This window comes from Bradyrhizobium sp. Tv2a-2 (assembly GCF_000472425.1).
Classification (GTDB): Bacteria; Pseudomonadota; Alphaproteobacteria; order Rhizobiales; family Xanthobacteraceae; genus Bradyrhizobium.
In genome coordinates this window covers 259,109-316,779 of sequence record NZ_AXAI01000008.1, presented here as the reverse complement: position 1 = coordinate 316,779, position 57,671 = coordinate 259,109, and the positions used below count along the sequence as shown (strand labels likewise).

Annotated in this window: 50 protein-coding genes and 1 pseudogene (2 of these 51 running past the window's edge); 26 read left to right on the top strand and 25 right to left on the bottom strand. The window is 60.2% G+C overall.

What is annotated here, in order from left to right; all coding sequences use genetic code 11:
- The 6 genes in view from benC to A3AI_RS0119470 are tightly spaced (at most 56 nt apart) and all read right to left on the bottom strand, a layout consistent with a single transcriptional unit that may run on beyond the window.
- On the bottom strand, nt 1-227 hold the 5' end (the start) of the coding sequence (gene benC, locus A3AI_RS0119495) for a benzoate 1,2-dioxygenase electron transfer component BenC (protein WP_024517179.1). It extends 796 nt beyond the left edge of the window; 227 of the gene's 1,023 nt are visible here — the first part of the coding sequence; the start codon lies at nt 225-227; its stop codon lies beyond the left edge, outside the window.
- Between the two features lie 32 nt (nt 228-259).
- Complete coding sequence (gene benB, locus A3AI_RS0119490; protein ID WP_024517178.1) at nt 260-784, bottom strand: benzoate 1,2-dioxygenase small subunit; 525 nt, start codon at nt 782-784, stop codon at nt 260-262.
- Nucleotides 781-2,151 carry a Rieske 2Fe-2S domain-containing protein gene (locus A3AI_RS0119485; protein WP_024517177.1) on the bottom strand — a complete coding sequence of 457 codons (1,371 nt, stop codon included), beginning with the start codon at nt 2,149-2,151 and terminating at the stop codon, nt 781-783. The genes benB and A3AI_RS0119485 overlap by 4 nt, the downstream gene beginning before the upstream one ends.
- Nucleotides 2,152-2,200: 49 nt before the next feature.
- On the bottom strand, nt 2,201-3,094 hold the full coding sequence (locus tag A3AI_RS0119480; protein ID WP_024517176.1) for a dioxygenase family protein: 894 nt from the start codon (nt 3,092-3,094) through the stop codon (nt 2,201-2,203).
- A 56-nt stretch (nt 3,095-3,150) separates the two neighbouring features.
- Complete coding sequence (gene catC / locus A3AI_RS0119475) at nt 3,151-3,441, bottom strand: muconolactone Delta-isomerase (RefSeq protein WP_024517175.1); 291 nt, start codon at nt 3,439-3,441, stop codon at nt 3,151-3,153.
- A 3-nt stretch (nt 3,442-3,444) separates the two neighbouring features.
- Nucleotides 3,445-4,608 (bottom strand): muconate/chloromuconate family cycloisomerase, encoded by a 1,164-nt coding sequence (locus A3AI_RS0119470; RefSeq protein ID WP_198030148.1) that lies wholly within the window; start codon nt 4,606-4,608, stop codon nt 3,445-3,447.
- A 107-nt stretch (nt 4,609-4,715) separates the two neighbouring features.
- Here A3AI_RS0119470 and A3AI_RS0119465 point away from each other — a divergent pair, with 107 nt between their 5' ends.
- From A3AI_RS0119465 to A3AI_RS0119400, 13 genes are all read left to right on the top strand, one after another.
- The gene (locus tag A3AI_RS0119465; protein ID WP_024517173.1) at nt 4,716-5,648 is read left to right on the top strand and encodes a LysR family transcriptional regulator; all 933 of its coding nucleotides are present in this window, start codon (nt 4,716-4,718) and stop codon (nt 5,646-5,648) included.
- Nucleotides 5,649-6,466: 818 nt separating this feature from the next.
- Nucleotides 6,467-8,092, top strand: a complete 1,626-nt coding sequence (locus A3AI_RS0119460; protein ID WP_024517172.1) for a hypothetical protein — start codon at nt 6,467-6,469, stop codon at nt 8,090-8,092.
- Between the two features lie 57 nt (nt 8,093-8,149).
- Nucleotides 8,150-8,968 carry an acetoacetate decarboxylase family protein gene (locus tag A3AI_RS0119455; protein ID WP_349509692.1) on the top strand — a complete coding sequence of 273 codons (819 nt, stop codon included), beginning with the start codon at nt 8,150-8,152 and terminating at the stop codon, nt 8,966-8,968.
- A 406-nt stretch (nt 8,969-9,374) separates the two neighbouring features.
- Nucleotides 9,375-10,307: an ABC transporter permease gene (locus A3AI_RS0119450; protein ID WP_245286920.1), complete on the top strand. Its 933-nt coding sequence runs from the start codon at nt 9,375-9,377 to the stop codon at nt 10,305-10,307.
- 101 nt (nt 10,308-10,408) lie between these two features.
- Nucleotides 10,409-11,431, top strand: a complete 1,023-nt coding sequence (locus tag A3AI_RS0119445; RefSeq protein ID WP_024517169.1) for a sugar ABC transporter substrate-binding protein — start codon at nt 10,409-10,411, stop codon at nt 11,429-11,431.
- A 70-nt stretch (nt 11,432-11,501) separates the two neighbouring features.
- The gene (locus A3AI_RS0119440; protein WP_084800969.1) at nt 11,502-13,640 is read left to right on the top strand and encodes an ABC transporter permease; all 2,139 of its coding nucleotides are present in this window, start codon (nt 11,502-11,504) and stop codon (nt 13,638-13,640) included.
- Between the two features lie 6 nt (nt 13,641-13,646).
- Nucleotides 13,647-14,762, top strand: a complete 1,116-nt coding sequence (locus tag A3AI_RS0119435; protein ID WP_024517167.1) for an SMP-30/gluconolactonase/LRE family protein — start codon at nt 13,647-13,649, stop codon at nt 14,760-14,762.
- Nucleotides 14,759-16,303 (top strand): sugar ABC transporter ATP-binding protein, encoded by a 1,545-nt coding sequence (locus A3AI_RS0119430; protein WP_024517166.1) that lies wholly within the window; start codon nt 14,759-14,761, stop codon nt 16,301-16,303. Before A3AI_RS0119435 ends, A3AI_RS0119430 begins: the two co-directional genes overlap by 4 nt.
- A gap of 296 nt (nt 16,304-16,599) precedes the next feature.
- Nucleotides 16,600-17,646, top strand: a complete 1,047-nt coding sequence (locus A3AI_RS0119425; protein ID WP_245286919.1) for a putative zinc-binding metallopeptidase — start codon at nt 16,600-16,602, stop codon at nt 17,644-17,646.
- On the top strand, nt 17,643-18,677 hold the full coding sequence (locus tag A3AI_RS0119420) for a D-alanine--D-alanine ligase family protein (protein WP_024517164.1): 1,035 nt from the start codon (nt 17,643-17,645) through the stop codon (nt 18,675-18,677). Before A3AI_RS0119425 ends, A3AI_RS0119420 begins: the two co-directional genes overlap by 4 nt.
- A 1,325-nt stretch (nt 18,678-20,002) precedes the next feature.
- Complete coding sequence (locus A3AI_RS0119410) at nt 20,003-20,275, top strand: hypothetical protein (RefSeq protein ID WP_024517162.1); 273 nt, start codon at nt 20,003-20,005, stop codon at nt 20,273-20,275.
- Nucleotides 20,276-20,664: 389 nt separating this feature from the next.
- Nucleotides 20,665-21,741 (top strand): helix-turn-helix transcriptional regulator, encoded by a 1,077-nt coding sequence (locus tag A3AI_RS0119405; RefSeq protein ID WP_024517161.1) that lies wholly within the window; start codon nt 20,665-20,667, stop codon nt 21,739-21,741.
- A 321-nt stretch (nt 21,742-22,062) separates the two neighbouring features.
- The gene (locus A3AI_RS0119400) at nt 22,063-22,650 is read left to right on the top strand and encodes a sugar transferase (RefSeq protein ID WP_024517160.1); all 588 of its coding nucleotides are present in this window, start codon (nt 22,063-22,065) and stop codon (nt 22,648-22,650) included.
- Between the two features lie 185 nt (nt 22,651-22,835).
- Here the strand turns inward: A3AI_RS0119400 and A3AI_RS0119395 are convergent, their stop codons facing one another.
- The 4 genes from A3AI_RS0119395 to A3AI_RS0119380 all read right to left on the bottom strand — a co-directional run bounded on the left by A3AI_RS0119395 (nt 22,836) and on the right by A3AI_RS0119380 (nt 27,678).
- Nucleotides 22,836-23,834, bottom strand: coding sequence for an NAD-dependent epimerase/dehydratase family protein (locus A3AI_RS0119395; protein WP_024517159.1), 999 nt, complete (start codon nt 23,832-23,834; stop codon nt 22,836-22,838).
- A gap of 17 nt (nt 23,835-23,851) precedes the next feature.
- On the bottom strand, nt 23,852-25,057 hold the full coding sequence (locus tag A3AI_RS0119390) for a glycosyltransferase family 4 protein (protein ID WP_024517158.1): 1,206 nt from the start codon (nt 25,055-25,057) through the stop codon (nt 23,852-23,854).
- A gap of 62 nt (nt 25,058-25,119) precedes the next feature.
- Nucleotides 25,120-26,097: a hypothetical protein gene (locus tag A3AI_RS0119385; RefSeq protein WP_024517157.1), complete on the bottom strand. Its 978-nt coding sequence runs from the start codon at nt 26,095-26,097 to the stop codon at nt 25,120-25,122.
- A gap of 186 nt (nt 26,098-26,283) precedes the next feature.
- Nucleotides 26,284-27,678: a GumC family protein gene (locus tag A3AI_RS0119380; RefSeq protein ID WP_024517156.1), complete on the bottom strand. Its 1,395-nt coding sequence runs from the start codon at nt 27,676-27,678 to the stop codon at nt 26,284-26,286.
- Nucleotides 27,679-28,038: 360 nt separating this feature from the next.
- On the opposite strand from A3AI_RS0119380, the gene A3AI_RS45405 reads away from it, so the two are divergent.
- From A3AI_RS45405 to A3AI_RS0119355, 5 genes are all read left to right on the top strand, one after another.
- Entirely contained in the window at nt 28,039-28,722 is a 684-nt protein-coding gene (locus tag A3AI_RS45405) for an FkbM family methyltransferase (protein ID WP_024517155.1), read from the top strand.
- Between the two features lie 154 nt (nt 28,723-28,876).
- The gene (locus A3AI_RS43140; RefSeq protein ID WP_036048731.1) at nt 28,877-29,803 is read left to right on the top strand and encodes a hypothetical protein; all 927 of its coding nucleotides are present in this window, start codon (nt 28,877-28,879) and stop codon (nt 29,801-29,803) included.
- Nucleotides 29,796-31,298 carry an oligosaccharide flippase family protein gene (locus A3AI_RS0119365; RefSeq protein WP_084800966.1) on the top strand — a complete coding sequence of 501 codons (1,503 nt, stop codon included), beginning with the start codon at nt 29,796-29,798 and terminating at the stop codon, nt 31,296-31,298. Before A3AI_RS43140 ends, A3AI_RS0119365 begins: the two co-directional genes overlap by 8 nt.
- Entirely contained in the window at nt 31,282-31,947 is a 666-nt protein-coding gene (locus A3AI_RS0119360; RefSeq protein ID WP_024517152.1) for a phosphoribosyltransferase, read from the top strand. The genes A3AI_RS0119365 and A3AI_RS0119360 overlap by 17 nt, the downstream gene beginning before the upstream one ends.
- 35 nt (nt 31,948-31,982) lie before the next feature.
- Nucleotides 31,983-32,609, top strand: coding sequence for a hypothetical protein (locus tag A3AI_RS0119355; RefSeq protein ID WP_156927860.1), 627 nt, complete (start codon nt 31,983-31,985; stop codon nt 32,607-32,609).
- Here the strand turns inward: A3AI_RS0119355 and A3AI_RS0119350 are convergent.
- Nucleotides 32,593-33,531 carry a glycoside hydrolase family 16 protein gene (locus tag A3AI_RS0119350; protein ID WP_198030146.1) on the bottom strand — a complete coding sequence of 313 codons (939 nt, stop codon included), beginning with the start codon at nt 33,529-33,531 and terminating at the stop codon, nt 32,593-32,595. The two genes, A3AI_RS0119355 and A3AI_RS0119350, sit on opposite strands and share 17 nt — an antisense overlap.
- Nucleotides 33,532-33,891: 360 nt before the next feature.
- Here A3AI_RS0119350 and A3AI_RS0119345 point away from each other — a divergent pair, with 360 nt between their 5' ends.
- The gene (locus A3AI_RS0119345; protein ID WP_024517149.1) at nt 33,892-35,136 is read left to right on the top strand and encodes a hypothetical protein; all 1,245 of its coding nucleotides are present in this window, start codon (nt 33,892-33,894) and stop codon (nt 35,134-35,136) included.
- A gap of 398 nt (nt 35,137-35,534) precedes the next feature.
- On the opposite strand, the gene A3AI_RS0119340 is transcribed toward A3AI_RS0119345, so the two are convergent.
- Together A3AI_RS0119340 and A3AI_RS50270 are read right to left on the bottom strand one after the other, a co-directional pair.
- Nucleotides 35,535-35,861 carry a hypothetical protein gene (locus tag A3AI_RS0119340; protein ID WP_024517148.1) on the bottom strand — a complete coding sequence of 109 codons (327 nt, stop codon included), beginning with the start codon at nt 35,859-35,861 and terminating at the stop codon, nt 35,535-35,537.
- 178 nt (nt 35,862-36,039) lie between these two features.
- Entirely contained in the window at nt 36,040-36,270 is a 231-nt protein-coding gene (locus A3AI_RS50270; RefSeq protein WP_156927859.1) for a DUF2934 domain-containing protein, read from the bottom strand.
- Between the two features lie 437 nt (nt 36,271-36,707).
- On the opposite strand from A3AI_RS50270, the gene A3AI_RS0119325 reads away from it, so the two are divergent.
- The gene (locus tag A3AI_RS0119325) at nt 36,708-37,292 is read left to right on the top strand and encodes a LemA family protein (protein WP_502685753.1); all 585 of its coding nucleotides are present in this window, start codon (nt 36,708-36,710) and stop codon (nt 37,290-37,292) included.
- 43 nt (nt 37,293-37,335) lie between these two features.
- Nucleotides 37,336-39,303, top strand: a complete 1,968-nt coding sequence (locus A3AI_RS0119320) for a M48 family metallopeptidase (RefSeq protein ID WP_198030145.1) — start codon at nt 37,336-37,338, stop codon at nt 39,301-39,303.
- Between the two features lie 134 nt (nt 39,304-39,437).
- Here the strand turns inward: A3AI_RS0119320 and A3AI_RS0119315 are convergent, their stop codons facing one another.
- The 5 genes from A3AI_RS0119315 to A3AI_RS0119295 form a co-directional block, all read right to left on the bottom strand.
- On the bottom strand, nt 39,438-39,851 hold the full coding sequence (locus A3AI_RS0119315) for a hypothetical protein (protein ID WP_024517144.1): 414 nt from the start codon (nt 39,849-39,851) through the stop codon (nt 39,438-39,440).
- A gap of 149 nt (nt 39,852-40,000) precedes the next feature.
- On the bottom strand, nt 40,001-40,579 hold the full coding sequence (locus A3AI_RS0119310; protein ID WP_024517143.1) for a DUF4126 domain-containing protein: 579 nt from the start codon (nt 40,577-40,579) through the stop codon (nt 40,001-40,003).
- Nucleotides 40,580-40,789: 210 nt separating this feature from the next.
- Nucleotides 40,790-41,245, bottom strand: coding sequence for a YidB family protein (locus A3AI_RS0119305; RefSeq protein ID WP_245286918.1), 456 nt, complete (start codon nt 41,243-41,245; stop codon nt 40,790-40,792).
- Between the two features lie 36 nt (nt 41,246-41,281).
- Nucleotides 41,282-41,533 (bottom strand): GlsB/YeaQ/YmgE family stress response membrane protein, encoded by a 252-nt coding sequence (locus tag A3AI_RS0119300; RefSeq protein ID WP_024517141.1) that lies wholly within the window; start codon nt 41,531-41,533, stop codon nt 41,282-41,284.
- Between the two features lie 62 nt (nt 41,534-41,595).
- Nucleotides 41,596-42,678 (bottom strand): DUF937 domain-containing protein, encoded by a 1,083-nt coding sequence (locus A3AI_RS0119295; RefSeq protein ID WP_024517140.1) that lies wholly within the window; start codon nt 42,676-42,678, stop codon nt 41,596-41,598.
- Between the two features lie 400 nt (nt 42,679-43,078).
- Between A3AI_RS0119295 and A3AI_RS49350 the strand changes: the two are divergent.
- Nucleotides 43,079-43,368: pseudogene (locus tag A3AI_RS49350) on the top strand (hypothetical protein).
- A gap of 240 nt (nt 43,369-43,608) precedes the next feature.
- Here A3AI_RS49350 and A3AI_RS0119285 read toward each other — a convergent pair.
- The 3 genes from A3AI_RS0119285 to A3AI_RS0119275 form a co-directional block, all read right to left on the bottom strand.
- On the bottom strand, nt 43,609-45,141 hold the full coding sequence (locus A3AI_RS0119285; protein WP_024517139.1) for an AMP-binding protein: 1,533 nt from the start codon (nt 45,139-45,141) through the stop codon (nt 43,609-43,611).
- A gap of 55 nt (nt 45,142-45,196) precedes the next feature.
- On the bottom strand, nt 45,197-46,318 hold the full coding sequence (locus A3AI_RS0119280) for a DUF5938 domain-containing protein (protein ID WP_024517138.1): 1,122 nt from the start codon (nt 46,316-46,318) through the stop codon (nt 45,197-45,199).
- 135 nt (nt 46,319-46,453) lie between these two features.
- Nucleotides 46,454-47,257, bottom strand: coding sequence for an SDR family NAD(P)-dependent oxidoreductase (locus tag A3AI_RS0119275; RefSeq protein ID WP_024517137.1), 804 nt, complete (start codon nt 47,255-47,257; stop codon nt 46,454-46,456).
- Nucleotides 47,258-47,602: 345 nt separating this feature from the next.
- Between A3AI_RS0119275 and A3AI_RS0119270 the strand changes: the two genes are divergently transcribed.
- Nucleotides 47,603-48,241 (top strand): TetR/AcrR family transcriptional regulator, encoded by a 639-nt coding sequence (locus tag A3AI_RS0119270; protein WP_024517136.1) that lies wholly within the window; start codon nt 47,603-47,605, stop codon nt 48,239-48,241.
- 70 nt (nt 48,242-48,311) lie between these two features.
- On the opposite strand, the gene A3AI_RS0119265 is transcribed toward A3AI_RS0119270, so the two are convergent.
- Nucleotides 48,312-49,505 carry a CaiB/BaiF CoA transferase family protein gene (locus A3AI_RS0119265; protein ID WP_024517135.1) on the bottom strand — a complete coding sequence of 398 codons (1,194 nt, stop codon included), beginning with the start codon at nt 49,503-49,505 and terminating at the stop codon, nt 48,312-48,314.
- A 166-nt stretch (nt 49,506-49,671) separates the two neighbouring features.
- Here A3AI_RS0119265 and A3AI_RS0119260 point away from each other — a divergent pair, with 166 nt between their 5' ends.
- Nucleotides 49,672-50,559 carry a hypothetical protein gene (locus A3AI_RS0119260; protein WP_024517134.1) on the top strand — a complete coding sequence of 296 codons (888 nt, stop codon included), beginning with the start codon at nt 49,672-49,674 and terminating at the stop codon, nt 50,557-50,559.
- Between the two features lie 196 nt (nt 50,560-50,755).
- On the opposite strand, the gene A3AI_RS0119255 is transcribed toward A3AI_RS0119260, so the two are convergent.
- The 3 genes from A3AI_RS0119255 to A3AI_RS0119245 all read right to left on the bottom strand — a co-directional run bounded on the left by A3AI_RS0119255 (nt 50,756) and on the right by A3AI_RS0119245 (nt 55,848).
- Complete coding sequence (locus A3AI_RS0119255) at nt 50,756-52,468, bottom strand: flavin-containing monooxygenase (protein ID WP_024517133.1); 1,713 nt, start codon at nt 52,466-52,468, stop codon at nt 50,756-50,758.
- 232 nt (nt 52,469-52,700) lie between these two features.
- Nucleotides 52,701-53,567, bottom strand: a complete 867-nt coding sequence (locus tag A3AI_RS0119250) for a DNA adenine methylase (protein WP_024517132.1) — start codon at nt 53,565-53,567, stop codon at nt 52,701-52,703.
- The gene (locus A3AI_RS0119245) at nt 53,560-55,848 is read right to left on the bottom strand and encodes a DGQHR domain-containing protein (RefSeq protein ID WP_024517131.1); all 2,289 of its coding nucleotides are present in this window, start codon (nt 55,846-55,848) and stop codon (nt 53,560-53,562) included. The genes A3AI_RS0119250 and A3AI_RS0119245 overlap by 8 nt, the downstream gene beginning before the upstream one ends.
- Nucleotides 55,849-56,632: 784 nt before the next feature.
- Here A3AI_RS0119245 and A3AI_RS0119230 point away from each other — a divergent pair.
- Nucleotides 56,633-56,968, top strand: coding sequence for a hypothetical protein (locus A3AI_RS0119230; protein WP_036048725.1), 336 nt, complete (start codon nt 56,633-56,635; stop codon nt 56,966-56,968).
- Between the two features lie 326 nt (nt 56,969-57,294).
- Nucleotides 57,295-57,671, top strand: partial view of a hypothetical protein gene (locus A3AI_RS45800; protein ID WP_024517127.1) — the 5' portion only. It continues 52 nt past the right edge of the window; only the first 377 of its 429 coding nucleotides appear in the window; its start codon is at nt 57,295-57,297; its stop codon lies off the right edge, out of view.

Genomic DNA, 57,671 nt, shown 5'->3' with positions numbered 1-57,671 from the left:
CCCTCTCCGGCTTCCGCTTCGCTCAAGGCATCTTCGAGGTATTCGTCGCCGAGATCGTATTCACCCTGCTCGCAGCGGCACTTGCAGGTGCCGCAGACCCCGTCCGAGCAGTCCATCGGCAGGTTGATCTTGTTTCGGTAGGCCGCGTCGAGGACCTTCTCGCCATCGTTGCATTCGATGAAGCGAGTGGCTCCGTCTTCGAAATTGAGTGCTACGCGATAAGTCATGTTCTACTCTCCGGTGATCCCGACGAGCGGCGTCAGATGTGATAGATGTCGATGACCTGGTGGATGTAGTCGCTCTTGAGCACGACCTTCTTCGCCACGATCCGCGGCTCATCTCCACCGGTATCCAGCGTGTAGAATGCCGTGCCGAAAAAGCTGTCGGTCTTCTTGTAGCGGTGGCTCAGCGTGTGCCAATTGAAGCGCAGGTGGAGCTCGCCGTCGCGCTCCTCCACGATCTCGATATTCGAGATGTTGTGGCTGGTGCGCGGCTCCGGCGTGCTGGCGCCGGAGCGCTCGGTCTTGATCCGGAAGATGCGATCTTCCAAACCTTCCCTGTTGGGGTAGTAAATCAGCGAGACGTGCTGCTCGGGATCCTCGACGAGCTGGTCGTCGTCGTCCCAAGACGGCATCCAGAAGCTGGCTTTGGGCGAATAGAGCTTGATCCATTCGTCCCACTGACGATCGTCCAGCAGGCGCGCCTCGCGGTAGAGAAAGGCGCGAACCTGCTCGATGTCGAACTTGGCGGCGGGCGCAACAGCATTTGCGACTGCGAGGGTCATGCCGCTTCTCCCTGTATCGAGACGACACCGAGCGTGTCGCCGCCGTTCCGTAAGATCGCTTCGCGCAGCGACCTGGCCCAGAATTCGTGCTGGCGGACGAACAGGCCTTCGTCCTCGCTACGCTCGCCGCTCAAAAGCGGCTTCAGCCCGATCGCCTTGGCGTTCTCGTCCGGACCATCGATCCAATGGACGGCACCGCGGCTGAGGTCGTTCCAGAGTTCGCCGGCGCCGACGTAAGCGGTCTGACACGCGCGGAATTCCTCGAGGTCGTCCGGGGTGCCCATACCGGAGACGTTGAAGAAGTCTTCGTACTGACGGATACGGATCGCCCTCTCCTTCGCGTCCTCTCCCTTGGGCGCGAAGCAGTAGATGGTGACCTCGGTCCGGTCGACGCTGATCGGCCGCACCACTCGGATCTGCGTCGAGAACTGATCCATGAGATAGACGTTTGGATAGATTCCGAGATTGCGGGTCTGGCCGACGATGAAGCCGGCGCGGTCCTTGCCGAGGCGCGCTTCGAGCGCTTCCCTGTGGTTGAAGATCGGCCGAACCTCGGGGTTGAGCAGGTTGGTCCAGAGCAGGATGTGGCCGTTCTCGAAGCTGTAGACGCCGCCTATGCTCTTGGACCAGCCGTTGGCGTCGACCGTCTTGGTGCCCTCGGTCTCATAGTTGCGATGGCCCATGGTCGCCGAGTAATTCCAGTGGACGGAGCTAACGTGGTAGCCGTCGGCACCGTTCTCCATCTGAAGCTTCCAGTTGCCGTCGTAGATGTAGGAGGAGTTTCCGCGGAGCACCTCGATGCCGTCGGGCGCTCCATCGACGATCTGGTCGATCACGGCCTTCGCGCCGCCGAGATGCTCTTCGAGCGCCACGACGTCCGGATTGAGGCTGCCGAACAGGAATCCCCGGTAGCTTTCGAACCGTGGGACTCTCGCAAGGTCGTGCGAACCGTGAGTATTGAACGAAGCCGGATAGTCGCCGGTCTTGCCATCCTTGACCTTCAGGAGCTTACCCGTATTGCTGAAGGTCCAGCCGTGGAAGGGACAGGTGAAACTACCCTTGTTGCCGTGCTTGCGCCGGCAGAGCATCGCACCGCGATGCGCGCAGGCATTGATCATGGCGTGGAGCTCGCCCGACTTATCGCGGGTGATCATGATCGGCTTGCGGCCGATCCAGGTGCTGAAGTAGTCGTTGTTATCAGGTATCTGGCTCTCATGCGCCAGAAACACCCAGTTGCCTTCGAAGATGTGCTCCATCTCGAGTTCGTACATCTCGACATCGGTGAAGATGTCGCGACGGCAGCGGAATAGTCCGAGCTGCCTGTCTTCGACCACCGCGCCGTCGATACGCTCCAGAAGTGTCGTCATCGCTTCCTCTCCTCTTCGTTTTCGTTATCGCGTCAGCTGTGCGCGGGGCTCACGCGACCTCGGCGCGTGGTCGGCTCGAAAGGTGTTCATCGGTGCCGCTGGCGGCGCGCTGCAGCTGGAAGTCGAAGTTGATGTAGGCGGTGTCGCCCTGGCGCTGCGGGAGCGGCAGCAAACCGTCGCGGGTGGCGAAGGCGAAGTCGTCGGCCGCATGCGGATCGTCGCCGAAATTGATTTGGGTCGTCAGCTTCCGGTACCCGGGCGCCTCGATGAAGAAGTGCACGTGCGCCGGCCGATGACCGTGACGGCCGATCGCCTTCATCAGCGTGTCGGTCGCGCCGCCTTCGGGCACGGAGTAGCCGTTCGGCATCTTGGAGTGGAATGAATACTTTCCGTCGGGACCGAGCTTGATACGGGCGCGATTGTTGAAGGGCGTCTGTTCGCGGGTCGGATCGAAATGCGAGTACCAGCCCTGCGAGTTGGCATGCCAAACGTGCAGAATCGCATCCTTGGCCGGCTCGCCGTCCGGACCGGTGACGCGACCCCTCATGTAGAGGCTGCCGGTCTCGTCCGAATCCTTGGTCAGATTGACGTCGCCTTCCTCGAGCGGAGCGCCCGCCACGTAGAGAGGTCCCTCGATGGTGCGTGGCGTGCCGCCGGTGCGACCGGCCTCCGCGTCTTTCGCGTCCATGAACAGATCGAGGAAGTGCTCGAGTCCCGAGCCCGGTACCAGCAAGCCGAATTCCGGCGCACCCTTCTGCAGGAAGTTGACGGCGCCCCAGAATTCGTCCTCGCTGATGTCGTGCCGAACGATGATTTCCGCACCGGCCTCGACGATGTCGCGAACGATCGCCTTCAGACGAGAATTCCCGCCGCTTTGATTAAGGCCCGCCGCCTTGTCGAGCAATGCCTGGACTTCGGGGGTTTTCACGAAGCTCGTATCCATGTCGTCTCTCCCTTGGCTTTAGGTCCGCTGTGCGGACGTTGGTCGTTCGAAGTGTCTCAGCGGTCGTCGTCGTGCAGTGAGGACGGGTGCCTGCAGAGTGGCGTCACCTTCATCTCCATGAAGGGATAGAGCGGCAGCCCAGTCAGGATGTCGTGAAGCTCGGTACTGCTTTCGACGTCGAAGATGCTGACGTTGGCGTAGTGACCGACCACGCGCCAGATGTGGCGCCACTTGCCGGCGCGCTGCAGTTCCCGAAACCGCTCCTTCTCGCGCGCCTTGAGGTGCTCAGCTTCTTCCCTGTCGAAATCGAGTGGAATGCGGACGTTCATCTCGACCATCGTCAGCATGATTCAAGCTCCCCTCGCCGCGACGACATGCAAGGTCGGCGCCGTCCGATCCCGGCGGAATCGAGCGACCTTTTCCTCGTCGAGCTCGATGCCGAGGCCGGGACCGATCGGAACGCCCAACGAGAAATCGGCGTAATCAAGTGGCTCGGTGAGAATTTCCTCCGTCAGCAGCAAGGGACCGAACAGCTCGGTGCCCCACGCAAGCTGGGGAAACGTCGCAAAGAGATGGGCGGAAGCTGCCGTTCCGACGCCGGCCTCGAGCATGGTGCCACCATAAAGACCGATGCCCGAGGCTTCGGCGATGGCGGCAACGTCGCGACCGGGATGGAGTCCGCCCGACTGGGCGATCTTCACGGCAAACACGCGGGCGCTGGCGCCTGCCGCTACGCGAAAGGCATCGCGCGGACCGTGCAGCGCTTCGTCGGCCATCAGCGGGATAGCGTGTCGGGCTGAGAGACGCGCCATGGCGCAAAGCGCGTCGCGCGCGATCGGCTGCTCGACCAGGTCGCAGCCGGCGTCGGCCAACATCTTCATCCCGACGTCGGCCTGCGCCTCGTCCCACCCCTGATTGACGTCGACGCGGACGCTACCGCGGTCACCGAGTGCCTTTTTGATCGCCGCGACATGCGCGACGTCGTCGACCACGCTGCGCTTGCCGATCTTCAGCTTGAAGATCGAATGCCGCCTGGCCTCGATCATCGCCTCGGCTTCCTCGATATCTCGCGCAGTGTCGCCGCTTGCGAGCGTCCAGGCGACTGGCAGGCGATCGCGTACGCGCCCTCCGCCGATCAACTCGGAGACAGGCACGCCCAGTCGCTTACCGGCAGCATCGAGCAATGCCGTCTCGACCGCGCACTTGGCGATGTGGTTGCCGACGACGCTGCGACCGACCTTTGCCATCGCTTCGGCCACCCTCGAAACGTCGCAGGTCTTGAGAACCGGCGCGATGTAGGTGTCGATGGCAAGCTTGATACCTTCGGGGCTTTCGTTGCCGTAGCTCAGGCCACCGATGGTGGTCCCCTCCCCGATGCCGGCAATTCCGTCGGCACAAGTGATCCGTACCAGGACGACCGCTTGGCTCCGCATGGTCGCCATGGCGAGCACGTGCGGACGGATCGTCGGAATATCGACAATAAAGGTATCGATCTGGGTAGCTTTTATCGTCACCGGCGCATCCTCGAATTCGCATTTCTTGGCTGAAAACTAGATGCAGGCGGCGGAGACGGCAAAGACCGATTGGGTTTACAAATTATACCCTAAAGGTATAGTTTGTTATGGACCTAAGGCAGCTCCGCTACTTCGTGACCCTGGCCAACGAGCGCAACTTCTCGCGCGCGGCTGACCGGCTGCACATCGCACAACCGCCGCTGAGCCGGCAGATCCAGCAACTCGAAGGCGAGGTCGGAGCCGAACTGATCGATCGCTCGTCGCGGCCATTGAGGCTCACCGAACCGGGGCGGCTCTTCTACGAACAGGCCGTCCAGGTACTGTCGCGCGTCGAAGAGATGCGCACGATGATGAAGCGCGCACTCAAGATCGAGAAAAGGCAATTCGTCATCGGCTTCGTGGGTTCGGTGCTCTACGGGCATCTACCCGAACTCATCCGAGAATTTCGACGAGCGGCGCCGGAGGTCGAGCTCCACCTTGTCGAGCTCGTCAGCCTCGAGCAGATCGGCGCCCTGAAGGAAGGCCGGATCGACATCGGCTTCGGACGCGTGCGCTTCGATGACGACGAGGTCCGGCGCATAATACTACGCGAGGAGCCTTTGATGGCGGCATTGCCGATCGATCATCCCTTGGAGAAGCAAAGCGGCCCGGTGTCGCTCGAACAGCTCGCGGACGAGCGCCTCATTCTCTACCCACGTGCGCCACGGCCGGGCTACGCTGACCAGGTGATTGCACTCTTCCACGACCGCGGACTCGAGCCACGCATCGCGCATGAGGCACGCGAACTCCAGATCGCCGTCGGCCTGGTCGCCGCCGAAGAAGGCGTCTGCATCGTTCCCGTCTCTGTGCAAAAGTCGCGCGTCGAAGGCGTGCGCTACAAGCGACTGGTCGAGCCCGCGACCTCGCCGATCATCATGAGTTATCGTCTTGGCGACAAGATGCCGGAGCTCGGCTTAATGGCGGATATCATCGCGCGCATGTATGAAATCTGGGGCTACGACGTCCCCGACGGACTGCATCGTTTCGACACCGGACGATGACTTTGTCAGCTCGTCGACGTGAGTTACCGGTCCGAGACCCCACACCCTCGACTTCGCCATCAACATCGGCACCGCCAAAGCACTTGGCGTCGCGGTCCGCCGTCCTCCCTCATAATGCTGACGAGGTGATTGGATGACGTCTGCTGGCCCTAAGCCGACTCCATCACGCGCATGACTGAACTGATTGACGGGAGCTTGGGCAACAATTCCAGTCGGCTCCGCGTAGTTGCCCGCCTGCCGGACGGTCACGTACTCAATCATGAAGGGATAGGCATATATGTATGCATCTCTCGCAATCGTGTAAGCCTCATCTTTTGTAAGCTCTGCGCACGAAGCCCCAGAAGAGAAAGTTAGCGCTAGTGTCAAGGCGATTGATGCAACGGAACGCCGAACGATCACGACCGGCCTCCTGAACAAACCTTTTTTGACAGAATGCTCTGACGCTTCAGCCTCTCACGCTACGACGGATTGGCAACCGACGGAAATTGATGACGGCGAGCGGGTTGTCCGCTATTTGGCCCGGACGCGAAGTGAAGGCGCGACGCGCTGAGGTCGGTTCATGGGGCACGGCGGACGCGATTTGCTCATCCAGAGTTCCTCTCAATTTGACCAAAAGCGGGCATGACTGCTGCGGTCAATTGCGATTGATGAGGGGCATCCTTGACGGGTTTGCCTCGGCGGCATGTAATATGGTGACGGTGCGAAAAAAGCTTTAGCAACATCGGAAAGTGCACCGCCTGAGGACGTGGGACTTGGGTCGCATAACGAGCCACGAGCCGCCGGAGGCATAATTTGCTTCCTCAAATGATGAGGACACAATGGACAATAGCTTCTGGCAATTGACCCGGCGCAAATTCATCACCGACACGAGTGCCGCCGCTACCGCATCGGCGGTCGGGCTGCTCTCGGTTGGTGAAGCGTGGGGAGCAAGTTGGGATGCCGGCCCGCTCAACCATATCGTTCCGACCGCCAACCATGAGCGGTTCCTCGTAAAGACCTCGTTCAAGGCGCCGCTCAAGGGCGCGCCGCTGTTGTCGATCGATCGACGCTCCGTCACCGGTCAACGGACCGACGATGAGGGACGGTTCTGGCGCTTCGATGTTTCCGGCCTCGCGCCAGACAGGCAATACGAATTGCGGATCGTCGGTGCGGACGGTGCGCCCTTGTGTGACGCCTGGCCGCTGAAGACATTTCCCGCTCCCGGCACGAGACCGACAAGACTGCGCATCCTCTCCTATACTTGTGGCGGCGGCTTTGACGGGCCGTTGCTGAAGGACAAGACACTCTGGCTCGATATGACAGCCCGGCGACGCCTGCTCGCGCGCGGCATGGGTTTCCAACCCGATGTGGTCTTCGCAAATGGCGATCACATCTACTGGGATGTCAGGACGTGGCTCAACAAACCGTTCGCCGCATTCCTCCAGGAGAAGTTTTTGGCGCGTTTCGGCGGCGCCCTCGATATCTCGCTGCCGATGATGCACCCGCGCAACGCCGCGATTTTCCAGGCGGTGGCAGATTATCAGATAGCCGGCCTGTACGGCACGTCACTGCGGTCGACCCCGGCCTTCTTTGTCACCGACGACCACGACAACTTCGAAAATGACGAGTTCGATGAAGAGCTATCGACGATGCCGCCCAACAGCTATGGTCCGGCAGGGGTCGAGCAGACCCAGCACATGTACTACCCGGAGTTTCTGCCCGACGGAAACCGGCCGGACTGGTTGCCCGGAGGCGATCGGGCGAAGCTTGCTCCGGGAACCAACACCGGCTTCGGTGCCTTTCGCTACGGCAATTTGCTGGAAGCACTGATGTACGATTGTCGTCGCTGGGTCGACTACGCGGGAGATCACGCCAGGATGATTCCGCAATGGGTCGAAAACTGGATCGTCCAAAGAACCGCAGCCGAAGAAGATACGACGCATCTGCTGCACATTCCCTCGTTGCCGTTTTCCCATTCGGCCGGAAAACTCGGGGAGTGGTACCCGGACGTGGTCGACAATGGCGAGTTGACCATTGCCAAGGAAAAGCCGGGGTGGCAGCGGGGCTGGTTCGGCCAGCATCAGCGGCTCATCAAGGCGCTCTCGACACAGAAGCAGCGGTCCGCGGTCATTGTGCAGGGCGACTACCACGCGTCGGCCGTGACCCGAATCAAGCGCAGCGGCCCGCTTGTCCTCGATCGCCCAGTCCACACGATCACCACGGGTACGCTGGGTTCTGGCGATTACGCGTTCCCTTCCTTCTTTCACGGCATCAAGGCATCCAGTTCCGAGCTCATAGGCGCGGACGAGCAGCTCCCGGTGATCGAAAAGAATGGATTCACAATTATCGATGTGACGCCCGACAAGTTGACTCTCTCGCTGTTCACCTGGCGTCCGCCGCAGGATCCAGCGTTGATCGACACAATGGAGCCGACACTGATCTACGAAATTCCACGGAATTCCTAGGATGTCCGGAAGTGGCCCGGATGCGAAGTGACGGCGCAACGCGGCAATAGAGCCGGCATGGAGAGAATGATGTCGAGGCCTTACACAACACCGCTGTCACCACGTGGCTTGTCTTGCATCGCACCGCCGCCACCTTGGCACTACTCCGGCGACTTCCTGATGGTCGAGTTCTGGGCTGATCCGGCAGTCGTGGCTACGACATTGCCTGACGGGCTCACACCCGACCCCGCGGCTGCGGGCCATGCCACCGCGCTCTTCTTCGATTGGCAGTTCACCGGTGAAAACGATGAACTGCTGGACCCGGCACGCTATCAGTATCGCGAGTTTTTCATCCTCGTGGATGCGCTCCATGACGCAAGACCCATTGCGTTCTGTCCGTACATTTTCGTCGACAATGATTCTGCAATGATGCGCGGCCTGATTCAGGGCTTTCCCAAGCGTATCGGCGCCGTTCACGTCACCCGTACGTTTGCCGCAGCGAACCTGGCGGGTCCCCAGGTTGTTGCCGGAGCCCGCTTCGCCGCAACGGCATCGACGGCTGGCCAACGGCTGGCGCGTGCAGAGGTAAAGCTGACCGAGAAGGTGGAGAACTTATCGAAGCTCGGCCTGGGAAACCGGCCAATTGTCAATTTGCGTCATTTTCCACGCCTGGCTGCCGGCCAACATAATAATCCGGCAGTCCACGAGCTTGTGATCGCCACCACGGACAATACGCAGTTGGTTAATGTGTGGATGGGTGAAGGTCACCTTTCGCTGCCTGTCGCAGACGGCGAGGAGATCTCTGACCTGGCGCCAACGCGAGTTGGTGCGGGCTATAGGGGGTCAATGTCTTACACAGTGACGGATCTCAAAGCCCTGGAAACAACGCGTGCATAGGCCTCCACGGCCCCTCAATTTACCCACGCCCCCACCACTACTCGCATCCACCTCTCCCCACGAGATTTTTTGAAACTTTGTTTGAAACGCGCGAACCTTCACGCCGGGCGGATTCGCGCGGGCCGCATGCAGCCTCGCGCGACCGGGCGAGTATGCTTGCGCTCGCGGTTCCGCCGTGACATCGCAACAGTTGCATTTGCCATTTGACGTCCGCCTCAATCCCGTGGAAAGTCGAGCAGAAGCAAAAGACAATTCGAGAGGGATGTGATGGGCACAGTCGCAGCCCTGTCCACCGCGGATACGCGTTGCGCTTGGGAGGTGCGTCGTGGCCGTTGAGTCTCCGTTGGCACCCGCAAGTACTCCCCGCTTTCGATTTTCACTGACAAAGCCGACGCAGGAACAGATCGTGCTCTTGATCACGATCGCGCTCGTGATCGTCTTCGGGCTGACCTTGAACGGTTTTGCCACGCTCTCGAACCTGCTCAATCTGCTGCGCAGCATCTCGATCCTCGGAATCCTCGGACTTGGCATGGGGCTGATCGTGATCAGCCGCGGCATCGATTTGAGCGAGGTTGCGATCATGGCCGGGAGCTGGTCGATTGCGCTGATTGAGATGCAGCACGGCATGCCGATCGGTTGGGCCTGCATGATCGCACTCGGCCTTGCCGTAACGATCGGCGTCGTGAACGGCGTGATGGTCGCCTTTGTCGAAGCGCCTGCCTTGTTTGTGACGCTGGCGGCAGGCTTCGTCATCTACGGCCTCGCCTTCTGGTTCGCACCCGCCTGGGTGGTTTACGCGCCGAAGGATGCCCCGGCGCTGATGTTTCTCGGCGCCGGCCGGCTGTTCGGTGTGCCGGTGCCGATCTTCGTGTTCGCAGTCGCAGCGTTGATCATCCATCTGTTCCTCTCGCGGACCTCGATCGGCCGCTTCATCTATGCGCAAGGCGACAATCCGGAGGCTGCGCGTCTGTCCGGCATCGCGTTGCGACCCCTGATGGTGCTCGAGCATGTGATCGTGGCGCTCCTTGCCTGGATCGCCGGGCTGGTCTGGATTGGCACGACGGGCAGCATGCAGATGGCGATCACGCAAGGAACGATGATCTTCGATGTCGTCCTGGTGGTCGTGATCGGAGGCATCAGCCTCGTCGGCGGCCGCGGCGGCGTCTTCAGCGTGGTGGTGGGCTGTGTCCTGATCGGGACGCTGCTGAACGCATTTACCATCATGGACGTCAACAGCGAGGTGCAGAATATCATCAAGGGAATCGTGCTGCTCGCTGCGATCGTGCTCGATAACTTTCTGCATCCGCGCGACGAGGAGACCGCCCGTCAAGGAGACTGAGAGCAGACCAAGGGGAGACTTAGGGCAGACCGAAAATCAAGAAAAGCCCGGCCGACCGGAGCAATCGAAACGCTTCAAATCAAAAGCACAGGGAGGAGTTCATGACAATCAGGTGGAAATGGTTGGCGGTCGTCGCCGGCCTGACGTTGGCGGCATTGCCGCTGGTGACGAAGGCACAGGAGGAAGGCGGCACCAAGACCGCGCGCGAACTGCGCACCGACTACGACAAGGCGCTCAAGGGCAAGACCATCGCATACCTGCCGATCGCGCTCGGCGTGCCGCTATCCGACGAATGGGGCCGCGTCGTGCAGGAGGAAGCCGAATGGCGCGGAATGAAATATGTGGTGCGCGATCCCAACAATAACCCCTCGGCCATGCAGCAGGCGCTGACCGCGCTGGTCGACCAGAAGCCGGACGTGCTGATCGTGCAGAACCCCAGCGTTACGCTACTGATGAAAGATCTGAAGCGCGCCGAAAGCCAGGGCACCCATGTCATCCAGATCAACATGTCCTCCAACTACAAGTCAGGCGCCTTCGTCGGCGCCGATTGGAACGAAGTCGGGCGGCTGTTGGCACAGGACGTCGTCAAGGAGTGCGGCACCGGCTCGGGCAAATCGGGCAAGGTCCAGATCATTCAGGGCGAACTGACCGCTGCCGCCAGCGTTGACCAGGTCGCAGGCATCATGGAAGTCTTCAACAAGGATCCGGCCATCAAGGTCGTTTCCAACCAGGCCGCGAACTGGGACGCCAACACTGCGCTCAACACCACCGCGACCGTGATTCAACAGCATCCGGACCTTTGCGCCAGCGTCGGCTTCTGGGGCATCATGGAATCAGGCGCGGCGCAAGCGATCCGCAACGCGGGCAAGATCGACCAGGTCAAGGTCTATGCGTCGGGCGAAGGCTCCCAGCTCGACTGCGACCAGGTCAATCAGGGCAATTTCTACAAGTTCCTGAGCTACAAGGCGACCGAACAAGGCCACGACCTGATGTTCGCCGCCGAGACGCTTTTGGAATCCGGCGATAAGCCAGGCACCAAACACCTCGAGTTCTATACCCGTCCGATCTGGCTCGATAAAAGCAACGCCAGCGGCGCGAACTGTTTTGCGCTGCCCAAGAAATAGCGGCTCGACACGACAAGCCAGCCCGCGCGCCCTGCGGGCTGGCTTCTTTCGCTCTAGCAGGTGATCATCGATGTCGATGGCGGTGGATTCGTTTTCTGCATCTGTCAGGCGCTTTTCGCCGCGCCTGCTCTTGTCGGAACTCCTCCTCAAACAGTGGTTCGAGCCGGTCATCCCCTTCACGGTGATGATCTGCCTGTGGCTGTATTTTGCGCTGACAGTTCCCGACTATGCGACCGTGCAGAACACACTGTCGCTGTTGCGGCTGTTTGCCGAGTTCGGTTTCGTGGCGCTCGCCATGGGATTCTGCCTGATCTCCGGCGGCATCGATCTGAGCGTTGGCGCGATCTTCGCCTTCTGTAATTTCTCCGCGCTCTATTTTCTTTATGTCGCGGAGCTGCCGGTCGGACTAGCGATCCCGGCAACACTGGCGGTCGGCGCGGCACTTGGCAGCATCAACGGCTTTTTGATCGGCTTCTTGAAGACGCGGCCGTTCCTGACCACGCTGGTCACGCTGATTATCCTGCGCGCCTCCGTCAACCTGCTTAACACAAGCTACGCCCAGGTATTTGCGACCAACTCGGTCGACAGCGACGCCTGGGATTTTCTCGGCGTCGGCAGCGTGCTCGGCATTCCCATCAATGCCGCAACACTGTTCGTGGTGCTTTTGGTTTGCCACATCTTCCTGTCGCGTTCGCGCTACGGCTGGCACCTCACCGCAATCGGCGCGAGCAGGAAGGCCGCACGGCACGCGGGCATCCGCGTCCGGCTGATCCTGTTCTTCACCTATATGCTGTCAGGCATGCTGTGCGCGGCAAGCGGCATCTTCTATGCCGCGCGGCAATCCTCAACGGACTCAACGACCGGCGTAGGCTGGGAGTTTCAGGCACTGACCGCGGTCGTGCTCGGCGGCGTGTCGCTTGCGGGCGGCAAAGGCACGGTTTGGCGCGCCATGATCGGCGCGTTGATCATCTTCCTGCTGATCAACGGCCTGGTGCGGATGGGCATCCCGGGCTACGTCACCTCGGCCGTGATCGGCATCATCCTGCTCGCGGCCGTTGGCATCGACGTCAAATGGGCGAAGAACCGCGGCAAGGCGATCCAGAAGATTTATGTCAATCCGGCCTTCGTGGCGTTTGCGCCCGCGCCTTCGGTGCAGCCGGGCTCGGGCTCGGCTTATGCGCAGAACGACAGGCTGATCAAAGCGCAGGCCATCGGACTCGACCAGGTCGAGGGTCCGGAAGACGTCATCCTCGACCGGCAGGACCGCCTCTATGGCTCGACGCGCGACGGCAACATCATCCGCTTCTCCGGTCCCAATCTTGAGACGCGCGAGGTATTTGCCCATATCGGCGGCCGGCCACTCGGCATGCAGTTCGACAGGGACGAGAATCTGATCGTCGCCGTCGCCGGCATGGGCGTCTATGGCGTCAAGCCCAACGGCGAGGTGTTCAAGGTCACCGACGAGACCAATCGCACCTGGTACAAGCTGAACGACGATTCCCGCCTGCGCATGGCTGACGATCTCGACATCGGCCCCGACGGCAAGATCTATTTTTCCGACTGCACCACGCGCTACGAGATGACGACCAACACGCTCGACATTCTCGAGGCGCGCCCAAATGGGCGCATGGTCTGCTACGATCCCGCCACCAAGACCACGCGTACCATCATCAATCATTTTTATTTCCCGAACGGCGTCTGTGTCTCGCATGACGGCAAGTCGCTGCTGGTCGCCTCGACCTCGCTCTGCAAGATATTCAGGTACTGGCTCGAAGGCCCGAACGAGGGACGCACTGAGGTCCTGATCGACGAGCTGCCGGGCAACCCTGACAACATCAACCGCGCCTCCGACGGCAATTACTGGCTGGCGCTGGTCGGTATCCGCACGCCCACTTTCGACCTCGCCGCACGCAAGCCGGGCTTCCGCCTGCGCATGGTCAAACAGGTGCCGACCGACGAATGGCTGGCGCCGGCGCTCAATCACGGCTGCGTGCTCAAGTTCAACGAGCAGGGCGAAGCACTGGAATCCTGGTGGGACCCGACCGGCATCTCACACTCGACGCTGACCTCGATGCGCGAGCACAAGGGCTATCTCTATCTCGGCGGCCTCGAGAACAACCGCATCGGGCGCATCAAGCTAGACGGCGTCGACGAGGGCTGGAGCGGGTATGAGGCCTATTGGGGCGCGAAGAGCAGATTGAACAGGTGAGCGGCCGTGGGATTCCTTGATCATTTGATGCGGGACATCAGAAGCGTCATCAATCGTGATGGCGAGCAGAATGCGATCCCGCCCCTCGACGGCGCGCTGAGCCCGAACGACCGCCTGGAGGCCTGCACGGCGATCGGCGATCCCCTGCCCGGCCTCGACGATGTCGTGGCCGCGCCTGACGGTGCGCTGTTCGTCTCCGCGGGCAGGCGCGTGATCAAACTGTCGGGCCCGGGTTTTGTGAACCGTGCGCTGGTGTTCGAATTCGCCGGCGAGGCCGGCGGGCTGGCCCTCCATCCCGACGGGCGGCTACTGGTCTGCGTGGCAGGCCACGGATTGGCCGCGGTTGATCCCGCAAAGCCTGACCCGCACTGGCTTCGCAACTGTGACGGCCGCCCGCTGGCCGGCCTGTTATCAGTTGCGGCAGCGCCCGACGGCCGCATCTTTGCCGTGGAAGGCAGCTTCGCGCGCACGCCTGCCGAGTGGCGCCACGACCTGATGGAGAAGCGGCACAATGGCCGCCTGATCGTCTGTGGCGCGGCGCTGGACAGCGCCACAACCCTGCTGGGCGATCTGCATTATCCCTATGGGCTCGCAATCGAGAGCGGGCAGCTCTGGTTCACCGAAAGCTGGGCGCATCGCGTAAGCCGCATGCCGTTGCCGCGGAACGGCAGCGCAGCGCCGCAAACCGTGTTGCGCAACCTACCCGGCTATCCTGCGCGGCTGCAGGGCGACGGACGCGGCGGGTTCTACCTCGCCTTGTTCGCCCGACGCACCCATCTGATCGAGTTCGTCCTGAAGGAAGACGATTTCCGCAACGAGATGATCGCCAGCATGCCGCCGGACCATTGGGTAGCGCCGGCCTATTCTGGCGGTGCCGACTGTCTCGAGCCGATGCAGATCGGCGGCGTGAAGGCGCTCGGAATCCAGAAACCCTGGGCGCCGCCACGCTCCTACGGCCTGCTGGTGCATCTCGATGGCAATGGCGAGCCGACCTCCTCCATCCACAGCCGCGCCGGCGGCCGCTTCCATGGCATCACCTCCGCCTGCGCAACGTCGCAAGGCACCGTGATCGCCTCCCGCGGCGCGGGATGCCTGCTGCTCGAGCCGGGAGAGCTGCGATGAACGATACCGCAATCCTGTCGGAACCGGCGGCCGGTACCGGGCAAGCCCGCGAGCCTGTCCTCAAGGTCGTCAACGGCGCCAAGGTCTATGGCGGCGTCCATGCCATCGAGGGCGTCAGCTTCGACCTCTATCCGGGCGAGGTCCATGCGCTGGTCGGCGAAAACGGCGCCGGCAAGTCGACGCTCTGCAAGGCGATCGCCGGCGCGATCCGCCTGACCTCGGGTGAGATGTTCGTCGACGGCAAGCGCGTTGATTTCGAGCAGCCGCGCGATGCGCTTTCGGCCGGGATCTGCATGGTCTACCAGGAGACGAGCCTCGTGCCGACCATGACGGCGGCTCAGAACATCGAACTCGGCAATGAGAAGCTGCTGACGCGCTTCCGCACCCTCAACATCCAGGCGCAGCAGCTCCTGCAATCGCTCAACTTTCATGTCGACCCGGCAACGCCAGTTGCGCTGCTCGGCACCGCCAAGAAGCAGATGGTCGAGATCGCGCGCGCGATCTACAACAAGGCCCGCATCATCATCTTCGACGAGCCGACCGCGAGCCTGACACCCGAGGAGATCGTCCACTTCTTCCACCTCGTGCGCGATCTGCGCGCCCGCGGCGTCGCCATCATCTACATCAGCCACGCGCTGGAGGAATCGCTGCAGATCGCCGACCGCATCACCGTGCTGCGCGACGGTCGGCTCGTCATCACCGCGCCGGCGAAGACGCTGACGCGGGATGCCCTGGTGCAGAACATGGTCGGGCGCCAGGTCGCGCAAGCCGTTTATGGCCGCAGCGCCAGCAAGACGCATGAGCGCCGTGAGAAGGTGCTGACGGTCGAGAACGTCACCATGGGGATGGTGGTGAAGAACATGTCGTTCTCGGTCTATGCCGGCGAAGTTGTCGGCGTCGCTGGGCTGATCGGCTCGGGGCGAACCGAGATCGCCAAGATCATCTTCGGCGCACTCAAGCGCAACCTCGTCAATGGCGGCACCATCCGGCTGCGCGGAAAGCCGATCCGCTACCGCGTGCCGCGCCAAGCGATCGACGACGGCATCGCTTACATCACCGAGGACCGCAAGGCCAACGGCTTCTTCGAGACCATGATTGTCGACGACAATGTCTATATCGGCAGCCTCGCGACGCGCGCCGGTTTCAGCTTCCTGCTCTCGCGGGCGCGACGCTCAAAACTTGCGAATTACTGGGTCGAGCGTCTCAAGATCAATGCCCTGCAGCGGAAGGCGCGCATCGTCGAGTTGTCCGGCGGCAACCAGCAGAAGGTCGTGCTGGCCAAATCGCTGGTCCAGGAGCCTACGATCATCATCTTTGACGAGCCGACCCGCGGCGTCGATGTCGGAACCATCCCGCATATCCATGCCGAGATCAGACGGCTCGCCGACGAGGGCAAGGCGGTGGTGGTGATCTCATCCTATCTGCCGGAGATCCTTGCGGTCTCTGATCGCATCCTGGTCGCGCGCACCGGCCGCATCGTCGCCGAGTTCGATGCGGCGGAAGCAACCCAGGACAAAATCCTGTATGCGGCAGTGCATTGACAAGTGTTTCACCGTTGCAGCTTGTCTATCCCTTTGTCCACCAGTTGAGCGGACTCGTTCCTTGTGAAGTGAGACCCACGATCGGATAGCAATCTGCGCCTCCCATGGCTGCTTCTGGCCCTTCCGCGACACGTTGGTGAGGTCAAATGTCCGTTTTGCGCCGCCAGAAGCCACCCTCCCCGCCGAGACGCATCTTCACCCCAATCCGACGCCGGCCGCCGAACAGGGGCAGGCCGAGAAGCCTCGGCGGTTGTTACCGGCAGCGTCCTATGACACGATCTATCTGCCGAGTTATTATGACTTCCAGAAGCCCTATGCCGCGCCAGAAATATGCCTGGGAAAAGCTGTCGGACGAGCAATTGCTCAAGCAACGCCTCAGCAGTTTGAGGGTTGCGGTCGAAGACACTTGGCTCGAGGATTGTCTCAGCGCTCTCTATGAAGAGCTCGAAGGGCGGGGCATCCGGCTCCGGCCACACGCGTGGATATCGAGCGAATGGTTCAGTCCGGCAAACGTGCCCGGCATTGCCATCCCGTTCTATCTCGCCCATCCCCGCCTGATGAAAATCGAGAAGAAAATGATGCTCGACGTCGAGGGCGGCACTTGGTCCGAGTGCATGGCCATTCTCCGTCATGAGGCGGGCCATGCCGTGCAGCACGCCTACCAGCTGCAACGCCGCCGGCGTTGGCAGCAGCTGTTCGGACCGTCCTCGAAACACTACCCGCGCTACTACCGTCCCAATCCGGCCAGCCGGCGTTATGTCCAGCATCTTCGCCTCTGGTACGCGCAGAGCCATCCCGACGAGGATTTCGCCGAGACTTTCGCGGTGTGGCTGCGGCCGCGCTCGAACTGGCGGACGCGCTATGCCGGTTGGCCAGCGCTGAAGAAACTCGAATATGTCGACGAGCTGATGGAAGAGATCGCCGGGAAGCGCCCGCCAATAATGACGCGGGAGCGTGTCGATCCCCTGCGTGAGCTGAGTCAAACGCTTGGCGAACACTACCAAAAAAAACAGGACTTCTACACCTTCAAACCACCCAAAACTTACGACCGCGACCTCTCCCGGCTCTTTTCCGCCAATCCACGGCACCGCAGGCAACAACCGGCCTCGGTCTTCATCAGGCGGCACCGCGCTCAAATCAGGCAGCTGGTTGCGCGGTGGACGGGCGAGAACCAACTTACGCTTGATGCTGTGCTTGACGACATGATCTCCCGCTGCCGCGAGCTCGATTTGCGTGCCGTCGGCTCCGACCGGAAGCTTGTGATCAACTTCACCATCCTGCTGACCGCCAAGACCATGCACGCGTTGTTCGGTCCGTCGCGGCGCAAATGGATCGCATTATGAGACGCCTGCGCGTTCTTGTGCTGATGCATCCGGACTTCATGCCGCCGGACTCTACCGACGGATACACCGCGCGGCAAATCAATGAATGGAAAACAGAATACGACGTCGTAAGCACCTTGCGCGCATCCGGCCATGACGTTCGCCCGCTCGGCGTGCAGGAGGAAATCAAGCCGGTCCGCGACGAGATCGAGGGGTTCAAGCCGCATGTGGTATTCACGCTGCTGGAGCAGTTTCATAATGAGGTCGTGTATGACCAGCACGTAGCAAGCTATCTCGAGCTGATCCAGATCCCGTATACCGGGTGCAACCCGCGTGGCCTGATCTTGGCGCGCGGCAAGGACCTGTCCAAGACGTTGGTGCACTACCGCCGGATCGCGGTGCCGGCCTTCGCCGTGTTCCCGATGCGCCGCAAGGTCAAGCGGCCAGCGCGTCTTGCGCTGCCACTGATCGTCAAGAGCCTGAACGAGGATGGATCCCGCGGCATCTCGCAGGCATCCGTCGTCGATACGGACGAGAAGCTCGCAGAGCGCGTCGCCTTCATTCACGAGCGGATCGGAACTGCCGCCATTGCCGAGCAGTATATAGATGGCCGTGAGCTCTATGTCGGTGTGCTCGGCAACAATCGGCTGCGCGTGCTGCCGGTTTGGGAATTGAAATTCGGCACCATGGGCGACCAGGGTGCACGGCTCATAGCCACCGAGAAAGTCAAACACGATCCCGAGTATCAGGAGCGCGTCGGAATTGTAGATGGGCCTGCCCAGGATCTTGCGCCGGAGGTATCCGCCCGTATTCAGCGAATAGCGAAACGCATTTACCGAACATTGGAGCTCGATGGATACGCGCGTATCGACTTTCGCCTCTCTGCCGACGGCACTTTGTATTTCATTGAAGCGAACCCCAATCCAGAAATCGCGAAGAGCCAGGAGTTCGCTACAGCGGCTCGGCATGACGGACTAGACTACCCCGACCTGCTGCATCGCATTTTGACACTCGGAATAAGCCGGGCAAAATCGGGCGTATCCGCGGGCTGAAAGGCAACGCGAGACGGGCGTGCCGGAAACCCGTTTCATGTGTCGCCTATTGGCCCTCCTGACACATACGGACCTGACCGAACGTTCGCTTTGCGCCTGCCCCTTCCAAGTCGCGCGTTGACCACAGCGGACATGCCGACCCTTCCGATTGGTCTCTGCTTCCGGGGGAGACCGGACATCGCGAGGTAAACCACCACTTCCGCCGAACTGACCATAGCCTGAAATTTTCGAACCCAGCCGGCTCCGCTGCTGTTCGAATATTACTCACGCGACAAATTCCGCACCTCGTGAACATAAAATATTTGACGCGCTGAATTTTCTCTGCATTTAGATTATGAGTTTCGTTGCGGGTGAGATCGCCTGCACTCTTGAGGACCGAATGCACAACGCACGCACACACATTGCAGAGACTGCCGCCCGCGTCCGGCCGCTTATCCGGCTGGCCGATTGGTCGTGCGTGTCCGTGATGACGTGGGGCCTGAATTTTGAGCTCGAAGCGGGCTTGATCCGCAAAGCAAGAGTGTAACTCTCGGCGCAGGGCCGCTCCCTCCGCCGTACCGGCAGGAGGGCAAGATGAACGCCCGCAACAACATCAAGAGACCTTCCGATCAGAGCTTGGGCGCGAGGCTTGTGCGGGCAGCGGCTCAACTGCGATTTGCCGCGCGGGTTGATTTTCTCGTGGCTCGCTGGCTCGAGCGCTGCGCAACGAACGCCGAGGCCGCACAACGATTGTTCATCACCGACCGGAGACCCACACGTGAGATTGAGATGGGCGTGAGCCCTGTCGTTTCATCTCCACGTTGGGATGAGTCCCAAGGACGGAGGCAGGCGGCGGGTGGATAGCATCAAGTCATAGAGAGATGCTGCCCGCATGCCAGCCTCCGTTACTCTATTGCGGATCACCAGTGTTGACGTGATGCATCCTCACGGCAAGACTCCCAACCCCAGGCTTTAATGTCGGCTCGTCACGAACCGGACCTGACCGACTGATCTGACGGCTCTGCTTACGCGGGCAAAGCAGACCTCTCGGTTACAAGTACTTCATGCCACAACCGCGCCTTCGCACTCGAACGCGGCGCGGTGTTCCGTGAAGGCGCGACGCGCCGCTCCCGACCGATCCCAACTACCGGAAACGGATTCCATGGCTGTGAGGCGACGCGCCCGCGGAGTCGCGCACAGCGCCCGCCGCTCTGGGGCGCTTTCTGGATCGCAAGGCGTGCTTGCATGCGCCCCGGAGGTGGGCTCTTATCAGCCCGCTGGCGGATTCGGGAAGTTTCGCCTTCGGCTTTCTTGCCAGACGATGCCCAGGGCGCACATTCGGACCAATGCACTGGTATACGGCTATATTGCTGCTGGTTGGCCTCGTTTGCGGCTTGCAGCTTCGTCTATTGGCATTCGCGCTGCTGCTTATCGTACCAATCGTCATTGCTATTGCGGCCTGCGATCATTGGGATAGCACCATCTATTGGCAAATGGCGCTGGACATGGTGGTAGCTGCAGTCGTGCTGCAGATTGGCTACGTGCTCGGCGTGCTCAGTCAAATTGTGTTCAGACGTCTATCGCCTGGTAAAGTGTCGTCTTCTTCAGAAAACAAATGAATCCAGGCGCAGTGCCGGATAACGGTGCTGTTGTAGGATCACCTTGCGCTAGAGATCCGTTGATCGCCCGTCGTAGCAGCCCCCCGCTACCCCCCGCAGCACTGGCCGGTCGCAGTCGCATCAACCTTCTTCGGTGCAATCAAGATCGGTCGCTGGCTCTCCGCGTCTGCCATACCTCCGGCTGTCTGATCAAGATCGCAAGGCGCTGCCTCGCCAGATTTTTGCCACACATCGGATCATCCCGTAAGGTCGATTATATTATCACGGCGCCTAGCTTTGGAACTCGGTCGGGTCCAAAACGTTCAAAGTTGAACCCATGATGTTGCGGCAGATTTCAAACTGAGGAATGCCCCGAAAGCCGGTACGTAAGCAGGACGGACCGTCTGCCCATGAAAGACATCATCGATCACATTTATGAAGCTGCTGCCGACCCCGACCTTTGGCCCGGCCTACTGGATCTCATAGCGGCCAGGGCTGGAGCCGTCGGAAGTGCCCTGTGTTCCGTCGGCGAGCATGGAACGCGCTGGACCGCCTCGCCGACCATCGCGCCGGTTTTTTCTGAGTATGTGAAGGATGGTTGGATCAGGCGGGATCCGCGCATCGCGCGCGCGGCTGCGCTGAGTCATGTCGGCTTTCTGAGTGATTACAATCTGTTCACGCCGGAGGAAATTGAGCGGGATTCCATCTACGGATATTTGCGAGGAAAAGGTCTCGGATGGTGGGCGGGGACGGTCCTAACGGCCCCCGCGGGAGGCCTGCTGGCGCTGACCATCGACCGCGCATTTGAACGCGGGCCGATCGAGGACTCCGTGATTTGCGAACTGAACCTGCTCCGGCCTCATCTCGCCCGGGCCGTCCTGCTGTCGGCACGATTTGGCCTGCAGCGAGCACGAGGTGCGGCAGAAGCGTTCACCAATTTTGGCCGACCGGCCGCCGTTCTGTCACGCAAGCACACCCTCTTGGCGGCCAACTCCCGCTTCAATTCCCTCGTGCCCGAGGTTTTCCGCGACGGCCGCGATCGAGTCCACCTAGTTCCTTTGCGCGCTGACCGGCTTCTCGCCAACGCGCTTCGGGAGTTCGAGCTTGACGCAGCCGAGCAAGTTCGATCCCTGCCACTGCCGGCGTGCGGATCGCAGCCGCCCATGATCATCCACCTTGTTCCGGTCGGCACCGCGGAGCAAGACATCTTTGAAGTCGGTTCCTGCCTGCTCGCCGCCAGCGCCGTCGTGCCGTCCAGCGTCCCATCCGCCGACCTCATCCAGGGGCTCTTCGACCTCACGCCAGCCGAGGCTCGCGTTGCCTGCGGCATCGCTGCGGGAAAGACAGTGGATGCGCTCGCGTCCAATTTTGCAGTTTCGTCCGGAACAATTCGGGTTCAACTCCGATCGGTATTCGAGAAGACGGCAACGACGCGGCAAGCGCAGCTGGTGCAGTTGCTCGCCGAGTCCGGTCTTGCGAACGGTTGATCCGCGTGCGGACAAGCCCCGCGGCAGCGAAATCGCGACGGATATGCATCACAACTGCTTGAACTTATTTCAAACAGGGTAGGACCGCGGCTGGGTCTTCAGAATTACTGCAAAAGACAACGCGGTGGTCGAGAGCTGATCATGCTTGACTGTCAAGTGAGGTCTAGCCTGACGGACGTCAGCTATACCCCCGCTGAAAGCAACATTGCAGGTACCTCTCGCGTTCATTCGGGCACGAGCATATCAGCACTTGATTCTACCGCGGAAGAGGTGAGCGCAGTAGCACCGCAGTGCCCAGTCGGTGGCGAAGTCAAACGAACCGTGGACCTCGCGGTGGCGCTTTCTGCCGCGGTTCTGCTCCTGCCTCTGTTCATCATGATCGCCCTCCTGGTCAAGCTATCCGACGGGGGCCCGGTGTTTTACGGTCACCGCCGGATTGGCATGAACTCGAAACCGTTCCTCTGTGTCAAATTCCGCACGATGGCGGTAAATAGTGACGACCTGCTGCGCAAACATCTCGATGCCTCGCCAGCTGCGGCGCTCGAATGGACACAAACACGCAAGCTGAAAGTGGATCCGCGAATTACTGCGGTCGGTGCAGTCTTGCGGCGCATGAGCGTCGACGAACTGCCGCAGGTCATCAACATTGTCCGCGGCGAAATGAGCATTGTCGGCCCGCGCCCGATCGTCAGCGACGAAGTCACCATGTACGGCCAGGACGCGGAATACTACTTCCGCGCGCGGCCAGGCCTCACCGGCGCGTGGCAAGTGAGCGGGCGCAATGACGCCTCCTATTCACAGCGCGTCGCTCTGGATCGCGACTATGTGCAGAATTGGACTCTGTGGCGCGACATCACAATTATCGCGAAGACCGTCCCGGCCGTGGTTTGGGCGAAAGGGACATATTAGGTGATGTGTTAGGTGATGTGCGTATAAGCCGCCGTGGCGTTTCGCGGACATGGAGTCATCCGCGATCCCACAAATCACTGCCGGTCGGGTCCCCCGCGCAACCAGCGGAAACCCTGCTTGCGCGAGACGGCGCCGACCGCCAATACCCACCAACTGCGGCAGAGGCGATCGGTCGCAGCCTTGGTCTACGCGGCTTCCACCCTCAACTCGTTTCGATAGACCTGCCTTTCGACCCACTCGTACGTCTTCGCCAAGCCGTCCCGCAACGCCATCGACGGCCTCCAACCAAGCCGTTCCTTGATCAACCGATTGTCTGAATTCCGTCCCCGAACACCCAGCGGACCCGCGATGTGCTTCTTGCGGATTCTTTTCCCGGCGATGTCGGCAACGAGATCCACCAATTGATTTATTGTGACCATTTCCTCCGATCCAATATTCACTGGCCCCTCAAACCCCGATCGAGCCAACCGGATGGTCCCCTCGAGACATTCATCGATATAAAGGAACGACCGCGTCTGCATTCCGTCACCCCAGATCTCGATCTCGCCGTTGTTCGCTGCTCTTGCGACTTTCCGACAGACCGCAGCCGGCGCCTTCTCCTTTCCCCCCTCCCAAGTTCCTTCCGGGCCAAAGATGTTGTGGTATCGCGCCACTCTGTTCGTCATTCCGTAATTTCGATTGTAGGCTACATACAGCCGCTCCGAAAACAGCTTCTCCCAACCGTATTCGCTGTCCGGTGCCGCCGGGTAGGCCGACTCCTCCGAACAGACGGGATTATCCGGATCCGTTTGATTGTAGGCGGGATAGATGCACGCCGACGAGGAATAGAACACTTTTCTGACATTTCGCTTACGACAGGCGTCCAGCATGTTCAAATTGATGCTCGCCGAATTGTGCATGACGTCGGCATCGTGTTCGCCGGTGAAGATATATCCGGCGCCTCCCATATCGGCTGCGAGCTGATAGACCTCGTCGAAACGGCCGTCCACTATTTGCCTGCAGACGAGCGGATCGCGCAGGTCGCCGACCACAAAATCGTCCGCCGCGGTTTCCGAGTAGCAAGGAAACTTGAGATCCACGCCCCGCACCCAATACTCTTCGCGCTTAAGCCGACTTACCAGATGACTTCCAATGAATCCGCCGGCACCACAAACCAGCGCGGAGCGTTTCGTCTCATTGCCCATTGAGGCTGTCTCCCTGGTTAGACTTGCTCGAGCTCACGTCGAGCAAACAAAAACACCCGCTCGAACCTATTTGCCACTTCTGAAATCTCGTATGTCCGCTCGGCATATGTCCTGCCGCGTTGCGCGGCCCGACGCCTGAGCCCGGCATCACGTTGCAGCCTGTCGGCGGCGCAGATGAATGCCGGGATATCGGTCGGATCGACGACGATGCCCGCCTCCTCGCGCGCGACGACCTGCGCGGCGGGATTATCCGCAGGGGCGGCCAGCAGAATCGCGCGTCCTGCGCACATGTACGACTGGACTTTGGACGGGACGGAAAACGCACCTGCCTCCCGTTCCAGAACGGCAACCGCAACATCCGCCGCCGCGAGAACCTGGCCGAGCTCCGCCACCGGTTGAGGCGGCAGCAAGATGAGATTGTCCAGACCTTCACTGCGTCTTGCGCTCGCGAGACGCTCGGTCCCGATGCCTTGGCTCACGACCACGACCATTGCGGAGCCCTTCGTCCTGCGAGCAAGCTCGATGAGCAGGCGCGGATTATGCTTAAGAGCCAAGGTTCCCGCGTAGACGAAGTTGAAGGTGTCGACGAGGCCGTGATGTCGCACCCATTCATTGTCCTTGCGGTCCGGTCGGATGGCGTTCATCGCGCCCCAGTTTTCTATCGTGAACACCTTCTCTTCGGCCCTGGTCCAATTCACCACGACCGACCGAAACTGTTCAGCGATCGTAACGATCGCGTTCGCCTGGCGGAGTTGGCGGCGCTCCAGCAAACGATAATATTCGCCAACCGCCGCTCCAAAGAGGCCCAGCTTCTTCTTCAAAAGCTGCGCAACGGCTACACTGTAAAAGTCCTGAAGCCAATAAACGAAGCCGCAGGGTACTGCGCGACAGGCTTTGACGATCCGCTCCTGAGCCTCCGTTGGTGTATTGCCGGAGATCACGAGGTCCGGTTTCTCCCGTCCGATCAACTCTGCGATCTTGCGACCATAGGTAACATCGTCGAATCTGCGTCTGAGGAGGGATCCTTTTTCATAGCGCCGACCGATGCCGACGGATGCGAAGGACAGCTGCGGGGGGTCGTCCGTCCTGCGGGCAAGCTCTCCCTTTGGACCTTGATCATCCGCGAAGAATGCGTGGACGATGTCATGCCCGCGCTTCGCAAGCTCTCGGCTGAGCTCGACCTGGAATGGATGACCTGCATAGTCGTGAACGACCAATTTCATCGATTGCGTTACCTTCCATCCGGCACGGTCTTCTCGCACCTTGTGAGCGCGTCGCGTCTCCATCAACCCTCGTGTGACTGGAACCCGTCGAGCAACACCTGAGCGCTCTTCTCCCAAGAGAATGCAGCGGCACAAGCCGCAGAGAACGAGCTCATCCGGCGCCGCAACAGCGGTGCCGGGATCGCCGCCAGTTCTGTGGCAACCCTCACAACATCGCGTGCATGAGTGATACGCCGGACAAAGAAGGCAGAGTCCGGAATCTGGGCAAAATCGGCCGACAGGTCGGAATAGGACAACACGATGCAGTTCTGCGAAACATAGTACTGAGCCTTCAGCTTGAATCCCGATTCGAACCGGTCGAGAACCAGTCCGATGCGGATTGCGTCAGCATCCGCCACCATCGGCCCACTCTCGATAGGCGGCTCCAACTCGGGAAGAGCACCATCGACCGCGACCTTGATCGGCGTCTGCACTGACGCCAGCTCGCGAGAGAATGCCGCCAGATCTCGCCGTTTTGGGAACCAGTCGTATGTCCCCGAAATCACCATCTCTGGCCGAAATGCCGCATTCGAAGACAGCTTCAGGCGCGACGGCATTCCCGGGGGCGTATACAAGACCGACCCTGAGCGCAGGCCGCGCACGAACGCTTCATCCCTCCGAGAGAGCACCGCGACCGCAATGAAAGGCCAATATTGCGCATAGAGGCTCCTCTCCCAGCGTGCCGCGGTCCAGACGAACGGCCGGGCTGCCGGATTTCGCGGGAATATTGCGCGAAGCGAACAACTGGTGATGTTGTGCAGGACCGGAATGACAGGAAGATGCAGACCGGCCGCAAGCCCGTCAAAAAACTCTCGGGAGCAGATTGCGGCCTCGCAGCCGTGCGCAGCATCGGTTATCCGCTGGTGGTTGTCTTCGGACTCAAAAGCAGCCCGATAATGCGGAATGCCCCGCAGATAGTTGCTGAACTGCGCAACCCTCCGAACGGGACGCGGCGCCACGTGTCTAACCTCAACACCGCCCGCCCGCAGCGCTTGGATCATTCGAGCGTCGAATACTTCGTTGCCCGCATTACCGCTTGTCAATGGGGTCCCGATCCATAGCACACGCATCAGCCGCCGGCTCCAGGGAGGGTCATCTGCTTGCCCAGGCGTCGGCCAGCCATGATGCGTCACTCCGCGCTCGCACTCGCGTACGGGAGGCCGCATTCGCACCGGTTACAACGAGCCTCAGCGTCTCTCTGCCCTTTTTGCAATGGCACCGATCAAAACGTCCTGCGCTTCTCGCCACGATTCGAATCCACCCCGCCCCCTCAAGATCGTCTCCGCCATGATACTTGCCGCTGCGCCGCCAAACGATCCGGCGACGAAGGCGAGTGAAAGGAAGAGCAGCTTCTGCGGGAATACCGCCCTGATGGGGACCGTCGCGGCCTGCACGACCTTCACGTTTGCCAGCTTCTGGCTCTCGTCCCAGTCGGCATCCATTCGGGCCTGTGCTGATTGGTTCAGGTGCGTCTTGAGAATCTCTGCCGCCTGATCCACGGCGCTTTTCAGCCTTTCGAATTCGGCTCTTGCGGCTGACAGGTTAGCCAGCCTCTGTCCAATATTTGAAAGTGCCTTCTCCTGCGCATGCTCAAGCGCGCGCAATCCGACCATTTCCGCATTGAGAGTGACCAACGACTGTGCGGTCTCCTGGAACACGCGCACCAGCAGTAGTGGCGATTCATTCGCCGGGATTTTGTTGTCGCTCCCCATGTTGCTGTCAGCGGGCAGCTCATGCTTCGGTCCTGTTATCTCGCCGGGGAGTGCGATACGCCGCCGCAGCTGGACCACCGTATTTTGCAGCGTCGCCGCCTGCGCCTCCTTGTCCGCAATCGAGCCTCGTGTCTTGGCCAACGAATCAATCGTCTCATCCCGGCGCGCGAGAGCGAGTTCAACCTCCTGCGAAATCGAGTAAATCGAATGCGTCCCCGCAAACTCGTGCCACTTTGCTGAGGCGCGGTCGTAATCGTCTCGGTACCGCGCCGCCTGCTCTTGAAAGAACGAAGACGCCGCCGCGTTACCGCTGATATCAACGTGCCGTCGGAAAAATGCGTCGACAACAAGGGTCAGGAATTGCCCGGCTCGCTTCGGGTCTTCATCACGGAATCTGAGCTGCACAACCTTCGAGTCGCGTTCGACCGAAACGGACAGCCGCTTTCGAACGCTTAATAATGCGAGATCGATCGGTGAACCGTCAGTCGCCGAGGCAGAAGACAAGGCCCAGTCCTTAAACCACGCGATCAAACCCAGCAGCGGCCCACCGGCACCGGAAAGCTGGCTCCGTTCCGGGAGCAGGTTTTGCGGCCCGATGGACTCAATGGCTTGCCGCAGCACACCATCGCTCGCAATCACGTATGTCTCGGAGTTGATCTCGTAACGGAGCGCATCCGGAAACCGGGATTGGTGCGATCGGTCTTCCGAGATGATCAAGAGCGCTTCGGATTCGAACATCGGCGTCACGTACGCATAGGCCGCACCGAACCCAGCTGAAATCAGCAGGAACGCCAAGATGAAGGCGAACCGTCTTTTCCAGACAATCAAAAATAGAGCCGCTAGCGACATGTGATTGTTCGCCGGTGCCATGCCCTCCCCTTGTGGGCAAAAGCGGAGCCTCCGTCTTACCTCGTTTAATATAGATCAAGTAATAGTGATCCGCGCCGTCTCGACGCATCCCGTTTTGGGCCGGCTTGATGCAGCGCAGATTGCGGCAAGGCGCGCCGACCGCCGTTCCGGGTCCAGATCGGCCGACTCACAATCGCTTGAACGTATTGCAAACGGGGTACGACAGCGGTCACCGGATTCCGGAACTATGATCGCCGAACTATCGGAGAGAGAAACACGGAGGATACGGGTCGGACGGCGTGAGCTGTTCCGAGGGAGGCCGGCTTTGGCAACAGATGAAGCGACAGAGCCGCCGTCTGAATCATTCAACGAGAACGCATCATGTCGTTCATGACCAGTTCCACTGTGACGACATTGCGACGCATCGCGCGCCGCGTCGGTCTGGTCAAGGCGGCGATGCTGCTGCTGCGCTCTCTTGGGTATGAGCGGTTGCTGACCAAAGCGATGGCAGCGCGGTTGCTGCCTGGAGCATGCGTCTGGGACGTCGGCGCCAATGTCGGTCACTACACGAGATTGTTTTCGGAGTGCGTCGGTAGCTCGGGTCGGGTTTACGCCTTTGAACCCCTGCCGGTCACGGTCGCAAAGCTGACCGCTGCGGCCAGCGGCCTCGACAACGTCTCAATCCTGCCCGTCGCCCTGTCGGACCGCACCGGTAAAGCGGCCATCAATCCGGGAGACGGGGATCAACTCGCGACCGCGCGCATCGAGGAGCTCGGCGCGGTCCCCATTGAGCTCCAGACCGGCGACAACATGATCTTGATCGGGGCAGCCGACCTGCCCGCGATGGTGAAGATCGATGTCGAAGGCCACGAGTTCGAGGTGCTGCGCGGCATGCGGCGGGTTCTCTGCACTGGCAATCTGCGCGACATCTTTATTGAAGTTCACTTTGCGATCTTCGGAGCGACCGGCAGATCGGATAAGCCGGCCCTGATCGAGCGGCTGCTGTCCGACCACGACTTTAAACTGAGATGGATCGATCAATCGCACCTGCATGCATATCGATGAAACCGCACGGTATTGCTCCGAGCAGGACGCGATCGATCGCGCAAACTGGATGCCACTACGCTGCGAGTCACATCGCCGGCGCCTACGTCAGTGCTTTAACCAATTCAGTCATGCTGTCGCATCCTGGCCTACGGACAATCCGCGGAGAGACACAGTGACGAGCGATCGTGACCACGTTACGGATTCGGCGACGATTATCGTTACCGCCGCGGACTGCAATTATTTTCGATTCGCGCAGGATTTGATCAGATCGGTTCTTGCCCAAGCCGGACCGACCGTGACGCTGGGGTTCCTCGATCTCGGGCTTGCCGCCGACCAGCGGACATGGCTAGTCTCGCGCGGCGTTTGCGTGAGGCCACCGCATTCGCCCTTACACCCCGTCTCGCCGGATGAGGCAGCGTTAGGGAAAATGGGATATCTGGCTCGTCCTTTCCTCCGTGAAAATTTTCCGGGATACGAAACCTATGTCTGGCTCGATGCAGATACCTGGCTCCAGGATCGCTCGGCTCTTGACGCGCTGATCGCGGGCGCACGTACGACCGGCGCCGCCATGGTTCGCCAGGACGAGCGCGCATACAGGTTCTGGCTCTGGCAAGTCTGCTGGATCCACAAACATTCCGTGCTTGGCTACGGTGCCCTCAGAGGCATGTGGCTCGCATCCCGACCCATGATCAACAATGGCGTGTTCGCGCTGATGGTGAACGCCCCGCACTGGGAACGATGGCATCGCCATTATGACAGCGCTTTGGGTCGCACCGGCTTGGCGGTCCCACACGATCAGTTCGGACTGAATGCCGCCGTTTATTTCGATCGACTGCCCACTGCCTTTCTGCCCGCCACCGCCAACTGGATCTGTGACCTCGCAACGCCGATGTGGAACGACGACCTCGGCAAGCTATGCGTGCCTTATCTTCCGTTCGATCCGATCTCCATCATCCATCTTGCGGGACCGGCCAAGCGAAACACGTTCGATGTCTGCCGTACCCGCGGTGGCAGCATTCGCCGCGCGCTTCGCTACGGGGCATCCGAAATGCCCGGCAAGGCGCCATCGGCCCGAAGTGAAACGACGGTGAATGAGTAACCGCGCCCTGAAAAAATCGCACGTGACTTGGGTGATGGCCGACACGGTCGTCACCGCGGGCCTCTCGATCGGAACGCTGCTGATCGTGGCGCGCTTTGTCGGGCCTGAGGACTTCGGCAAGGCCGGGATTATCCTCGGAGGGACCCAACTCGCAAATCTCTTTGTCGAGGGCCTGTTTCATGACGCGCTGATCCAGCGTCGCGACATGAGCCCAAGCCTCGTGGGCGCGGCTTTGGCCTTCGTCGTGATCCTAGCGATGGCCCTGTTCACGCTGGCTGCGGGACTCTTCGCCATCGTTCCCAACATGCTGGGAGCGGAGCAGCACTGGCTGGTAATCGGCGCGCTCTTCTCACTGCTCTTCAACGGACCGATCGGCGTCTCGAACGCCATTTTGCGGAGGGAGTTCGATTTCGCCACCGTGGCCCGCGCTTCGGCGGTTGGAAAATTGCTGGGCTGTGCGGTCGCCATAGCGATCGCGGCCATGGGAGGAGGCGCGTTCAGTTTCATCTGGCAGTACACCGCCGGCGCGATTTTCCATTGCGCGCTGATCGTGCCGTCAGCGTTAGGGCGGCTGAAAGTAAACTTTCGATTCGGCTCGCTCGGTCCCCTCCTTCGATTCGCGATGCCGTACGCGCTGATGCACTTGCTGGTGGCAGCACGGCTTCAATGCTTCATGCTCGTGGTCGCAGCTTTGCTTGGCCTGCGCACCGCTGGCTTCATCAACGTAGCTTTCCGATTCACCACAACGACGCAGGTGATACTGACCACCGCATTCAACAATTTGACGTTCCCGCTGCTCGCGGCGCAGCAGGACGCCTCGCACCCCGATCTCGTGAAGGCTTTCCAGATTTCCACCAAATTGATCACCGTCGGCGCGTTGCCCGCTTTCGTCGGCCTCTCGCTTGTGGCAGGCGATTTCATTCCGGTTGCGATGGGCCCCAATTGGTACGCCACGGTCCCGCTCGTTGCCGTTCTCGCTGCCGGCGCCGCTATTTCCTTCTTGCGGTTGTCGAGTTCGTTCTTGCTGCGGGCCCTTGGGCATGTGCGCTTTTCTTTTTGGAATGCGACGTTTCATTTGATCTTCATACTGGTCGCAATCCTCCTGCTCCGGCCGGCAAGAGCTCTCGACATGGTGTTCTTCTGGATTATTCCGACCATCATTCAGTTGCCGGCCACCTGGGCCATCGTCTGGTACGTGGGACGCATCGGATTAAAACGCCAAATCGCCCCGGTGATCCCGGCCGTCGTTGGAACGGCAGTCATGGCAGCAGTTGTTCTCGCATTGTCACATCTTGTCGCCGATCAGGCGGCGCCCGTCCGCCTCGCCGTAAAGATCCTGGCCGGAGGCATCGCCTATGGACTATGCCTGCTCATTCTCGATCAGGACATTCGTCGCATCTTCGCACAGTTACTGCCGCAGCCTTTCAGTTCGCTCACCACGTCCGGTCGAACGGCGCATCCGACGGAGGCTCTGCTGCATGATCAACGGCATTGAGATATCGACGCTCAACGAGCAATACCGGACCGCGGCTCATCATTCGATCAAGATGCCCGTCGCGGAAGCGGTGGCGCTATCGAGACTGCTGGCGCGACGCATCGTCGAGCACGCCGGCAAACCCGACATCGTCGTGGGTCTTGCGAACGGCGCTCTCTTGACGACCGCGATCTGCGGCGAGGAACTCGGGATCCCAGCTCGGATCGTCATGGTGCGCAGGTTGGGCAGCCGCTACAAGCAAGGGCTGCTCCGCCTCAAGGAACTCTTGCATATTCCCACCTCGTTCATCATGACCAGGCCCGTCCGTTATTTGTCCTCCAGATTCGAAAAAAGCTTCAGCAAGCTGGAAACGGCAGAACAGTCGTTCGGCTTCCTGGTTCGCGGGCTACATGTCGCCGTCGTAGACGACTGCATCGTCTCGGGCCGATCGATTCAGCACGTGGCCGATCGAATGCACGCTCAAGGTGCCGCGCGAGTGACGATCGCAGCGATCTGCTGGACCGAGGAAGAGTATGGGGGGTCCATGAAACAGGGGCCGGACGTCTATCTCCACCGAAAGATCCAGTGGTACCCTTGGTCGAACAATAGCCCCCACCGGAATCGTTATCTGGCTTGGCTCGCCGAGCGGAGTCTCCCGCCGTGGAGGTGAGCCACTGCCTCCTTGTCGATTTGGACGGCGTCGTCGTGTTCGAGGCCGGGCCGCCGCTGCTGCCGGATCTCGAAATCCTGGCTCTCCAGGAAGATATCATTCACACGATCGCGACGTTGGACGCCGCGGTGGTGATACTGACTCACAGGTCTCGCGCCGAAGCCGACCGCATTTTGAGAGCCGCAAGGATTGCGCCGGAAACACTCGCTGGTGTCATGGCGGCGGAGGACCTTCTCATCTCCGCAGCGCGGCACCGGCAATTTGGCAGGATGCTCCGCGACGGGCTTCGCAAGAGCCTAATTCTGCCGGAAGTGGAGCGGCGGTTTGGAGTACCGCGACAGAGAACCGCGTTGATCGACGACCGGATCGACAACGTGCGAGACATGGTCGCAAGGGGTCTAGGACTCGCCCTGCATGTTCCTTTGGAAGTCGCCCCAGACGGTGAATCGATCGTCACGTTCGATCTTTCATCCACCCTGCAGATATTCCTGGACTGGACAAAGGGGGCTGTGAAGCCCAAGGTCATCACGATTCCAAGCACACGGCGCGTCTTGATGTCGCTTCGAAGGACGGGCCTCAACACCCAGCAGGAAGGACGTCATGCATTCAACGCCGCGCGCGGCCTTGCCAACGTCTCCCGCAGGATCATTCGGCGGGATTGACGTTGGAGCCTGAGCCGGCGGACTCATCAATTCGATAGGCCCGTATATAATCAACCAGGAGGTCACCCGTCGCGTCTGGAGGCGATACAAAGCCTTGCTTTCTGTTCCAATCGCCATCCGTTCCGATGCTGATGATCAGGTACATTGGCACGTGAAGACCGTTGTTCGCGAGCCGGGCAATCTCGTAATCATCCCGATAGTAGACGACAACTTTGGGCGTCCACAGGACGCCGTAGACGTGGAAATCCTTGGATAGGTCCACCCCTTTCGCGGAATAGCGCTCGCTCTGCTTCGCGCTCACTCCGGCTTGTCCCCATTGATAACCGCCGTACTGAACCGCCGGCTGTCCGGTCAGGATCTCGAATACGTCGATCTCGTCATAGGTTCCCCGTGGTCCGAGTAGCCAGAAGGCGGGCCAGCCTCCCATCAGCGCCGGAACTTTCGCGCGCACTTCGAAATAGCCATAGAGTTGCCGGAAACTGGTTTCGCTGCTCAACATGCCGGCGGTAAAACGTACCACCCCTTTTGGCCCGCCCCCCGAGGCCGGCCACGCACCGTTGACCGCAGCCTGTGTTTTGGCCGACGCAGGTCGCACGGCAATGTCGAGAATGCCGCCGGAAATCGAGAACGGATTAATACCGAGACCAAGGTAGTCCGGGTCGATGAAGATCTCGCTCTCGGACTCGTTCAGGCCCACTCCCCGCGACATGGGCGATGTGCCGCTGTGGAAATACTTCGTCCGCCACCGCTCACCTCGGCAGTTCTCCGAACACCAGGACAACGGCGCGTCAAACTCCTCCGAGAAGGTCAGCCTAAGCGCCGAGCGATCAAAACGGTCGCCCTGTGCGGCCCAGCAGCTAGCGACAGATATGAGCAGCGCGCCCACCGCTCCACAGCAACTGACTGTCTGCTTTGGCGACATGCGTGCCTCCATTGAGCTCGCCACGTGGAACTTCCACGGGTCTGACCGAACGGCGGTGACCATCGTTTCATTTGAGATGATGCACTGGATGGGATTCGCAAGACCGCCGCCTGCATCCGACCTGCTCGCTGGCCCGCGTTTTCCAATTCTTCGGTTCCGCTGCTGCGCGAAAGCAGGTCAACGCGATTTTAGAAAGACGTTCTCGGAGAGTACTCGCTATTGGATTTCCTGCCATACCCGCGCGCCGAACACTTCGCCTACGCCGTGGGACAAAACTTGCGTCGGAGAGCACTGACCTATAGAGTAAGGAGCCTTTTAGAGTGAGGTGCCTTTGCTCTCCTGGCGCGATTGCAAAGAACCATGGACAACGGCAGCGAGATGCTAGTGGGGTTGCCCCCCGCCGATCGCGAGAGGGCCGGTGTCCAATTTGCCGCGCTGCAGCTGTTCGCCCTCATCTATCTGCAGAAATTTGCCGTAGGTCCGCAAACTTTTTCGCTCAGTGTTCCGATGCTGCTGATGTTCGTGAGCATCGGGTGGATGCTGGTGTGCGGCACGATCGCCGTTTCCCCAGTGCGGCTCCTTTTGTATGCATGCTTCGTCGTCGCCTGCTGCCTGTCTCAGATCTTCAGCGGCGGCTCCGTATCGAGCATCGCAGAACTCATTCTGCTGTACGGATGCATGACGGTCAGCTTGACACTAACCGATGCCGCGTACAGGCGCGTGCTCAACTATTTTGTCCTCTTGATGGTCCTTCCAGCCACGGTCATCATCTTTCAGTACTGCTATCAGAAGCTGACGGGTCTCGGAAACCCACTGAGCATGGACGAGTTGCTGCCGAGATCGATCCTGCTTCAGGGGTTTATCTACGATGCGCATTACCCGTGGTATTCGAGTTTCCAGCGCCCGAACGGTTTCTTCTTTCTCGAGCCTTCGTTCGCTTCGTTATTCGCCGCGTCGGCCACAATCATCGAGCTGACCTATTTCAAGCGTCCCTGGCTAGCCTCATTGATGCTTGGCGCCACGTTCATGAGCATGGGTGGCACCGGCTTGACAATGCTCGTCATTGCAGTCCCGCTTCTTGTCGCGCGCCAGTCGAGGAGCGTGATCACTGCAGCCCTTGTGGCCGCAGCGCTGGGACTTTTCATCCTCGTCCTGAACCACGACGGGTGGCCGATGTCGGGCGAGGGCTTGCCGTTTCTCTCCCGATTGGATGAACTCGGCGACAAGGACAGTAGCGGCTTTGGGCGACTGATTCAGCCTGCTCAAGAACTGGTCAAATTGATTTCGGATCGGGACTATCTCTTCGCGGGAACGGGCGCGGGCAGCATCACCCAAGATTATGGGAGTGCGTGGCCGGCGACCAAGCTCGTAAAGGAGTACGGCCTGCTGAGCATGGTGGCATTCCTGCTCTTCTTTGCGTCAGGCCTGACGGGAGCCTTCAACGTGCCTCTCAAGGCTGCGATGGTGATCACCTTCCAACTGACCGGTGGTTATCTGCTCAGTCCCATCATGGTCGAGGCGGTGCTGCTGCTTTGCGTCATCTGTATACCCGCTGGAGCCCTGACGACGCCCATGCTCGAGGTATCAGCCGGAAAATCTGTCTAGGTCTTGGTCGCTGCAAGCACACCGCCGACACCCATCGCGAAGTGCCTTGGCGTCGCACCGGAAGTTCCTGGGCTGCGTGCTGGTACCGTTTCAAGCCGCCGGCACCACCTCAAATCCGTCGGTTGAACCCGGCGGTTTTTTATTCTGCCCTTGCGCGGGTGCGGCCAGCCGTTGATCCTGTTTTTCAGGCCGGTGCTTTGGGGTTGCAGCCGGTTCCTGCGGCCGCTGATGCCGCGCGGCCCAACGCCGTTCGCACCTTCTTTGAAGATCGAGAGGGACAGTACTCATAACCCACCTCCGGGTTACGTTCTTGTGCCCCTAGGCGTCGTTAACGCGCGGCGCGCTCCAACGGTTCCCCTCGCAGGGAATCGCCGCGGAGCGAGGCTTTGGTCCCGCAACTACTGAACCCGGCTTAACCGGTCGAACAGGTCTTTTCTTACTTTGATCAGGCGTCCGAGAAATCGTGCACCGCTTCTATACGACCGATCTTCCGGCAGTTGTTCGGAGACGCGGGTCACCATCTCGAGATGATGCCAAAGACTGTCGGGCATCGGTCCATCGTGTTTGCTCACCGAATCGCAGATCGAGCTGATTGCGGTCGGCTGCTGGTGCAAGCTGACTTCGGGCTCGGGCTGCTTGGGATGCCAATCGTTGTAGGCGCCGATCGCGCCCCAGAATGCATCACGAAGTTCTTTTGGAAGCTGGGACGGCAAACAGGCATGCATCTTTCTTCTCCGTGCCAGGAGAGGCCCGCGCAAGGGCGCTATCCGCTCGGATCAAGGGCCCTTCGAAGTATACCGATTACGAGCGGCTTGCGCTTCGGCCAGCGGCAACGGGGAAGTCGAGCCGCCCCGTCCCCTCATAACGGCGTCGTCCGGTCCCGCACGATGGGACCCCTACGGACTAGGCTGCGCGAGCTTTGCTTTTTCCGGACCGAACGACCCTTGCCCTTCCGGCTGGTCTCGTTGCTACCGTGTCAACTGTGGCAGCGGTGCTGGCCAAGTGTTCGACTGATGTCGCGAGAATTTCGTGTTGAGCATTCAGCCAATAGATCTCCGCCTTGCCCTCGGGTTGACCATCTGCGATCCAGAGGTGGTAGGCGCGTTCGCGAATTGCCTCTTCCAGATTTGGCATGGGATTTTCCTTACCAGTGATGCGCCCAGCCCAAGCGAAGTCTTGCTCGCCCAAGGTTAATGAATTCTTAAGGAGCGCGGAGACGTGCACCGAGGCAGGTGGAAGAGACATCGGGGTCTTTCGCGGTCACCCTCCCCGAGTTCACAGCCGTGACGATCGATGTCGTCGGCAACGGCTTTGCACTGCTGACCGCTGGTGATGGCGGTATGTGGGCCGAGGCCGCCCGAGAGCCAATGTCCATCCGCTTCCCATGCGGAGCGAAGGAGCACAGAATCGTGGGCAGCACCCGATAAAGGTGGTATCGTCCTTACCTGACCATCTGTGGGGTATGCCAAGTTTCTCGGCAGGATTCCATAGGACCAGTCTAGCGCGAGTCGTCGTGCGATGGACCAGACCAGCATTTCTCTCGTCGGAGGTCAGCGCTCATGAGTCCCGTCATCATTACCCTGCTCGTGCTCCTGGCCATCGTGCTGCTGCTCGCGCTCTGGCTCATGGGCATCTACAACGGGCTGGTGGTCGCCGGGAACCGCTTCAAGAACGCCTTCGCCCAGATCGACGTGCAGCTCAAACGCCGCTACGAGCTGATTCCGAACCTGGTCGAAGCCGTTAAGGGCTACATGGGCCACGAAAGGGAGACGCTCGACGCCGTCATCAAGGCCCGCAACAGCGCGATGGCGGCCGAGCAGAAAGTCGCCGCCAACCCGAGCGACCCGGCGGCCGTGAGGGAGCTCAACCAGGCCGAAGCCCAGCTCGGCGGCGTCCTGGGCAGGCTCTTTGCCCTGTCCGAGGCGTACCCGGACCTCAAGGCCAACCAGAACATGCTCGCCCTGCAGGAGGAGCTGGCCTCAACCGAGAACAAGATCGCCTTCGCCCGGCAAGCGTTCAACGACGCCGTCGCCAGCTACAACATCCGGCGCGAGGTCTTCCCGGCCAACACGGTGTCCGGCATGTTCGGTTTCAAGGAGGCGGCGCTGCTCGAAACCGCGGAGACCGAGCGCGCAGCCCCCAAGGTGTCGTTCTAACCCGAAACCGCTACCGCTCTGTGCGTCCCATGCTTGCGCTTCCATGCTCCAAAAGCCGCCGCTGACCATGGCCCCTAATTTTTTTCAGCAGCAGGATTCGGCCCGACGCAAGACCTTCCAGCTGGTGGTCTATTTCGTCCTGGCGATCCTGATTCTGATCGCCCTTGTGTACGGGCTGTTGGTGGCGCTCAGCATGAATGACGCCCAAGAACCCGTGTCCTGGTGGCAACCGGATCTCCTCCTGCTCGCGGCGCCGGGGGTGGGCCTTCTGGTCGGCGGTGCCAGCATATTCAAGGTGGCCCAACTCGCTTCCGGCGGCCAAGCCGTCGCCCTGATGCTGGGCGGCGAGGAGGTGCCCGGCACGACCACCGACGCGCGGCAGAAGCGGCTGCTCAATGTCGTCGAGGAGATGGCGATTGCCGCGGGAGTGCCGGTGCCTCCCGTCTATGTTCTGCAGGAGCCCGGCATCAATGCCTTCGCGGCCGGCTACGCCCCGGGCGATGCCGTGGTCGCGGTCTCTCAGGGCTGCCTCAACTACCTGACCCGCGACGAGCTGCAGGGCGTGGTGGCTCACGAGTTCAGCCATATCCTCAACGGCGATATGCGGCTCAACATCCGGCTGATCGGCCTGATCTTCGGGATCATGGCGTTGTCCATCATGGGCCGCATGCTCATGTTCACGTCCGGACGCTCTTCGGGAAGGAACGATTCCCGTGGCGGACTGATGCTGCTGGGCCTGGGCGTGTTTGTGCTGGGTTTGGTAGGAGCGTTCTTCGGTCGGCTGATCATGGCGGCGGTGTCTCGGCAGCGCGAGTACCTGGCCGACGCCAGCGCCGTCCAGTTCACGCGCAACCCCGACGGCATTGGCGGGGCGCTCAAGAAGATCGGCGGGTTGGCCGAGGGGTCGCGCATCAATAACCCCCAGGCCGCCGAGGCCGGTCACATGTTTTTCGCCAACGCCTTCGCCGGCCAGGGGCTCGCCGGACTGCTGGCGACCCACCCGCCCCTCGTCGAGCGCATCCGCCGGCTCGATCCGCAGTTCAACGGCCAGTTCCCGGAGGTGCGGCCGGTCAGCGCCGATCGGGAAGAACTCGAAGGCTCCCGCCGCGGCCGGGTCCCGCCGCTTGCCGGGATGCCGAGGTTGCCGGGGCTGCCGCAGGTGCCGTTGCCGATACTGGGGTTCGCCGACGAAGCGGCCTCCCGGGTCGGCCACGTCGATCCGGAAGAAATCAGCTGCGCGCAGGCGTTGCACGACGGCATGCCCGACGTGCTCCGGGTCGCCGCCCAGGAGCCGTTCAGTGCTCGCGCCCTGGTCTACGCGCTGCTCCTGGATCCGCGGGCGGACTTGCGGGATTTCCAGCTGACCCGGCTGACGGCCGGCGCTCAGCCGCAGGACCTCGCCGAAACCTTGCGGCTGCTTGCTCCTGTGCAGGCCTTGCCGGACACGCACCGGCTACCCCTCCTGGATCTGGCCATGCCGGCCCTGCGGCAGATGTCGCCCCGCCAGCACCGCACTTTCCGCGCCCAGGTCGAGGAACTCATGATCGCCGACCAGCGGCTGAGCCTGTTCGAATACACCCTCCGCTGTGTGCTACATCGCCATCTCGACGCTCAGTTCCTGCCGCAGCGTCGGACGCGACCAGTGCAAAGCTCGCCGCAAAAACTGGCGCACCCGGTAGCGACGGTGTTGGCGCTGTTAGCCTGGGAAGGCCAGCCGGAGACCGCCCAGGCCGCCCGGGCGTTCGATGCGGGCATGGCGAGCTACATCGGCGGCGACCACACCCACCGCTTGCCGCCTCGCGAGGAATGCTCCCTCGCTGAGTTCGACGCGGCGCTGCAAACGCTCGATCAATCCGTCCCGGCCATCAAGCGCCGGATTGTCGTCGCCTGCGCGGCCTGCATCCTGGCAAACCAGCAGGTCACCGTCCGCGAAGCGGAGCTGCTTCGCGCCATTTGCGATACGCTCGACTGCCCGCTACCGCCGCTCGTCGTGGGGGAAGCCGAAGGATGATGAACGACATCGCACTTTTCCGGATCATGCTTTAGAGTGTTTTCGAGCGAAGTGGGGACCGGTTCGCGTGAAGAAAACGCGTCAAAACAAGAATCTAGAGCTCCGGTTCTGATTCAATCAGAACCGGAAATGCTCTAGGCAGCACTTTTGTCAGTTGCGACAACGCCGCCCCGTACCGCCCGCAGCGCGTCGGCCGCCTCGAGGATCACCGCGATCGTCCGATCCAGCGCGGGCGTTCGCGTGGCGAGAACCTTATCTGCGACGTAATAGAGAGTGCCTTCCTGGCGCACGTGACCCTGTTTGATGAGGTAGTCGAGTTTGCGCAGCACGGTGGCGCGCGGCATCCCGATCGTATGCGTGATTTTCTCTGCAGTCATGGGTGTTCCGCGAAGGGTGCCAATCCACACAGCCCGCGCGACGTGCGAGATCTCAGAGAAAGAAGCAACTCGGCGGTCGAAGTGCTCGGTGATGATCAAACGATCGATACGCTGCTGTGCCTCGGCGACTATCAGAGCCTCCTCACGCCGTGGAATGTCTTCGAGTTTCATCGAGTTGTTCCTCCTGTCTATGCATGAGCGACCCGGCCTTGATCCAGTTTGTCACCACTGCGGCGAAGTCGAATAGATATCGGAGGTCGATCCATTATGTCGGCTCCACGGAGACATCGTCGGCCGCGCTCGACTTCCGGGAATGATCTCTAACTCGAGCGCGTCTCTCGTCGGAGCAGCTGACGGATCAAGCGCATCGCCAACCATAGAAAGAAGATAACCACTCCGAGGGCGGCAAGTGGCGCGGCCAGCGCCAAGAGAGAGACCAGGAGCGCGCCACCCAGTTCCGCTGTCGAGATGACCGCGTTGCCAACACCACCGGTGAAGATCGTAGATTTTGCTCTAAGCATTGCGGTGCCGGCTTGCGTAAGGCCGGCGACGCCGCCCCCCGCGATCACAGCCGCCGTCCATTTCACCATCGGCGGCACATCGGTCATTACTGCCGCCGACACGACCGTCCCTGCGACCAGAGAGGCTGGCGTTGCCAAGGTGTCGAGCAGGTTGTCAACAACGGGAACATAGTAGGCAAGGATTTCCAGAAAGGCGGCCACACTCAGTGCTATCAGCGCGGATGACGTTGCAAGCCATGCAAAGCGTTCATCCAATGACAGATGCCCAGTATGGGCTGCCACACTGACGATGAGCATCGGCAAAAAAATGCGGAAGCCCGTTGCCGCAGCGAGGCCGACCCCAAGCGCGATTGACAATGGAAGATCGGGATTCGACATGCAGCGACTTCGATTTAGATATGACTAACCGACTGAGCTTCTACCTTATCCCTTTTTGACCTGATCAGATAGCGATGTGAGCCTGTATCTCAACGCAATAACCGATCGGGCCCATGGCGACGACAGCCGCGCTATGGCGACCTCACATGCGCAGACTCATCAATGCGTCAATGCGCATGGCTTGGCCCTCGGACTGGTCGGCGAACCCATTCACCTCAACTCAGACAATTCCGCCACGGTCGGGAGACGGCCCTGCGGGGTCAGTTTGTCCACCACGCCCGGCACCGCCTGCGACAATTGGTTGGTGATTTCTTCTTCGGAGAGGCCAGAGCGTTGAGCAAGCACCTTGACGATGTCCGGGCCAAGGGCCGAGCCAAGTTGACCAGGGGATACAGGTTGATTTTGGCCGGAACCAACCCACGAATTTGCAGCGTTTCCAAGACCTCCCTTTTGCAGTTTATCCAATAGCCCGCCTAATCCTCCGAGCAGACCACCTGCTCCTTCATCGGATGTCGGCTGCTTCGGCGTATCCGCGGGGCGGTCTCCTCCGCCGCTCCGGAACAGAGCGCCGGACGCGAACAGCGCGAGAAGCGCAAGCATCAAAGGCTTTCCAATGTTGCCACCTGGCGCGGATGATCGGATCATATCTTCGAGGCCGGCCATCATTCTCTCCCTTTGAGCATGAGCGTGGGACAATCCAATTCAGATTCGTGCGGTCACGGCGTTATAGATCAGCAGCACGACAACGGAGCCAATGATCGCGACAATCATGCTCCAGATGTTGAGGCCTGTGACACCGCTCGCACCAACAAAGCTAAACAGAAAGCCGCCAACGAGCGCGCCGATTATTCCGAGGGCGATGTTGAGCCAAAATCCCTGCCCCTGCTTGTCGACGATCTTGCTCCCAATGAACCCCGCGATAAGGCCAAGTATGATCCAGCTGAGGATGCCCATATCGCTGCTCCTTTCAAAAACCGATCGATGGCGAGTCGTTCTCAACGGGCTTTCTGCAGACTTCAGACCTGCGCCAGCGCGTCCAACCTTGCTTGAAGATCATCAATAGCCGGCTTCGCGACGACCCCAACGCCGGGGGTCGCCATGACCTTGTCGCACATCTGGTTGATCGTAGGCCTCATGGCGACGATCAGTTTGGCGAGCGCGCTTCGCCCTTCGGGAGGAAGCTTTGCCGCCCGCGCGCTAATATCGTTCAATTGCGCAACCACCTCGTTGATCTTGGGCAAAGCTGCCTGAGCAGTGGCTGCATCGGTGATGCCGGGCAGCGCGGACTTCAGGGTGTTGATGGACGAGTTGAACTGGTTGCCGAGGTTCACCCCATCGACGGTCAAATTCGCCGGCGCCATGCCCACGGTTTGGGTTGCGGGTTGCGTTGTGGCGGGTTGCTCGGCGACCGTCTGTTGACCCTGGCGTCCGAGCGTGTACCAGGCAAGACCGCCCAGTACGATCAAGGCGCCTAGCCAATAGGGCCACTGCGCGGCTTTGTTAAATGTAGTGCTGGCTGTCTGGCTTGCCGCGGCGGCGGCGCGTCCAGAAACACTTGTGGTCCTGTCGATCAGACCCGTAGCACCGAGTTGATCCGCCAGACCTGACGGAATCGCTGCAACGATTTGATCTTTCTGTGAGCGGAGCAGCGATGCGAGGCCGGTTGCGTCGAGACCCGCGTTGCGCTGGTGTTGACCCAAGGCGCCCAGCACGATTGGACCGAGTACGCTGAGCAGCAGTTTGCCGCCGCTGTCGCCGATACCTGTAAACTTGCCGACCGCCTGCGCCATGGTGTCCATGGTTCGGCCGCCAAACAACCCGGAGAGCATGTTCGATCCGGTGTCTGCAAGTCCCTGGACGCCCGTGCTGCTCAGGAGATCGGTGGGAGAACGGATTTGTTGCTGCGACAGCAGCTTCGACAGTTGGCTGGTTCCGGCAGGGTTTGCAACCAGATCGGACAGACCCGCCAGCAACGCTGGAACCGCTCCTCCTGCCGCCTTCTGGGTGGCGGCTTTGTCCAGTCCCAGAAATGAGGCGATCTGGGCGACGATTTCAGGGGTCAGGAATTGCATTACGACGGAGGTGAGGTTGGTTGCCATCGCGTCTCTCCACGAATGGTTATTGCCGGGGCGGTTTGTTGAGCTTTTCCTGATCTGCCGGACGACAACGCCGGTGCGCCGCTGCGTCTCGCACACTGGCCGGTGCAGTTCACGACGCAATGATCCTTCAAAGACCTAAAAGCGGTCCGAAGCGAGTTTCTTGATCTAGATCAAGGGACGGCGAAAAGCCGGTAAACTCTGGGCGTCGGAAGCCAATGGCGCGTGGCCATCCCGAGAATTGGGATTGTCGGGTCACCCGGCCAAGGTGCGAATATGCGGACATGGTCCGGCCAGCCCCGTTTGATCGAGAATGACCGATCTCGGAAATCGGCCGACCTAGTGCAGCGGCGGCCCAATATGCTTTGATGCGTGAGGACGGAACTAAGACGCGTGGTGGCCCATGTACATAGTCATTCGTAAGTACACCAAGGTTCATTCGGTCGCAGATGCCGCTCGCCGCGCCAGAAGCGGCATCGGCCAGATCCTAAGGCAATCGCACGGATTCAGATCTTATTATGTACTGGATGGGGGCGAAGGCGTCGGGGTCGCCGTGATGATTTTCGAGGACCGCGAAAGCGCCAATGCGGCGAACGATAAAGTACTGTTCAAGCAAGCCTGCACGACCTTCATCTTGGAGACCCCGAAATCATCGCCGGGGAGGTCCTGCTGAACATCGAATCCGACGCGTAGCTTCTCGTCGTTTCGAAGATTGCGGCGTTGAATACAAAAGCCCAGGGGAGCGACAGCGATCCCAAAAGGGCGGAGATGACCGAAAGCTGAGGTCTGCATGCGACCGCTTCTGAATTGGCATCAGTCTCGGACTGCGTCGCCAGGGACCGCCGCTGTTTCGGGCTTCCGTGTCCGGCCCTCGGGTGGAGCAGATCGCTCCTCGCCATCATGAATATCGGCGCGCGTCCGATCGGGCGCAGGTCATCCCGAGCCTTGCAGCAGTTTCGCGCGGACATCGGCCTTCAACACCTTGCCGACCTTGGAACGTGGTAGGTCGCTCCACACCTCGATCTGCTTCGGCGCCTTGACGCTGCCAATTTGGGCCTTGACGAAGGCGGTAACAGCAGCCGCGTCGACACTTTGGCCCGGTCTCGCCTGAACGACCGCAACCACGCGCTCGCCCCATTTCGGGTCGGGTAGACCTACGACGGCGCAGTCCTGGATGGTCTCGATCGCCCGCAGCGCGTTTTCGACCTCAACGGAATAGACGTTGAAGCCGCCGGTGATGATCATGTCCTTGGCGCGATCGACGATATAGAGGAAGTTGTCGGCATCGAGATAGCCGATATCGCCAGTGTGATGCCAGCCATGGGCCGAGGCCTCCGCGGTGGCCTCGGGGTTCTTGTAGTACCCGTCCATCACCAGCGAACCACGCACCACGATCTCGCCGCGCTGCCCTCTGGGCAGGAGATTGCCGTCGGTGTTCATGATGCCAAGCTGGACGAGCGGGGTTACTCGGCCCGCCGATGACAGCCGCGCGATGGCGATCGAACCGTCGGCATTGAAATGATCGTCCGGCGCCATGGTCGAAATCATCATAGGTGCTTCGGTCTGCCCGAACAGCTGCGCCATCGGCCCGATGCGCCGCAGCGCTTCCGCCAGCCGCGAGGCCGAGATCGGCGCCGCGCCGTACCAGAAGCACTGCAGTGAGCCCAGTTCAGCTTGATCGAGCTGCGGATGATCGAGCAGCATGTAGATCACGGTCGGCGGCAAGAACGTGTGGGTGACGCGGTGACTCGCGATCAGGGCGAGGAATTCGCCGATGTCGGGGTGATGCATGATGACGATCCGCCCGCCGAGCGCCATCACCGGGAAGCACAACACGCCCGCGGCATGCGTCAGCGGCGCCAGCGCGAGGTAGGTCGGACGTCCCTTGAACGGGTAGCTCATCAACGTAAGCGCCGTCATCGTCTCGATGTTCCGGCCCGACAGCATCACCCCCTTGGGTTTCCCGGTGGTGCCGCCGGTGCCCGGCAACATGACGAGGTCGTCGACCGGTTCGCGCTGAAAATATCCGACGTCGTCGGACAGCCAGGCGTCGAATGATGCGGCGAACGGCAATGCAGCGTCGAGACACACCACCGCCCGCAGTTTCGGCAGCTTCGGGCGGATCTTCTCTACCATCTCGACGAGACTGGAATGAAACAGCAGCAGGCTGCAGTCGAATTCATCGAGGATGAACTGGTTCTCCGCCGCCTCGTTGCGCGGATTGACCGGGCACCAGACCGCGCCCGCGCGCGAAATGCCGAACACGCACGCGAACGCGATCGGATCGTTTCCCGACAGGATGGCGACCTTGTCGCCGGCGGCGATTCCGGTCTGCACAAGGCTGCGAGCGATCCGGTAGCTCAGCCGCTGCACGTCGGCGTAACTGAGCTCGTGGCCATCCATGGTCAGGCACGGCGCGTCCGCGCCCAGCGAGGCACCTTTGTCCAAATAGTCGATTAGCCGCATGACTGCCTCCGCGCGGGGCGAAGCCGGCGCGGACCGTGCCGCGCCGGCCGAACCGTCAATTATGGATGGTCAGGATCGGGTTCATCACCAGGCCGAAGCTACGCAGCTGGCCGAGCAACTCGCGGTGACCAAACGCCTGGCAACCCGACGCGAAGCCCACCTTCTTCGGTGGGGTCTGTAACAATGAGAACGCCGCATAGGCCTGCAGCATTCCGGTCTGCTTGTAGTTGCAGTTGCCGTGGATAACACAGTGCACACGGCCAAGCGGCCCGGAGGCGTAGACCGAGTCGATCGAGGTGTTGATGCGTGGATTCTCGCGTGGCGGCATTGCCGCCTGAACGCTCGCGGCAATGTCGGCGAGAGCCTTCTCCTGCTGATCAGGCGGCAGCGGCTTGATCTTCTCTTTCACCATTTGAGTGGTCTGGACCACCCCCTCCATGACGGGACGCGCGAGAACGCCGCCGAGCACGCGACAATTCGAGACACGCGGATCGTTCCTGAACCAGACCGGATGAGCGGTGCCGCCCCACGGCACGGCAATGGCGGTTTCGTGCTGGCCCGGGACCACGACGTCGGCGCGAGCGGTGACATCCCATTCGACAAACTTGTTTTGTTCGAGATAGTACCAGTTCGCTTTCAGGATCGTGAAGATTGTCTGGGTCGAGGCGTAGGTCGGAAGGCCCTTCCAGAAAACGAGGATATCAAGCGTGTCGAGGCCAGGGTGTTCGAGACAGATGTTGGCGGCGATCTCACCGGTCGTATACATCTGCGCGACGTTCGGTGCGAGCAGCAATCTTTTTGCCGCGAATTGATCGCCCCAGGTCTCCTGACACTTCAGCACCCAGTCCTGTTCGCCGGTCGTATCGCTGTAATGGCAGCCGGCATTCAAGCAGGCTTCCACGACTTCGTTGCCGTATTTGATGAAAGGGCCGACCATGTTGCTCACCACTTTCGCGCCCCTGAACAGCTTGGTCAGCGCTTCGACGGTGTGGTCGACCCCGACGACTTCGTAGTCGGCGGTCTCGATGCCGGGGATCTTCTCGACCACGGCCTTGACCTTCTCGGCATCGCGGCCGGCGGCGATGAAGGGAACGTTGTATTCCCGCAGATATTCACAGACCAGCCGTCCGGTGTAGCCGGACACGCCATAGACGACGACGGGGCGCTTCTCGCTCATGTTGAATCCTCCTAATGATTTTCGCGTTTTGATTTTGATCGCAGTTCAACCGGCCATCCGGTCTGGCCATGCGTCTTCGTTCCGAGAGGCGATTGCGCCTCCCCGGCGGCGTCGGTCAGGACGAAACGAGCGGCACTACATGCCCATGCCACCGTCGACCGGTAACCCGGCTCCAGTGATGAAGCGTGCCTCGTTGGAGCAGAGGAAAACGGCAGCATCGGCGATGTCGCTGACCGCGGCGAGCCGACCGAGCGGCGTCTGCTCGACGACCGATGCGACCGCGGCATTGGGATCCGGCGCGAGCCCCACCTTCACGATGTCGCCGGCGAGCTGCACGCCCATGTCGGTCGGCACCAGGCCCGGATAGAGGCAGTTGACCCTCACGCCGTAGCCGAGCTTGCCGGCCTCCATGGCCGCGACCCGCGTCATGCGGTCTACTGCAGACTTGGTCCCCGAGTACCCGGCGATGGCCGGAAACGCGATGGTGGCGGCGACAGAGGCAATGTTGACGATCGCACCGCCCGCACCAGCCGCGCCGCCGGGACGCATGGCACGGAACGCGTGCTTCATGCCGAGTCCGACACCGACGATGTTCACGTCGCACATGCGACGCAGATCCTCGGCCCGCACATCGATGACAAGCGACGTGATCTCGATCCCGGCATTGTTGATGAGGATGTCGTAGCCACCGAGCGTGGATACGGCGGTTGCCACCGCCCTCTCCCATTGCTGGTCGTCGGTGACGTCGAGCCTCACAAATCCGGCCTTCGCGCCTGATTTCGCGATCGTCGCGGCAGTGTCCCTGCCGACGTCTTCGAGGATATCGGCGATCATGATTGCCGCACCCGCATTTGCCAGGGCCTCTGCAATCGCGGCGCCGATACCCCGCGCGCCACCGGTCACCAGCGCATTTCTGCCAGCAAGGGTCTTCGCACTCATAACGTCTCCTCCGTTGCTTGTTTTGCGTTGCTTGTTTTGATTGAGAGCGGCGTATCGCCGCGAGCATCTGCACGACGCTCTCTGGCGCGTCGGCTCGGGGACCGCAGATAATCGACGAGGCGGCTTGCTTCCGCTGACTCCTCCTCCGCTTATGTTCTTTTTCGACGTCTTTACGACCGTCAAAATCATTTTTGACAAATGTTTAGTCGTCGCTTTACACTTGTCAAGACAATGCTTGACGATTGTCAAACATTTCTGACGCGGGTACAGTCAATCGTGTTGGGAGGAGGCGCGAATCGTCTTCGCTTCCGAGGGACGGCAGAGCAAGATGAGGAACGGACGTCGATGGCGCAGCAAGTGGCGAGCGCGAGGAAGCGGGTTTTGGACGCGGCCGAGGCGCTCAAGGAGGAGAAGTTCAATGCACGCCGGCTCGAACTCGCCGAAGCCGCGTTAGAGACGCTGGGCGAGCTCGGCTACGCACGCACCAGTCTGCGTGAAATCGCGCAGAATTCAGCGTTCACGCATGGGGTCTTTCACTACTACTTCCGCGACAAGACGGATCTGATCTGCTGCTGCGTCAGCCATTACAAGGCTAAGTGCGTGACCCGCTACGATCAGGTCACGGCCAGTGCACAAAGTCGCGAAGAACTAATGGAAGGCTTTCTCGTCAAGCTCGCGGAAACCCTTCGCAAAGAGGCACGCATGCACCGCCTCTGGTACGATCTGCGCGCCCAGGCGCTCTTCGAGGAAGCCTTCCGCAAGGACGTCGTCGAAATCGACAAGAGCCTCGAAAACATGATCTGGCGGATCGCCTCGCGCTATGCGGAACTCGGCGGCAAGCGCCCGGCGGTGTCCGCCGGTGTGCTTTATGCGCTGTTCGACGGGCTGTTTCAGAATGCCCTGCTGAAGCATTTATCCAACGACAACGGCGCGATTCCCGAATTGCTGGAAGAAGTTCGGCGGCTGCTGCCTACGATTTGCTGAACGGATCGCGTAGTGCGGGCGATCTGAATGGCGGCTGGGACAATCAAGGGGCAGTTTGAATCCCCCGTCACTATCCGCCGATGATGCCGGCTTTCCGCAGCGTCGCAATCGCAGTCGCGTCATAGCCAAGTTCGGTCAGGACAAGATGGGTGTGCTCGCCGAGCATCGGCGGACGCGTCGCGATTTCGCCCGGCGTTTCCGACAGCCGAACGGCAGCGCGCACCACCGGTGCGGGTTTCGGCAATCCCGGATAATCGACGTCCTGCATGAAGCCGGTGGCGCGAATATGCGGATGATCCAGCGCCTGCTGGGGACTCAGGACGGGGCCGGCCGGAATCATGGCTTTGCCCAGCGTATCGACGGCCTCCTGCGTCGTACGCTCGGCGCACCAACGCGCCATCCGCTCGCTGATGACGGGACCATTGTCGCCCCGCTTGATGTCGTCCGCAAAGCGCGGATCGTTCAGCCACTGCTCCTCCTCACCCATCAGCCTTGCCCAGCGAATGAACAGTGGATGACCAGTGACCTGACACAGCAACCAGCCGTCCCTGGTGCGATAGATGTCTGCCGGCGCGGCGGTCTGCCCGAGATTGCCAGTCGGAACGCGATTGACGTTGATCACGGCCTGTTCGATCAGCGTTGCGTTGGTGAAAGACAACGCGGTTGCAAGCAACGCGCCCTCGACAATTTGCCCGCGGCCGGATTTGCCGCGCTCGATCAGGGCGGCGAGTGTCCCGAATGCGCAATGCAGCGCGGTTCCGAAATCAACCCAGTTCACGGCGGCACGGTAAGGTGGATCGCCGGCACCGGTCATATACACCGAACCCGACATGACCTGACCGACGCCGTCGAAGCCGACACGGTCGGACCAGGGCCCCGGCCCGCCAAACGCAGTCGCCGTCGTTAGGATGATGTCGGGCTTGATCGCCTTCAACGATTCGTAATCGAGCTTCATCGCTCGCAGAGTCTGCGGCGGTAAATTGGCGACGACTACGTCAGCCGTCGCAACCAGGCGGCGCATCACCTCCTGCCCTTCGGGCTTCATCGGATCAAGCGCGATACACTTCTTGTTTCTGTTGATCTGTAGAAACAGAGCACCTTCGCCACCTGCGCCGACCGGTGCAACGAAGCGATCCTCGCTGCCGTCGCGCTTCTCCACGCGAATGACCTCGGCGCCAAATTCGGCCAGGAGCGTCGCGCAATATGGCCCCGCGATATAGCGCCCGAAATCCAGGACGCGCACGCCCTCCAGAACTCCCCCCATCGACTTTCTCCTCATGTTTCTTCAGACTACATGGAATTTCTTTCGCAGCAAGGCTGCCAACCGATGCCGTGCCTCGGCCAGCAGGAGCCATCGCCCGATGGTACGATTGGTCAACGCGTTTTGCTGTACTAGGACCTGTCCGTCATCAGTACCTGGAGCCGCACCCATGTCACATCAGTTCGATCGTTCCGCCGAGGATCTCGGCAACGCGATCCATCTCGAGCACGTCAACGTCCAGGTCCCGGATCAACGCCTTGCGACCTTGTTCTACGTCGTCGGACTAGGGCTCACCCGCGACCCCTATCTGATGGTGTCCGACACCAACATGTGGATCAACGCTGGACAGAGTCAGTTTCATTTGCCGACCGGCAAGCCGCAGGTGCTGCGCGGTCATGTTGGGCTGGTCATCGAAGGTCGTAACGCGCTGCTGCAGCGATTGGCGTCTGTCGCCAGTAAGCTCGATGGCACCGCGTTCGCGTTCGCCGAACACAATGATTACGTCGAGGCCGTCTGTCCGTGGGGCAACCGTCTGCGCTGCTATGAACCAGACGCGGCGCGCTTCGGGCGCATCACGCTTGGCATACCCTATGTCGAATTCGAGGTGCCGGCCGGAACCGCGCCGGGGATCTGCGCCTTCTATCCGGCGATTATGGGTATGCCCGCCGAATTCAGGAATGGCGACCGCAAGGTGACGGCCGTCAAGGCGGGCCGCGACCAGCAGCTGCTGTTCCGTGAGACCGATTCTGCCCGTCCCGAATATGACGGCCACCATGTTCAGATTTACATCACCGATTTCTCGGGCCCGCACCGCCGGCTGGAAGCGCGCAACCTGGTCTCCAGAGAGGACAATCAGTATCAGTACCGGTTTTGCAACATCGTCGATCTCAGCAGCGGCAAACTTCTCTTCACGGTCGAGCACGAGGTGCGCAGCGCGACCCACCCGATGTTCATGCGGCCGATGGTCAATCGCAATCCGGCGCTGACCAATCGCAACTACGCATTCGAGCATGATCAGTCTCACTGGGCGATGGCGCCGGATCAGTATGAAAGGTAGGACGCAGAAGGCACTGTTTGGTCGGGCCGGCGCCGTTTAGCCCCGATCAGATACAGGTGGCTGCCGAGCTTCAGGCCATACCGGGCAATGGCGGTCATCAAACGCTGACCTACCATCGAGTGCAGAGATCTCCTGGAGAGCATTCCTATGCGGCTATCCGCATCTCGCGATGCCATCGACGGCAAGCACTATCTGCTCATGGCATTCGCCGATGCCGTGAAGCGGCCCAACTGGGGGAAGTCGAGCCGGACGCGCTGGCAGTCGTCGGTTGTGCGCCGGTACCCGAGCCCGTCCAGAAGTTGATCTCCTGATAGCCATTCGCGGCTATGCCTTGGATGATTCCGACGAATTTCGGCGTGCCGCCATTGTAGACGAAGTACCGGACGGTGCCCTCTTCATGGCCGGGGACATTAGAGTTATAGCCGGTGAACCAAGACTTGGCTTTGCGCATCAGCATGATCTCGTACATCTTGGCCACATGTGCGGTCCAGCGCTCTTGCGCCTCGCGCGTGGCTTCGCCCCGCACGTAGCCGCGGTCCCACATATGTTGCAGCAGGTCCACGCACCAGTTGACGCCATTCTCGATGCCGCGCGGAAAATTCGTCGAAGCCGATGCGCTTTGCGGTCCGGTCGGCATCAAGAGATTCGGAAAGCCATGGACGAGCATGCCAAGGAAGGTTGATGGCGCATGCTTCCATTTTCCAGCCAACGTTTCGCCGCCGATGCCCCGAATATCAATCAAATCATAGGCGCCAGTTATGGCATCGAACCCGGTGGCGTAGACGATAATATCAAACTCATAGTCGCGCTCGGTGGTACGCAGGCCTTTCTCGGTCACGCGAACGAGCGGCGTCTCGCTTATGTCAATGAGATGCACGTTATCGCGGTTATAGGCCTCAAAATATTTCGTCTCCAGCGGCAGACGTTGCACGCCGAAGCCGTGATCCCTGGGGATCAGCTTTTCGGCCACCTCGGGATCTTTGACACGGCGGCGGATGCGATCGGCGATATATTCAGACAGCTCGGCATTTGCCGCTTCGTCCATGAATGTCTCGCGAAAATTCGCGAGCCAAATGCCAAAGCCAGGTTCATCATAGAGCTTGTCCCACAACTCGAGCCGTTCCTCGCGAGTGACTTCGTAGAAGCCGCGGCGGTCAGGCCCGTGCAGGAAGCTGCCGGGTGTGAGGGCGCAGGCGGCGAAGATCTCGTCATATCGCGAGCGAATGTCGGCCATCTCCTCCTCGGAGATCGCACTATTGTTGAGCGGCGCACTCCAATTGGGTCGACGCTGGAATACGGTTAGGTCGCCGACCTTGTCAGCGATCTCGCCTATCAACTGAATGCCAGTGGCGCCGGTGCCAATCACGGCTACCTTCTTGTCAGCCAGATCGACCGGCTCATGCGGCCAATAATAGGTGTGGAACGAACGGCCTTTGAAGTCATCGATACCCTCCAGCCGCGGCATAGTCGGCGCGGAGAGCAGGCCGATCGCGAGGACCACGAAGCGGCAGGTAAGCCTGCGGCCGTCCTCGACCAGCACTTGCCATAGATCGCGCACTTCATCGAAGCGCATCGCCTCGACCTTGCAGTTGAACTGCATGTGCTCGCGCAAATGGAACTTGTCGGCAACGTAATTGAGGTAGCGCAAATTCTCGGGCTGACCGGAAAAACGTTCTTTCCAGTGCCACTCCTCAAGCAGTTCGCGTGAGAATGAGAACCCGTACGTGTAGCTCTCGGAATCAAAACGGCAGCCGGGATAGCGGTTCCAGTACCAGGTGCCGCCGAGATCGGGGGCCGAGTCGAGTACGGTGGCGTCGATGCCGAGATCGATCAACCGCTTGATCTGGTAAATGCCCGCCACGCCAGCGCCGACGACAATCACCTCATAATGGGCTTTGGCCTCTCCCATTTCTTCCCGCTCCGGGGTTATGTGTTACGCCTGATAGGCGGATTACAATCTTTTTTGACCACACAAGCAACCGCCTGCATTCACCGCCGGCGCTTCCGCTCCAGCCCTTAGCCCCCAAGCTTCGCCCGGCATGGCAGAGCGATGGCTCGCTCATGCCGATGGACTTCGAAATGCCGCAGCGTTCGGAGGTTCTTCATGGGCTGGGTTTTGCGTTCACAGCAGCGCGTTCTCCTCAACGTACTGCTTGAGCGGCGCGCACCCGCGAAATCGCAGCACTTGAGGGCTCCATTGCCGAGTAGCCGATCGTGATCGCGAGCTCTGAACTCAACCTTCTATGCAAACTTGACGCGGAGAGAATACTAGCCCGATCGAGCTGATGCATGGCGCCTAAGTTCCTATATAGATCCCGGACGCTGGAGTGGTTGGCGTTCGTCAACAGGACGTATGCCCCTCGGTAGACCGCATCCTTGATGCAGTCTCTCAGCCGCACCTGATCCGCCCAAGCGAACAGATCCTGATTATATTTGATAAAGCCGTTGTTGTTGTGTTTCACCGTGTAAGGCGGGTCGACGAAGACAAAGTCGCCCCTTCCGGCCATGGCGATCGTCTCCTCGAAGTCCTGAGCGACAATTTGGCATTTCCTCAAAACCTGCGAGATCGATCCGAAATCGTCATCGTCTAGCACAATTGCGTCCTTGCTACCTTTCGGAACGTTGAACTCTCCCTTCAGGTTGACGCGGTAGATTCCATTAAAACAGGCTCTGTTCAAATAAATGAATCTGGCCGCCTCTTCGGTCCGCTCAGAAAAATGGGTAGCACGAATTCTATAGTAATAGTCATGAGAATGAAGGCGCTGATGTTTTGCCAGCAAGCGCTCGATTTGGCGCCAGTCGCGCTTAACAGCCTTGTACGCTTCGATCAGATCAACGTTTAGATCAGCAATTACGGCCTTCCTCGGCTGGAGATGCATCAGGACTGCACCGCCTCCAAGAAACGGCTCAAAGTAGCACTTATATTCGGATGGGAAGAGCCAATCGTGACGCCATGTCATCCATCGCTTGCCCCCAACCCACTTGAGGAACGGAACCAAATCACGCACTGGTGCCGAACCTCTTTTCGAGTTCAGCCTCTAAGGTATCCAAAAAATCGTAGTGGGCTTGCTTGTAGGATCGATTAGCGGGATGCGCCATGATCTTTCTGATGTCGTTCAGCGTATCAAACCAAGAAATGTTTTTTGCATTTCCCCTTCGATCATCGCGCATCCTGATATTCATCGTCGGCTCGAAATAAAGCCAATTATTCTTGTGCTCTACAATCTTTTTCAAGTCCACGACATCGAGATACGTTATCGGGTCAAGTTGCTCATCAACTTCAGCATCCTGCTGTCGATCAAGGCCCTTCATCCGAATATCTTTTTGAGGAATACCTGCCGTGTAATAGCGATCCCCGTAGCGCTGCTTCAGTACGCCGATAACGTGCAAATGAATCTTGTCGATGACGCGCCTAACCTGCTCGTCGGCCTTCCGAGAGTCTTCCGAAGATTTGGTGCTGATGTATTCGCTCAAACCGCTGGGTATAAATTGGGGAAATTTTTCCTGTACGAGGCGCGCCAGTTCATAAAAGTATCTCGGTGGGCCGCCAGAGCCGAAGATCGGTTTGAAGTGCGCTTCGAAATCGAGATCACTAGCCTCGGCAATGAACTTCAAGACCGGATCGAGATAAGGCCCAAGCTGTTCAACGAGCTCGTTAGGCTCAAGTTGACTGGGATCTTGCTTCGTATCCGCAGCTAGATGATCGCACAGCGCAGCAAGCAGCCTAATGTGGCCAGCAACGCCGATATTCATGCACAGGTGCGCGGATCTTCCAAGCTCCCAACGGTCCAGGTTGGCGCGACGAATCTTATCGAAGTAAGCAGACAGCAGATCAGACAGGGCCTGTAGAGAATCCTCGCTTGTATTCCGCGTCGCGTATCCGGGTTGCGGTGGACGATCTTTTGTTCCGGGCCTCCCAATTAGGCCTGATTGCACAACCGCCTTTTTCAATTCGGAGATCGTAAGGCATACGGCGTCGCTTTCTTCAGTTTCGGGCGTTTTGAATCGATCGTTGAACGGTCCTCCGTTTTCGGCGTCCAACAATGCCAGTGATCGCGACGCGATTGCGCCTGTACGCGACTTAAAATCTTCGGAATCGAATTTGAGGTCACCCTCAAGCTCATCAAGTATGCTTTTCGAAACTTTGGCCTGCTTGCCATTGATAGTCGCGAACAGATCGGCTTCGATCCCCCGAGAGATATTCTCGAACGCTATCACCGGAATGATATTCGAACGCCGCTTTTGAGCTGTCTCCGCCGCGAAACCATACAAGCGGTGCTGACCGTCAATGATCCACGCAGTCTTGTAGGCATCAGGAAGCGAAAGATCGCCGAACTCGATTTGTCGATCTTCGTAGCTCTGCTTGCAGTCGAATCTTACCCTCTTCTTGAAGTTGACCAAGATTGAATTGGGGAAAAATCCACCCCGGTCCAAGAACGCGCTGATTTGATTGAGTCTCGCCCGCTTTACGAGTCTCTGGTAAGCTGGATTTCCCGATGGATCTCGAAGGCTTCGATGGTTTGCGAACGCGATGGGTAGAAGGCGTTCCGGCTGCACCAGGAAATAGTACGCCAGATGCCCGCCTATTTTTGCTCGGATTGCCGGTACCTGATGGTCCTCGAGGTTCTTGATCTTGGCGCCTTCCAGGAATTCGGCGAGAAATTGGTATTTTGCGGCTTTACCTATATTTCGCGCGATCTCCTCGAAGTACCGCAGGTCCCGATCGCCCACGACCTGAATATTTTCGTGTTCGGCGCGCTTTAGGTCATTGGCGGTGAGAATTATGTTCCGCGTGACAATAAGCCAAATAAATTTCAACTTGGCATCTTTGCCGTAGACGGCCGTCACGCTCTTTGCGAACGACTTTTTCAGCGCCGCAAACTCCATGATGTCTTTTTGGAAACTGGTCGTAGACTTGGAAGCAGACGACTTGCATTCTGCAATGACCACGGTGTCGTCGTCTTTGGCGAAGACATCTACTTGCTTCGAGACTTCTTCGCCCTTGTCGAGGTCTGTGACTTGGATCTTGAACTTGCGGCCAATATTTAGCTCGTCATATCCGAGGTGATACAGCACCGACCAGAATCGATTTTCCAAAACTTCGTCGTGAGATTTGGTTTTTTCGATTTGGATTTGTCCGTCCTTATACTGACGACCTGTCGCGGACCAGCCTTCAGCAACGGCCTTTTCCCGATCGGCGGGATGGATTTTTCGCTGAGCGAAGCGTTGCTTTCGCTTCTTAAACTCCGCAACGCGTTCAGCTTTTGTTATGGCCCTAGTCCCCAGCATAGCTGCCGATACGTATCCCCGGTGGAATCGCCCCGATGCCAAACGGGTTAGCAATTTGGCGTCAGTGAGGACAATGGTGGCCGTGGTACTAATCCACTACTTCTAGTGGTGGCCGCAAGCTCACGTGAGGACCACGTATTGCGCGGTCTTCTCGAATTGACGCAAATTTGCTTTTCCGAGCGGCCGCGGTTCCAAAACCGGCCTTTCCCGAACGAGCCGCTCGGCGGCGATTACGATGCAGCTTGCGCCGCGACGATATTTCTTCCGGCCTTCGACAGCTGGCGTAGCGGCGGTGACGATGCCAGCGCCACTGTCGGCATCAGGTTCGGCACAGTCGATTGGATGTTTCACGAGTATTGCAAGACGTGGCCCATCATGAAGGCGTGCCGCCGTATCCCGATCTGATGGCCGAGCTGGATGCCGTGATGGCGTTGCGCCTCTCGGGCACCCTGATGCTTCCACGCGATGACAGCGCTCGCAGGCCACCAAGGGCGAGATGTTCATGCGAAAGATCCACCGGGACATAGCCAAAGAGACCGGCCGCACCGACGCGAGGGAGCATTTCGAGAGGTTCCGCGACTACCATATGGCAATTGGTAGCTGGTCTTGGGACTGGACGGAGGCTTGGCGAAACTGGTGCCTCAAGTCCGTGGAGTTCGAAAGACGAGAGGCGCCTGCCAGAGAGGGCACGAGGGCGTAGAGAACGGTGGGCGACAATCTCAAATTGTGTTAGTTTGACGTGTTGGTTTCTCGGTTCAGCCGCAACCTTTGGGAGGGGAAGCCCATGTCCTCCACCAATTCTCCCGGTTCGGGGCGGAAATATGCCACCGACAAGCCTGCCGGTTCAGGTTGGTTTTCTTTTGTAATCGGTACCGCGTTTATTTTACTAGCGGTTCTTATTTTGGCGGTCCCCTGGGACGTCGGCAAAATAAACGCCAACCAGGTTCTTATGGCCTGGATGATTTTTTCGGGTCTGGTGATGGGCTTTTGGGGGCTTGTGCGGATCCTAACCGCGACCCGCCCCACAGATCTTCGAGTAGGTCAGAACACACTCAATTTCTGCGTGGCGATTATTGGGGCCACATTCGCAATTCTCGCTATTGTGGTCGAGAAGCACTGACGAAACTTTGCCGCCGTTTTTCGCCCGCGCGCGAGGCCGAGAGGCCGCCGCCACCATATTGAGACGGAAGTCGCCGCCGGACCCGGCCTTGGGAAAATAAAAGGGAGCAGGGCGTGCGATTTCTCGACAATCACGGTCGACGCTCGCGACTGTGAATTAGGACACTGCAACCTCCGTGGTATTCTTATACGATGAGGTTGCGAGACCTTCCGCAGGGCATCCTGATCGGGCCCCCATTTGTTGCGGTGTTTTCGTTTGCCTTCGCCCACAGCGTGTTCGGCCTTTTGCTCGCGCCGGACGTGGTGCTGTAACTAACGGAGCATCCCATGAAACATGCCACGAAGACCATCCTCGTTGGTTCCGCATTCCTTTGCGCGACGTCCCTTTCGTTCGGCTGGTCCGATCATGGCGGCTTGCCGCTATCGATCGCAAGCGCGCAGGCGCGCGTCGGTCGTCCCGCGACCCCGGTAAGTGTCGCTGGGGTGGCGAGACGACATGTCCGTCGCGGGGGGTATCCGTATGTCGGCGCTGGCGTCGCGGCTGCTGCCGCCATTGGCACCGCGGCCGCCATCGGTTCAGCCTACAACGGCTACTACGGTGATCCGTACGCAGCGTACGGTGCCGCGCCGTACGGAGCCTACGGCGCCGTGCCCTACGGGGGCTATGGATACGGATATTCCGGATGCGCGCCCGGGCCGCGCGT

Bases quoted from the DNA above. Each gene is read 5' to 3' on its own strand.
- A3AI_RS0119465 (WP_024517173.1), top strand. From the start codon at position 4,716: ATGGACCTAAGGCAGCTCCGCTACTTCGTGACCCTGGCCAACGAGCGC.
- A3AI_RS0119350 (WP_198030146.1), bottom strand. From the start codon at position 33,531: ATGTCGCCAAAGCAGACAGTCAGTTGCTGTGGAGCGGTGGGCGCGCTG.
- A3AI_RS0119265 (WP_024517135.1), bottom strand. From the start codon at position 49,505: ATGGGGGGAGTTCTGGAGGGCGTGCGCGTCCTGGATTTCGGGCGCTAT.
- A3AI_RS0119300 (WP_024517141.1), bottom strand. From the start codon at position 41,533: ATGGGCATCCTCAGCTGGATCATACTTGGCCTTATCGCGGGGTTCATT.
- A3AI_RS0119385 (WP_024517157.1), bottom strand. From the start codon at position 26,097: ATGATCCAAGCGCTGCGGGCGGGCGGTGTTGAGGTTAGACACGTGGCG.
- A3AI_RS0119405 (WP_024517161.1), top strand. From the start codon at position 20,665: ATGAAAGACATCATCGATCACATTTATGAAGCTGCTGCCGACCCCGAC.
- A3AI_RS0119295 (WP_024517140.1), bottom strand. From the start codon at position 42,678: ATGGCAACCAACCTCACCTCCGTCGTAATGCAATTCCTGACCCCTGAA.
- A3AI_RS0119485 (WP_024517177.1), bottom strand. From the start codon at position 2,151: ATGACGACACTTCTGGAGCGTATCGACGGCGCGGTGGTCGAAGACAGG.
- A3AI_RS0119345 (WP_024517149.1), top strand. From the start codon at position 33,892: ATGGACAACGGCAGCGAGATGCTAGTGGGGTTGCCCCCCGCCGATCGC.
- A3AI_RS0119315 (WP_024517144.1), bottom strand. From the start codon at position 39,851: ATGAAACTCGAAGACATTCCACGGCGTGAGGAGGCTCTGATAGTCGCC.
- A3AI_RS0119430 (WP_024517166.1), top strand. From the start codon at position 14,759: ATGAACGATACCGCAATCCTGTCGGAACCGGCGGCCGGTACCGGGCAA.
- benB (WP_024517178.1), bottom strand. From the start codon at position 784: ATGACCCTCGCAGTCGCAAATGCTGTTGCGCCCGCCGCCAAGTTCGAC.
- A3AI_RS0119480 (WP_024517176.1), bottom strand. From the start codon at position 3,094: ATGGATACGAGCTTCGTGAAAACCCCCGAAGTCCAGGCATTGCTCGAC.
- A3AI_RS0119360 (WP_024517152.1), top strand. From the start codon at position 31,282: ATGATCAACGGCATTGAGATATCGACGCTCAACGAGCAATACCGGACC.
- A3AI_RS0119320 (WP_198030145.1), top strand. From the start codon at position 37,336: ATGCTCCAAAAGCCGCCGCTGACCATGGCCCCTAATTTTTTTCAGCAG.
- A3AI_RS0119275 (WP_024517137.1), bottom strand. From the start codon at position 47,257: ATGAGTGCGAAGACCCTTGCTGGCAGAAATGCGCTGGTGACCGGTGGC.
- A3AI_RS0119260 (WP_024517134.1), top strand. From the start codon at position 49,672: ATGTCACATCAGTTCGATCGTTCCGCCGAGGATCTCGGCAACGCGATC.
- A3AI_RS0119340 (WP_024517148.1), bottom strand. From the start codon at position 35,861: ATGCATGCCTGTTTGCCGTCCCAGCTTCCAAAAGAACTTCGTGATGCA.
- catC (WP_024517175.1), bottom strand. From the start codon at position 3,441: ATGCTGACGATGGTCGAGATGAACGTCCGCATTCCACTCGATTTCGAC.
- A3AI_RS0119280 (WP_024517138.1), bottom strand. From the start codon at position 46,318: ATGAGCGAGAAGCGCCCCGTCGTCGTCTATGGCGTGTCCGGCTACACC.
- A3AI_RS0119310 (WP_024517143.1), bottom strand. From the start codon at position 40,579: ATGTCGAATCCCGATCTTCCATTGTCAATCGCGCTTGGGGTCGGCCTC.
- A3AI_RS0119365 (WP_084800966.1), top strand. From the start codon at position 29,796: ATGAGTAACCGCGCCCTGAAAAAATCGCACGTGACTTGGGTGATGGCC.
- A3AI_RS0119245 (WP_024517131.1), bottom strand. From the start codon at position 55,848: ATGCTGGGGACTAGGGCCATAACAAAAGCTGAACGCGTTGCGGAGTTT.
- A3AI_RS0119425 (WP_245286919.1), top strand. From the start codon at position 16,600: ATGACTTCCAGAAGCCCTATGCCGCGCCAGAAATATGCCTGGGAAAAG.
- A3AI_RS0119285 (WP_024517139.1), bottom strand. From the start codon at position 45,141: ATGCGGCTAATCGACTATTTGGACAAAGGTGCCTCGCTGGGCGCGGAC.
- A3AI_RS50270 (WP_156927859.1), bottom strand. From the start codon at position 36,270: ATGCCAAATCTGGAAGAGGCAATTCGCGAACGCGCCTACCACCTCTGG.
- A3AI_RS0119445 (WP_024517169.1), top strand. From the start codon at position 10,409: ATGACAATCAGGTGGAAATGGTTGGCGGTCGTCGCCGGCCTGACGTTG.
- A3AI_RS0119230 (WP_036048725.1), top strand. From the start codon at position 56,633: ATGTCCTCCACCAATTCTCCCGGTTCGGGGCGGAAATATGCCACCGAC.
- A3AI_RS0119420 (WP_024517164.1), top strand. From the start codon at position 17,643: ATGAGACGCCTGCGCGTTCTTGTGCTGATGCATCCGGACTTCATGCCG.
- A3AI_RS0119410 (WP_024517162.1), top strand. From the start codon at position 20,003: ATGCACTGGTATACGGCTATATTGCTGCTGGTTGGCCTCGTTTGCGGC.
- A3AI_RS0119460 (WP_024517172.1), top strand. From the start codon at position 6,467: ATGGACAATAGCTTCTGGCAATTGACCCGGCGCAAATTCATCACCGAC.
- A3AI_RS45405 (WP_024517155.1), top strand. From the start codon at position 28,039: ATGTCGTTCATGACCAGTTCCACTGTGACGACATTGCGACGCATCGCG.
- A3AI_RS0119390 (WP_024517158.1), bottom strand. From the start codon at position 25,057: ATGAAATTGGTCGTTCACGACTATGCAGGTCATCCATTCCAGGTCGAG.
- A3AI_RS0119255 (WP_024517133.1), bottom strand. From the start codon at position 52,468: ATGGGAGAGGCCAAAGCCCATTATGAGGTGATTGTCGTCGGCGCTGGC.
- A3AI_RS0119395 (WP_024517159.1), bottom strand. From the start codon at position 23,834: ATGGGCAATGAGACGAAACGCTCCGCGCTGGTTTGTGGTGCCGGCGGA.
- A3AI_RS0119455 (WP_349509692.1), top strand. From the start codon at position 8,150: ATGGAGAGAATGATGTCGAGGCCTTACACAACACCGCTGTCACCACGT.
- A3AI_RS0119440 (WP_084800969.1), top strand. From the start codon at position 11,502: ATGTCGATGGCGGTGGATTCGTTTTCTGCATCTGTCAGGCGCTTTTCG.
- A3AI_RS0119380 (WP_024517156.1), bottom strand. From the start codon at position 27,678: ATGGCACCGGCGAACAATCACATGTCGCTAGCGGCTCTATTTTTGATT.
- A3AI_RS0119270 (WP_024517136.1), top strand. From the start codon at position 47,603: ATGGCGCAGCAAGTGGCGAGCGCGAGGAAGCGGGTTTTGGACGCGGCC.
- A3AI_RS0119305 (WP_245286918.1), bottom strand. From the start codon at position 41,245: ATGATGGCCGGCCTCGAAGATATGATCCGATCATCCGCGCCAGGTGGC.